The organism is Nitrobacter vulgaris (assembly GCF_002028545.1).
Lineage (GTDB): Bacteria > Pseudomonadota > Alphaproteobacteria > Rhizobiales > Xanthobacteraceae > Nitrobacter > Nitrobacter vulgaris.
Genome location: NZ_MWPQ01000049.1, coordinates 226,856 through 284,526 on the forward strand (window position 1 = coordinate 226,856; position 57,671 = coordinate 284,526).

Here is a 57,671-nt window from a genome sequence, read left to right on the forward strand (position 1 = left end):
AGACGAATGGACAACATCGGGATTCGCGTAGCTCCAGATTTCACGGCACGAACATCAGGGTTTTCAATATGCAACCCGGCCGGCACCATTGCATGATCCGCTTCTAACATTTGCGCCGCGTTTCAGCGAGTGTCTTTGCAAATGCGAATCAAGGAACGCTCGCAAGCCCGGATCGGGGCTGGATTGACATTTGTTGTCTGGTATTCACCACTGACCTCAACCAGCCGCGCGACAATGGCGCGTTTGACCTCCCGCGGCAAGGATCGGCGGCGACCCAACTGCTTGCATCGCCAAGTATGGCGTTATCAGGGCCGCGCTCATAATCGCAGGCATCCGCAGATCACATCGCCTCGTAGTTGGGTCCACCGCCCCCTTCGGGCGGCACCCAGGTGATGTTGCCATTTGGGTCTTTCACATCACAGGTCTTGCAGTGGACGCAGTTCTGCGCGTTGATCTGATAACGCACGGTCGAGCCTTCCTCCACCCATTCATAAACGCCGGCAGGACAATAACGGCTCGACGGACCGGCATACACGTCGTGTTCCGAGGTCTTCTGCAGGGTCATATCGGCGACCTTCAAATGAACCGGCTGATCCTCCTCGTGATTGGTGTTGGAGAGGAACACCGACGAAAGTTTGTCGAAGGTCAGTTTGCCGTCCGGCTTCGGATAGACGATCCGCACATGGGCTCTGGCTGGGTCGAGCGTCTGACCGTCCGGCTTTGCGTGCGGCCAAGTTCCCAACAACGAGAAACCGAACAAAGTGTTGGTCCACATGTCAAGGCCGCCCAACGCCACCCCGGCGAGGGTGCCGAACTTCGACCATAACGGCTTGACGTTACGGACCTTGAATAGATCCCTGCCGACCGCGGAACCGCGCCAGGCATTCTCATATTCGGCGATCTCGTCGTTGGCGCGCCCGCTGCCGAGCGCCGCAGCGACGTGCTCCGCAGCCAGCATTCCGCTGCCCATTGCGTTGTGAACGCCCTTGATGCGCGGAACGTTAACGAATCCCGCCGCGCAGCCGATCAGCGCGCCGCCCGGAAAGGTTAGGCGCGGCACCGACTGGTAGCCGCCCTCGGTGATGGCGCGCGCACCGTAGGCGAGCCGTTTGCCGCCTTCGAACACGCTCCGGATCGCGGGATGGGTCTTGAACTGCTGGAACTCATCGAACGGTGACAGGTACGGATCGTCATAGTTGAGGTGAACCACGAATCCGACGGCGACGCGATCGTCGTCATAGTGATAGAGAAACGAGCCGCCGCCGGTGGAATTGTTCAGCGGCCAACCGAATGAGTGCTGGATCAGCCCGTTGCGATGCCGGGCGGGGTCGACCTGCCAGACCTCCTTGAAGCCGATACCGAATTCTGGCGGTTCACTGGTCTTGTCGAGCGCAAATCTCGCATTCAACTGCTTCGACAAGCTGCCCCGGGCGCCTTCCGCGAACAGCGTATACTTGCCGAGCAGTTCCATGCCGCGTGTGTAGGAACTCTTTCGCGAGCCGTCCCGTGCGACGCCCATGTCGCCGGTCGCAATGCCGCGCACCGCGCCATCGTCGTTGTAGAGCACTTCCGTTGCCGCGAAGCCGGGATAGATTTCGATACCGAGCGCTTCCGCTTTCCGCGCAAGCCAGCGGCAGACGTTGCCGAGCGAGCCGATGTAGCAGTGATGATTGTTCATCAGCGGCGGCATGAGGAAGCCGGGAAGCCGGATCGCGCTACCCCGCGTCATCCAATAGAACCGGTCGTCTTTGACCTGCGTCTTGAGGGGGCAATCGAGATCGTTCCGCCAGTCCGGCACCAGCTTGTCGAGCCCGGCAGGATCGATCACCGCGCCGGACAGGATATGGGCGCCGACCTCCGACCCTTTTTCAACGATGACGATACTAAGATCGGAATCGAGCTGCTTGAGCCGGATCGCCGCCGACAGGCCGGATGGTCCCGCGCCAACGATAACGACATCGAAATCCATCGACTCGCGCGGTGGCAATTCGTCGCTGCTCATGTTCTGCTTCCGCAACCGGCGACCTTCGCGTTTGTAATGCTTCTGCGGCTTGTTGTTTCCGATTTTTTACTCGAGAACAACCAGGGAAAGCACCCGTCCTGCGTTCCACGCAGACCCCCTTGCAGGTTCGTGTCCGGCAAATCGTGGATCCCACATGACATCAGATCAAGCGACCACTGTGCGGGAACTCCTGACCTTCTATCTCGAAGCGGGGGTCGACTGTGCGCTGGGGGATGAACCGATCGACCGCCTCTCCACGCCTGATCTGACACCTCCCGACCGGCCAGCCGCCGCTGAGGCGGGAACCGCTCCCGTCGCGGCACGGCAGCCGCCTCGCCAGACCGCCACGGCAGCACCTCGCGCCGGAATTGCCCCGCCGCCAGACATTGCGATCGAATCCGCGCGCGAGGCCGCCCGCACCGCCCCCTCACTCGACGCTCTGCGCGCCCTGCTCGAGAGCTTCGAGGGCTGCGCGCTGAAATTCACCGCTTCGCGACTGGTCTTCGCCGACGGCAACCCGCAGGCGCGGCTGATGTTCGTCGGCGAGGCGCCGGGGCGCGACGAGGACATCGAGGGCTTGCCGTTCGTCGGCCGTTCAGGGCAACTTCTCAACCGGATGATAGGGGCGATAGGCCTCAAGCGCAGCGACGTCTACATCGCCAACGTCATTCCATGGCGCCCGCCCGGCAACCGGACGCCGACGCCGCAGGAAACTCAGATTTGCCTGCCGTTCATCCGACGCCAGATCGAACTGGTGAACCCTGACGTTCTGGTCACCCTCGGCAATCCCTCAACGCAGACGCTCCTGCAAACCCGTGAGGGAATCATGAGAACCCGCGGCAAATGGTTCGACTACGACACCGGTATGCGAACAATCCGTGCGATGGCGACGTTCCATCCGGCATACCTCCTGCGCTCACCGTCCTACAAGCGGATGGCGTGGCTGGACTTACGCGCCGTCGCCAGGGCACTGGAAGATAAGACGCCGGAGCAATCGGCATCCACCTGAAGGAAGGCGTCACAGCGCTTTCGGCCGGACGATGGCCCAACCGATCCGCAATAAAGGCAGCCGGCCGTTGACGAGACGCCCAAACGTGCGCGGAATCTCCGGCACAATGCCCGGAAACCGCTTGGCAATGGCTTCGGGCGGCGTACCCGCGGTGTCGGACGCTCGCCAGACCACGACCCCGCCGAGTTCGGTGAACTTTGCCGACGTTATCCACGGCGTGCGCTCGGGACTCGCATCGAGCAGGAGATGGGGTCGCGAGGGACCGAGCGCGACGAGGGCCGCAAGCAGCGGATCGCCCGCGACAGCCGGCAGCGGGCGATTGGTGCGACGCTCGAAATTCTCGCCAAAGAAAGTGCCGATGGCAGATGCCGGGATAGATGTCGCAACCTCGGTGTTGGCGAACCACGGCTGAACAATGACAGTCGCAATCACAGCCAGCGCCGGAGCCACGACGGCGGCGAGCCACGCCACGCGAAGTACACGCAGACGGCGTAGATGGATGAGATCGCCGGAAAGCAGGACAACCGCCAGACCAGACATCGACAGCGCAATCGGTGCGCCTCCGATGACGTGATCGACCCCGAACAGGGCCGCCACCAGACTTCCGCCGAGGGCCGGCGCGAGGGCGAAGGCATAGACGAATGTCTGCGCCAACGGATCCACTGGCGGCCGCACGATCACCGGCGCGTCCTCAGGCTTCCGATTGACGAAACTGGAATTGAGGACAACCAGCAGCAAAAGGCCAGCCGTCGCGAACACGAGCGCGAGGAGCAGTTCGCTCCAGCGCAACAGCCGCAAATGCAGTTCGAAAATATCGGGCCAAGGCGGCGCGCCGAGTGCATCCGCGCGCACCAGCCAGATCAGGTAGGGCAACGCGAGCACCGCGATCACCAGCAGCGCAAACAGCGGATCGACCGAACCCAGGGCATTTCGGCCCCGCTCCGTCGCCAAGGCGAACACGGTGAGGGCCAGCAACAATCCGGCGGCAGCCGGCGTGGTCAGCAGCAGCAGACCGGCTTCGATCGATAGCGCGAACCATGCATTGCGGCCCTGCCCGACAATCCGCCACCCATGCAGCAACAACAGCGACCACAGCGGCAGAGCGAGCACCGACGGACCGAACGTCAGGCCGGGCGCCCCGTACGCGGTGACCGTCACAGTCAGCAAAACCGCCAGAACAGCCTGCTGGCTACCGACGATAGTCCGGGCCAGTTCGAACAGAACCCGGAATGCAACGATGAAGCAAAGCTGCGACAACAAGTAGACGCCGAAAATGTGGTTGCCGGCTGCGCGATAGGCGATGTCCGCGAGCCAGAACGCGAGAGGCGGTCCGAGATCCGTTCCGACCAGATATTCCCGGCCAAACGCCAGCGCAGTCGCAAGATCACCTGGCGGAGCCGGATACAGCAGCAAGGGCACCAACAGCCACATCGCTGCCTGAAACAGCACCACGATCCAGAATACCAAAAGCGGTCTGGCGCGGATCAGTTCGACGACCAGCGATGTGAAGCGCATGAAGGACCTGATGGCGGCGGGTCTTGCGGAGTTCTTAGAGCATGATCCCGAAAAGTGGAAACCGGTTTTCGGATAAGATCATGCTCGATCAAAAAGTTAAGGCCAGAGTCCGATTCAACACAGTTGAACCGGGCTCCGAAGTGCGCGGGAGGGAGGCGGCTGCGAGTGATACGGCGCATGAACCGGCGAAGCAACCAGCCTGCCAGGTCAGATCTTACCAGGTCAGATTGCCGCCTCGACCGCTCCTCGGGTCGACGTTTCGCTCGCGGAGACGCTTTCCCCGGTGGGCGAAGCACGGTGACGTTCGCGCGCCGCAGCAACCGGCGCAAAGAAGCTGCGATGATGAGGGCTTGGCCCGAGACGGCCGAGCGCTTCGAGATGCCCGGGGACCGCGTAACCCTTATGTGTCTCGAAGCCGTAGCCGGGGCAGTCCTGCGCCAGCTTGCACATCAGCCGGTCGCGCGTGACCTTGGCAACGATCGAGGCGGCGGCAATCGACAGCACGAGCCCGTCGCCGCCGATCACCGGCTCGCACTCGCAGGCGATCTCGATTCTGTCGCGACCATCGACGAAGACGTGCTTCGGCGTGTCCGGCAACGCATGGACCGCGCGCGCGAGCGCCCACAACGATGCGCGCAAGATATTGTCGCGGTCGATCCGTGCGATCGGCGCGCAGGCCACCGCGAAAGATGCGGTCGCCACAATTTCCTCGAACAGCTCCTCGCGGCGCGCAGCGGTCAAACGTTTGGAATCATCGATGCCTTTGGGAATACGCTTCGGATCCAGCACGACCGCGGCGGCAACCACCGGTCCTGCCAATGGCCCGCGCCCGACCTCGTCGCAACCCGCGACCGGCCAAACGCCACGCTGCATCAGCCCACGCTCGCGCCGGAAGCTCGGCTGCGCGACGGCCGGCGATTTCCCTGGCTGGTCCCTGGATCGACCCCGAATCATTCGGAGATAGTGCGGGTGGGGAAACCCGGAGACAATGCCGAAACGGATTTATGCCCGCTCTCCTGAAGCGTCTTTCAAGTCAAAATGGCTACCGGTTTGCTCGTCCCGCAACGGCCTCAGCTCTGCTCAGAACAGGCTCAACTGCTGTCCGCTGTTGCATTTCGGCTTGGCGAAATGGTCCATCGTCAGCTTTGAGCGCTTCTTATTGAGCCCAAGTTTCTCGCAAGCGATCTCGAAGCGGCGGCCGATCATCCAAGCGATCGGTCCCGCGCCCTTCATCCGTGTACCCCATTGTGAATCGTAATCGCGGCCATTGCGCATATCGCGGATCAGCGTGAACACATGACGGTAGCGATCCGGATAGCTCGCCATGAGCCATTCGCGGAACAGGTCGCGCACTTCCCGCGGAAGGCGCAGCAGCACATAGTTGGCTTCCCTGACGCCGGCATATGCAGCAGCATCGAGAATCCGCTCGATCTCGCAGTCATTCAGCGCCGGAATTACGGGGGCCACCATCACCGTGGTCGGAATGCCCGCTTCCGACAGTTTGCGCAGTGCTTCCAGTCGCCTCATTGGCGTCGATGCCCGCGGCTCCATCGAGCGCGCGAGCCGGGAATCGAGCGACGTCACGGAAATCGCTACCTTGGCGAGATTGCGCTTCGCCATTCGCGCAAGGATATCGATGTCGCGTGTCACCAACGCCGATTTCGTGACGATACCGACCGGATGCGAGGCGCGCTCGAGCACTTCGAGAATGCCGCGCATGATTTTCCGGTCACGCTCGATCGGCTGATAGGGATCGGTGTTGGTTCCGATCGCGATCATCTTCGGCTCGTAGCCCTCCGCGGCCAGTTCCTTCTCCAGCAATGCCGGTGCGTCCGGCTTCGCGAACAGCTTCGATTCGAAATCCAGCCCCGGCGACAGGCCAAGATAAGCGTGGGTCGGCCTTGCGAAACAATAGACGCAGCCGTGCTCGCAGCCCCGATAAGGGTTGATCGAGCGGTCGAAACTGATGTCAGGCGAGTCGTTGCGGGTGATGACTTTCCGCGCGGCGTCAACAGCAACCGTGGTTTTGAACGGCGGCAGATCGTCGAGGCTCTGCCAGCCATCGTCGAACGCCGTTCGCGCCTCCGTCTCGTATCGACCGCTGACGTTGGATTGCGCGCCGCGCCCCCTCCGCCGCTCATGATCGATTGCGACCTCAATCTCGGCAAAGGGCGAGGCGGCCGCCGATGCGGGGGGCGGCGTGACTGGCGGATACCTGCGGGCGAGAGAGGCGCTGCTCATAATGAGAACATAGCACCAAATCGGAACAAATCAAGAACATAATGTTCTGCCCCAATCAATCAGCTATCAGGCCGACGCTCCTTTCGCCTTCGGCCGGCGAAGATGTTCATCCAGCCGCGGCATGATCTCGACGAAGTTGCAGGGACGGGTGCGGTAATCAAGCTGGTGCGCGAGGATACCGTCCCAGCCGTCCCGGCAGGCGCCCGGGGATCCCGGCAAGCAGAAGATGAAGGTGGAACCTGCGGTGCCGGCGGTTGCGCGGCTCTGGATCGTCGAGGTGCCGATTTTGGCGTGACTCAGCATGTGGAAAGCGATCGAAAAGCCGTCCATCCGCTTGTCGAATAGCGGCTCGACCGCCTCCGGGGTGACGTCGCGCCCCGTGAAGCCGGTGCCGCCGGTGGTGATGATGACGTCGATGCCGGGGTCAGCAATCCATCTTTTCATCAGGGTGCGGATCGCCTCGACATCGTCGATGACGATCTCGCGCGCGCCGAGCTTGTGACCCGCGACGGTCAGCCGCTCGGACAGCGTCGCACCCGACTTGTCCTCTTCAAGCGAGCGCGTGTCAGAGACGGTCAGCACCGCGATGTTAAGGGGGACGAAGGGCTTTGTCTCGTCGATGGACGGCATGGCGGTCCCGTGATCAAGGTTCAGCGCGCTCCCTCTCCCCGCTCGCGGGAAGAGGGTTAGGGTGAGGGGCTGCCGACGTTGCAAAGATCCCCTCACCCGAACTGCTCAGGCGCGCATTTGCGCTACCGAGAAGCTCAACCTCCCCCCGTAACCACGGGGAGAGGTAAAAGGAATTGAGCTTTGCCAACACCATTACAAATCGTCCGTCGCGAAGGTGTTGCACGCTTGCACGCTGCCCTGCTGGTAGCCGATCATGAACCAGCGCTTGCGCTGCGCCGCCGAACCATGCGTGAACGAGTCTGGCACCACGCGGCCAGTCGCCTGACGCTGCAACGTATCGTCGCCGATCGCCGTTGCCGTGGTCAACGCAGCGTCAATATCGCCCGGTTCGAGGAAGTTCGGACGCTTCTTCGCCTCACGATTGACCCAAACGCCGGAAAGGCAATCCGCCTGAAGTTCGACTCTGACCTGCAGTTCGTTCGCCTCTGCCTTGCTGCCGGCCTGCTGCTGCAATCGCGTCACCTTCGGGAGAATGCCGAGCAGGTTCTGAATGTGATGCCCGGCCTCGTGCGCAATGATGTAAGCAGCGGTGAACCTGCAAGCGCTGCCCGAGCAGCCACGGAAGCGCGTTTCCACCTGTTTGAAGAAATTGGTGTCGAGGAAGATCTGCTTGTCCGGCGGGCAATAGAACGGTCCCATCGCGGACTGCGCCATACCGCAGCGACCGCCATTTGTGGCATTGCGGAACAGCACGATACGGGGGCCGGAATAATTTTGCCCGCTGGCCTGAAAGATTTCGTGCCAGCGATCGTCGATCTCACCCAACACGCCGGAGATCATCTTGCCCATATCGTCGGTCGGCGCACCGGACTTGCCAGGTGACGGGCGGTCGTCCGTCTGATAGCTCGGCGACTGGCCGCCGCCGGTCAGGATCTCCGCACCTCCGATGAGGAGGCGCGGATCGATGCCGAATGCATAGCCGACCAGGCCGAGGATGATAATGGTGCCGATGCCGAGGCCGCCGCGTCGACCAAATCCACCGCCTCCTCCGCCGAATCCGCCATCCTCGCGACGGTCGTCGATGTTGTCGCTCTGGCGAAAATCGTCATCACGCATGAGGTCCGTCCTCGTGTCCGATCAATCGCTAACCTAGCCGCAAGTGGCGGCGCCCAATTCAAATTTTCATCTCGTTATTCAATAGCCTGCCCGGCAACAATTGCCTATAGCGTTTTCGAGCGAAGTGACATCCGGTTCGCGTGAAGAAAACGCGTCTAATCAAAAAGATAGTGCCGCTAATTCGAAGTTCGCGACGATAATCTGATGCGAACTTCGGATTCCACGCGGGCACCAATGGCTCTATAATTTAAGCGTGGTTCAGGTTCAGAAAAACTGACCTAGCGGCTTGCAAAATACCACAAACGAAATTCTTTCCATCAGCGCCGACGATGAAACCACGACCCGCCATCGCGGGCGGACCAAATAATGGTTGCGCGCACCAGCTTTTGAAACCCGCGCATCATTGCCAAACTTGCATTTCGCTGAACGAAAGCTCTCTACAATTAAGTCGATTTTTACTTTGGCAAGTCACTGTAGCGCCAGTCGGTTGTTTGGTCCCGCGTCGCCGACAGCGTCGCCTGAGTCAGAGTATTCGAGTCATGGGTGTGTCGCGTCGCGGGGCGTCTGCAAGGGCGCCCCGCACCAAATTTGACTCTCCCGCATCGCGCATCATTGTTGGCGACTGTGTCGCCGAGATGTCGAAGCTTCCATCCGGATCGGTCGATCTGGTATTTGCGGATCCCCCCTACAATCTGCAGCTCAAGGGCGAACTCAAGCGTCCCGACGAATCGCACGTCGATGCAGTGAACAACGACTGGGACAAGTTCTCGTCTTTCGCTGCTTACGACGATTTCACCCGCGCCTGGTTGCTCGCATGCCGCCGCGCCATGAAACCGTCGGCCACCATCTGGGTGATCGGATCATATCACAATATCTTCCGCGTTGGCGCGATCATGCAGGATCTCGGCTTCTGGGTGCTGAACGATATCGTCTGGCGCAAGACCAATCCGATGCCGAATTTCCGCGGCCGCCGCTTCACCAACGCCCATGAAACCATGATCTGGGCTGCGCGCGACGAGAACGCCAAAGGCTACACGTTTAACTACGAGGCGTTGAAAGCCGCCAACGAGGACGTGCAGGCGCGCTCGGATTGGCTGATTCCGCTGTGCACCGGTAACGAGCGATTGAAAGACAAGGACGGCCGCAAGGTTCATCCGACCCAGAAGCCCGAGGGTCTGCTGGCACGAGTGCTGCTCTCGTCGTCGAAGCCTGGCGATCTCGTCATCGATCCGTTCAACGGCACCGGCACCACAGGCGCGGTCGCCAGACGTCTCGGCCGCAACTATATCGGGTTCGAACGCGACCGAACCTACGCGGCCGCCGCCGAGAAACGCATCGCGGCGATCGAACCGCTTCCCGAAGCTACCCTTGCCCCTTTCATGACGGCGCGCGAGGCACCGCGCGTGGCTTTTTCCGAATTGATCGAGCGCGGCATGATCTCGCCCGGCGCAAAACTCGTCGATGCAAAGAAGCGCCACGGCGCGCTGGTACGCGCCGACGGGGCCATCATGCTCGGTAACAAGGTCGGCTCGATTCATCGGATCGGAGCGATGGCGCAAGGCGCAGGCGCGTGCAACGGCTGGACCTTCTGGCACATCGAAACCAGCAAAGGTCTCCGGCTGATCGATGAGCTGCGCGCTGAAATCCGCAATCAGATGATGGCGGCAGGCTGAGGCGTTCCGAACGCGCTCCATCCACGCATCGGATAGCCGCGCGGTAAGCGCCAAATCCCCGGTTGCATTTAATCGAAAAATCCTAGCATGGAATGGCTGCTCGCGGACAGCCAGCCGCGTCCCCAACTCATGCCAAGAACAAAGGGGCTTATGATGCTCAAGTTCTATTTCAATGGCGCGCCGAACCCCAACAAGGTTGCGCTATTTCTGGAAGAAGCCGGCCTCCCTTTCGAACTCGTGCCGATCGACACCCGCAAGGGCGACCAGTTCAAGCCGGAATTCCTGAAAGTGAATCCGAACGGCAAAGTACCGGCGATCGACGACGACGGCGTGGTCGTATTCGACAGCAATGCCATCCTTCTTTACCTCGGCGAAAAGACGGGCAAGTTCATGCCGGACAACACGCCGGCCAATCGCGCGCAACTGCTGTCGTGGATGATGTTCATCGCGAGCGGCCTCGGGCCGTATTCCGGACAGGCCGTGCATTTCAAGGACTACGCGCCGAAGGGCATGGACTATGCGGTCAACCGCTACCTGTTTGAGGCGCATCGTCACTACAAGGTTCTCGACGATCATCTCGCGGGCAGCCGCTACATGGTCGGAAACACATATACGATCGTCGATATGGCGTTCTGGGGCTGGGCGCGCATGGCGCCCCGCATTATCGGCGAGAGCAGCGTCGCCAAATATCCGAACTTCAAGCGGCTGCTCGACGAGGTCTCGGCGCGCCCGGCCGCGGCCAGAGCGAGCGTGCTGAAGGACAAGTTTACCTTCAAGACCGAAAACGACGAGGACGCTTTGGGCTTCCTGTATCGCCACATGAAGACGAAGGTGGCCTGATCCGTCGCTTCATGAGGAATAAAGACCCTTCGGCTCACGCCGGAGGGTCTTTTTGTTGCTTGCGGCGGTTTGCAGCTACACTGATTTCCTTATTCTCACCCAAGCCATGCGCAATGACCTTGCGCATCAGATTGGGCAACGCCTCGTCTTTCAGTCGCGCGATCGGCACCCAGCGCATGCCGTCAGGCATCGCGGTTCGCGCGGTAACGGTTGCGGTATAAACCGCAAGCTCCAGCGGAAAATGCGTGAAAACATGCGTGACCGTGCCAGCCTTGCGCTGCCAGCGCGGAGCGCTTTCAAAGCATGGCGCCTGCTTCAGAGCAGCCACATCATCCTGCGCGGCAAGCCACGTCGATGTCGGAACTTCAGTCATGCCGCCAAGCAGGCCTTTTGCCGGCCGCGTGCGGACCAGCACGTCGTTGCCACGCCTCACAACGAAGGCCGCGCCGCGCCGCAACTCGCCCGCCTTCTTCGGTACCTTACGAGGGAAGGTCTCCTGATCGCCGCGAGCTCGCGCGGCACAATCATCGTTCAGCGGACACAGCACGCAGGCAGGCTTCTTCGGCGTGCAAATGGCGGCGCCAAGATCCATCAGCGCCTGCGCGATATCTCCAGCGCGGCTCTTGCTGTCGCGACCAGCGCGTATTTTCATGTCGCGACCAGCGCAGTTCTTTCCGTCGCGACCGACTCGCGAGGGTCCGAGCAACGTCGCGGCAAGTGTTTGAATGCGCCGCTTCGCCTTCGGCAACGGCTCGTCCACAGCGAACAGCCGTGTCACAACCCGTTCGATATTGCCGTCGACCGGCATGGTGCGGCGATTGAAGGCGATGGCGGCGATCGCCGCCGCGGTATAGGGACCGATCCCCGGCAGCGCCCGTAAGTCCTCTTCCGTATCGGGAAATCGACCGCCGTGATCGCGCAGCACCGCAACAGCGCAGGCATGAAGATTGCGCGCGCGCGAATAGTAACCGAGCCCGGCCCACATCCGTAAGATATCGTCGAGCGACGCGCGTCCCATCGCCTCAACGTCCGGCCAGCGCGCCAGAAACTTCTCGAAATAAGGCCCGACCGCCTTCACGGTCGTCTGCTGCAGCATGATCTCGGACAGCCAGATCCGATAGGGATCGATAGCCTCGCCGGGCAGCGCGCGCCACGGCAGCCGGCGGCGGTTACGGTCGTACCAGGCCAGCAGCCGCGTGGGACGGCCCGTTGGCGCAGGAGCTTCCCTTCGCTCGTTGTTTTCCACGGATAGCGCCATTTACCGACTCGAGGCGTTCGACGACATTCTCTCACCGTCATGCCCGCGCCTGTCGCGGGCATCCACGTCTTTATTCGTTCCGTACGCGGATGGCTGGAACAAGCCTAGCCATGACGGCATATTTTTCAACCGCATCCCAAATGAGAACCAACATGCTATAAAAGCGGTGATGTCCAAGCCCGGCCCGATCTCAGCCAAGCCGTTGTCGGCATTGCTCGGTGATGTCTTCTCCGATGCCTATGCGCGGCAGGGATTCGCCTCACGCGAACTGGTGACCCGCTGGGCGGAAATCGCCGGACCCGAGATCGCCGCACATTCCGAACCGATGAAGATCCAGTGGCCTCGTCCGATCGAGGGGCAGAAGCAGGAACCGGCGACGCTGGTATTGCGGGTCGAAGGTCCTGTCGCACTGGAAATCCAGCATTCCTCCGATGTCATTCTGCAAAGGGTCAATCGGTTCTTCGGCTGGAACGCGGTCGGCCGGCTGGCCTTGCGCCAAGCTCCTTTGTCGCGCAACTCCGTGCGGAATGCCTCACGGCTGCCCGACGCGACGGACGTGGCACAGGTGGCGGAAACGCTGTCCTCTATCGAGGACAACGATCTGCGTACGGCGCTGGCGCGACTCGGCGCCTCGATCAAGCGGAATTGACGCGATGGTGGAGCACACCGACAGCGCGCCATTGCCACAATTCTGGTTTCAAGCTAGCGAACAATTGTCGTCAGGGCGCTTGCGCCGTTTTCGGGAGAAGACCGTTGATCATTACGCGCCGCGCCGTTAATGCCGCCCTCGCATTGGGCGGACTCGCCGCCTTCGTAGGTCTTTCGCCATTGCGCCTGATCGGTGAGGCCATGGCCCAGAGCGCCACCGCCACAGACGTGGCCAAACCCGTTTCGCTGCCGGACATGGCGCTCGGCCCCAAGGACGCCGTCGTCACTATCACCGAATATGCCTCGATGACGTGCCCGCATTGCTCGCGGTTCGCGGAAGATGTGTTTCCGAAGATCAAGACGGACTATATCGACACCAACAAGATTCGCTATGTGTTCCGCGAGTTTCCGCTCGACATCAAGGCCGCCGCCGGCGCGATGCTGGCCCGCTGCATCGCCAAGGACGACGCGGGAAAATATTTCGCCGTGATCGATACGCTGTTCAAGTCACAGGACACATGGACCGGATCAAATACCACGGAATCGCTGAAACTGATCGGCAAGCAGACCGGACTTACGGGAGATGAGGTTGAAAGCTGCCTGAAGGATCAGGCCTTGCTCGACAAGATCGCGGCCGACCAGAAATACGCCAATGAGGTTTTGAAGGTGAATTCGACACCGACGTTCTTCATTAACGGCGACATGGTGAAGGGCGAGATCGCATTCGAGGACTTCAAGAAGAAGATCGATCCCTTGTTGAAAAACTGAGGGTAGCAAACAAACGTTGGCGGACATCGGCTGAGGTTCCAGGGTCTTTCCACTTCTGGGGAATCAGAAGCGGAACTTTATGGTTTGATCTGACGCGTTTTCTGCACGCGAACTGATATCCGCTTCGCTCGAAAACGCTATAACCCCTGCAAAAGCCTTTGGAAAAGCTTGTCTGCGCGGTTGCTCTGGTACGTCGCTATCGCCATTGTCGAACCTCGCGAGGCGCGCGACTCAGGGCTGCTGACAGTACGTGTGGTATTGTGGCTGTGGGCTGATTCGCGTCTTGCAAGCACAGTAGAGTGTCCATGAAACTCACGCGCCTTCGCCTTCACGGCTTCAAGTCGTTCGTTGAACCCACCGATTTCGTGATCGAGCCAGGTCTCACTGGCGTGGTCGGGCCGAACGGTTGCGGCAAGTCCAATCTGGTCGAGGCGCTGCGCTGGGCCATGGGCGAGACCTCGTACAAATCGCTGCGCGCCGCCGACATGGACGCGGTGATCTTCGCAGGCAGCGGCAACCGTCCGGCGCGTAACCACGCCGAGGTGGTGATGTCGATCGACAATTCGGATCACTCTGCGCCCTCCGCCCTCAACGATTCCGAAGCGCTAGAGATTTCGCGCCGGATCGAGCGCGAGGCCGGCTCGGTCTACCGTATCAACGGTAAGGACGTGCGCGCCCGCGACGTGCAGATTCTGTTTGCCGACGCAGCCACCGGCGCGCGCTCTCCGGCGCTGGTGCACCAGGGCAAGATCGGCGAGATCATCCAGGCTAAACCCGAACAGCGCCGCCGCGTGCTGGAAGACGCCGCCGGCGTGGCCGGCTTGCATGCTCGCCGTCACGAGGCCGAGTTGCGGCTGAAGGCCGCCGAAACCAACCTCACTCGCGTCGAGGACGTGATTGGCCAACTCGCCGGCCAGATGGAGGGGCTCAAGAAGCAGGCGCGGCAGGCGATCCGTTATCGGGACGTCGCCGCGAAAGTGCGCAAGGCGGAAGCGATGCTGTTCCACCTGCGCTGGCTCGAAGCTCAGGCCGAGGTGGCGGAAGCCGCCAGAACCCACGACCTCAATGTCCGCGAGTTGGCCGAACGCACCCGCGAGCAGGCCGAAGCCGCCCGCCTCCAGGCGGAACGCGCCGCCGAACTTCCGGCGCTGCGCGAGGCGGAAGCCCGCGCCGCCGCCGGTCTGCAGCGCCTTACCAATGCGCGCGAGACGCTGGACCGCGAAGAGGAACGCGCGAAGGAGCGCGCCGCCGAACTCGATCGGCGGCTGATACAGTTTGCTTCCGATGTCGAGCGCGAGCAGCGACAGTCATCCGACGCCGACGCCGCCTTGCAGCGGCTCGATGTCGAGGACACCGAGCTGAAGGACGAAATCAAATCACGTGTCGAAACGCGCAGTGGCGTCGATGAACGGGCAGCACAGGCGGAAACCACGCTCGCTGCGGCCGAAGCCACGTTTGCTGATTTGACACGGGTACTGGCCGACCTCACCGCCAGGCGCACCCAGCTTGAATCGAACGTGCGGACCCATCGCGATCGCCTCGCTCGCGTCGATCAGCAGATCGCAGACGTGCAGCGCGAGACCGAAGCGCTGGCGCAGCAGACCAGCGGGTTCGGCGATCTCGATGCCCTCACCGCGGCGATCCAGGGCGCGCAGGAAGCGCTGACGCAATCGGAAACCCTGACTCGCGAGCGCGAGGCCGAACATACCGCCGCACGCAGCCAGCTCGAGGTCGCCCGCTCCGGCGTCGAAGCGGCGCGCGGACCGCTGCAGGACGCTGACAAGCGCGCGCAGCGGCTCGAGACCGAAGCCAAGACCATCGCCAAGATTCTCAACGGCGAAAGCAAAAACCTGTGGCCGCCGATCATCGACGGCATCAATGTCGACAAAGGCTACGAGAAGGCGATCGGCGCCGTGCTTGGCGACGACCTCGACGCACCAGTGGATCAGTCCGCGCCGATGCGCTGGACCGGGGTGGCCGTCACGGCGGACGATCCGGCGCTGCCCGAAGGCGTGGAATCGCTTGCGGCCCATGTGCAGGCGCCGCCCGAATTGGCCCGGCGTCTCAAGCAAATCGGCATCGTCGCCAAAGAGCGTGGTGCGGAACTGGTTGCCCATCTGAAGACCGGCCAGCGGCTGGTCTCGCTCGAAGGCGACGTCTGGCGCTGGGACGGCTTCGTGACCGCGGCCCATGCACCGACCGGCGCGGCGCGCCGCCTCGCCGAGCGCGCGCGGCTGGCCGATATCGAGAGCGAGATCGAGCGCGCACGCACCGAGGTCTCCGAACGGCGCCAGGCGCTGGAGACGGCGCAGCAGGCCGTCGCCGCAGCAAGCCAGGCCGTCACCGCCGCCGCATCGGCTGAGAGCGAGGCGCGCAATGCCTGGCGCGCAGCGCAGCGCGAGGTCGATGCCGCGCGCGAACGTCATGCAAGCGCCGAGCGCGAGATCAATCGCCACGCGGCGCGCCGCTCGGCGCTGACCGAAGCGCAAAATCGCCTGACTGCCGACCGCATGGAAGCCGCCGCCGCTCATGAGACGGCGACATCCGCACTCGGCGAATTGCCGCCGAGCCTGGACACCGAGACCAAACTCGGCGAGGTACGGACAGAAATCGACGGCCATCGACGAGCCGCCGCGCAAGTTCGCGCCGAGGCGCAAGCGCTCGCACGCGAAGCCGAACTCGCGGATCGCCGCCTGCAGGCGATATCGGCGGAACGTAACGAATGGCAAACCCGTAAGCAAAGTGCGGCGTCGCAGATCGCGACCATCGAAGCGCGCGTGACCGAGGTCAGAGCCGAGCGCGCGGACCTCGACAACGCGCCGGCGCTGTTTTCAGAGAAGCGTAGCGCGATCATCAGCGAGATCGAGCACGCCCAAAAGGATCGCCGCGACGCGGCCGATACCCTCGCCGCCGCCGAAGCCGTGATGGCAGAAACCGACCGCGCCGCGAAAATCTCGCTTGAGTCGCTGTCAAGCGCACGCGAGGCTACGGCGCGCGCCGAAGAGCGGATGGACGGAAGCAAGCGGCGGCTCGAGGATACCGAACGCGAAATCCGCGACATGCTCGAGGTCGAACCCGACGCGGTGGCTTCACTGGCCGAAATTCAGTCCGGCGTCGACCTGCCGCCGCTGCCGGAGATCGAGGCGGATCTCGAAAAGCTGCGCCGCGACCGCGACCGTCTCGGCGCCGTCAACTTGCGCGCCGAGGAGGAATTGCGCGAGGTCGAAACCCAGCATACCTCGCTCGCTACCGAGCGCGACGACCTCGTCGAGGCCATCAAGAAGCTGCGCACCGGCATCCAGAGCCTCAACCGCGAGGCGCGGGAGCGGCTTCTGACCTCGTTCGAGACCGTCAACACCCATTTCAAGCGGCTGTTCATCGATCTGTTCGGCGGCGGCGAGGCCGCGCTGCACCTGATCGAGAGCGACGATCCCCTTGAGGCCGGCCTCGAGATCATCGCCAAGCCGCCGGGCAAGAAGCCGCAGACGTTGTCGCTGCTCTCGGGTGGTGAACAGGCGCTGACAGCACTGGCGCTGATCTTCGCAGTGTTCCTCACCAATCCGTCACCGATCTGTGTGCTGGACGAAGTCGACGCGCCGCTCGACGACCACAACGTCGAACGGTTCTGCAATCTCCTGCACGAGATGACGTCATCCACGGAGACGCGCTTCATCATCATCACCCACAATCCGATCACCATGGCGCGGATGAACAGGCTGTTCGGCGTCACCATGGCCGAGCGTGGCGTCTCGCAACTGGTGTCGGTCGATCTTGAAAACGCGGTGAAAATTCTCGACCAGAACGTCGCGTGACCTCTTCCTTCTCCCGTCGCGGGAGAGGGAACAAAGACCACCATGATCCCGCCCGATCTTCCTGCCGAACTGAAGGCTGCCTTACAACGGAAAGCGCAGGGCCTGACCCGCAGCGATGCCGCAGCTCGCGCGGCCGCGATATCGCAAACGTATCGGAGCGGCGGCGGTTCAAGCACGATCCGGGACGAAACTGACGCACTAGCCTATGCGCTGGCGCGAATGCCCGCGACCTATGCGGCCGTGGTGGCCAGCCTCAATGCGCTTCGCGAGATACGTCCACAGTTCACACCGATCAGCCTGCTCGATGTCGGAGCCGGCCCCGGAACGGCGACATGGGCTGCTGCGCAGGCATTTGATTCCCTCGACGCATTCTCGGCGATCGACGCCAATCCGGCGCTGCGGTCGCTCGCACTGGACCTCGCTGCCGATGCGGTGCGACTGAACGGCCTCAGCTATGTGCAACACGACGCGTCAGCCGGGCTTCACAATGCAGCCGAGAGCGCCGATCTTGTGCTCGCGAGCTATGTCATCGGCGAACTCAGCGCCGATCGGCAAGCCGCGCTCGCTGATTTGATGTGGGCGGCGACGCGCGACACGCTGCTGGTCGTCGAACCCGGCACGCCCGCCGGCTACCAGCGAATCCTCGATCTGCGGCGCCAGCTGGTCGCGCGCGGCGCGCATGTCATCGCTCCCTGCCCGCATGACGGCGAGTGTCCGCTCATGTTGTTGTCAGGCGAGGCAGGCATTTCGCGTGAAGACAATGCATCAAAACAAAAAGCTGTGGCGGACTGGTGCCATTTCGTGCAGCGGCTACCGCGGTCCCGCGCGCATAAGCAGATCAAGGGCGTGGAGCTTCCTTTCGAGGACGAAAAATTCAGCTATGTCGCGTTGGCCCGAACGCCCGCCCGACAACGTCCGGCACGGGTTCTGGCGCCGCCGCTCGTCACCAAGGCCGCAATGCGGATCAAGCTGTGTCAGCCCGATGGGAGCGCCGGCGTCGCGACATTTCCTCGTCGTGACAAGGCCAGCTATTCCCGTGTGCGCCGCGTCGGCTGGGGCGACGTCGTCAACCTGACCGAGACGTGATTATTTGAAAATTAGGACGGCCGCGAGAAGACGTAGATCAGCCCGCTCAGCATCAGAAGCACCACCGCCGCCGTGAGCCAAGGGCCGGGATGGCTGCCGAACCAGAATCCCGCAAAGCCGATCGCCATGCCGCCAAGCGCCATCAGCTTGGCCTTTACAGGGATTGCGCCGCGCTCGCGCCAGCCACGTAGCAGCGAGCCAAAACGCGGGTGCTGCAACAGCCAGTTTTCAAGGCGGGGAGAAGAGCGGGCGAAACAGGCGGCGGCCAAAATCAGAAACGGCGTCGTCGGCAGCACCGGCAGGAACGCGCCGATAAAGCCGAGCGCGACGAAACAGATACCCAGCACCAGAAAAATGCCGCGCATCATTCGCGACGTGCTAGTGCGCGGATCGACGGCACTAGCCACGCCCGCGCCGAAAGATTGCTCGTCCACGATCATGCGCTCGCCATCCTGATCCACCACATCCACACCCTACATCTGCTTCACACAGAACAAAATACCGAACAACTTGAACTTTTCTAAGAGTTTTCCCGACCAAAGGGCGCCGTCTCCCGGCGGAACCTGCCGTTCGCGCGGAATATCGTCTACGGTGACCGCGTTCGCGTCCTCTCATCAGGAGCTTTTCTCATGTCGACAGGCTTGATTGTTCTCGGCGTCATCGTCGCCGTCGCTGTGTTCGCGCTTGTCGCCTATAACCGGCTGGTCGCACTCAGCCAGCGCGTCAGTCAGGCCTTCGCCGATATCGATGTGCAGCTCAAGCAGCGTCACGACCTGATCCCGAACCTTGTCGAAACCGTGAAAGGCTATGCCGCGCATGAGCGCGGGACACTGGATGACGTCATCAAGGCTCGCAACGTCGCGATGTCGGCGCAGGGGCCGGCGCAGGTCGGCGCCGCCGAAAACCAGTTGAGCGGTGCGCTTGGCCGGCTCATCGCGTTGTCGGAGGCTTATCCGGATCTCAAGGCCAATGCCAATTTCCAACAGCTTGCCGGCGAACTGTCCGACATTGAAAATAAGGTCGCCGCAAGCCGTCGTTTCTTCAACAACGCTGTTCAGGAATACAACACCGCTATCCAGCAACTGCCGGCAGCGTTGTTCGCGGGCACGTTTGGCTTCACGCACAAGGAGTTTTTTGATCTCGGTGCCAGCCGCGCGACCGTAGAACAGACGCCTCAGGTGAAATTCTGAGGCTTTTGCAATGGATCGAAGCGGGCAGAACGGACTCTCCTTTCCGTTCTTCGGAGATGGAGAGGGCTATCCAACCACCGGGATCGATTTTGTCGTTGGCTCGATCCCTTTCCGATTTTGTTGCATCCCCCTCTCCGTCCTTCACCCACTGCCATCCGAGGGAAGGAAACGGATCGTCTGCGCGACAAGCGCTGCAAACGGATTCGCCTAATGGCAGCTTACGGTCTCTACACACACATCGCGTCGAACAAGATTCGTTCGATGTTTTTGCTCGCCGGGCTGTTCGTCCTGATTTATGTAATGGTGTTCGCCGGCGCGCTGATTGCCGAAGTGTTTCGGCGCGGCGCAGACTACCCGGCGGCGTTCTACATCACCATCGCCTGGCATGACCTGATCGCCGTCCTCCCCTGGGCAACAGCAGGTTCGGCGCTGTGGATTGTGATCGCCTATTTCTTCCATCAGTCGATCATTGATGCGGTCACCGGCGGCCATGATGTCACCCGCAAGGAACAACCGCAGCTCTACAACTTGCTGGAAAACCTTTGCATCTCCCGCGGCATCCCGATGCCGAAGCTGAAGGTGATCGATACCGACGCGATCAACGCTTTCGCCACCGGACTCAACCGCCGTCAATATGCGATTACCGTCACCACCGGCCTGATGAACCAGCTTAACGATCGGGAGATGGAAGCGGTGCTCGGTCACGAACTGACCCACATTCGCAACGGCGACGTTCAGTTGATGGTGGTCGCTGTCATCATCGCGGGCGTGGTCGGCTTCGTCGCGGAATTGTGCTTCCGCATCTTCTTCAACAGCGGCGCGCGGATCGGCGGCGGTTCGTCGCGCTCATCCTCCTCCCGCAACGGCGACGGCAAAGGCGGCGGCGCCGTCATCGCCGTGATCCTGGCGATGGTGCTGATCGCGCTCTCCTGGTTTTTATCGCAAGCGATACGGATGGCGTTGTCGCGCTCGCGCGAACTGATGGCTGATGCCGGCTCCGTCGAATTGACCAAGGATCCCGACGCCATGATCTCGGCGTTGCGCAAGATCGAGAACCGTGGCGAACTGCCGGGCGCAACCTCGGCCGTGATGGAAATGTGTGTCGACAACCCGCGCCAAGGTTTCGCCGACCTTTTTGCAACCCATCCTTCCATCGAAACGCGGGTGCGCGCGCTGGTGACATATGCCGGCGGCCACGATCCCGGACCGATGCGGTTGCATACCGAGCGCGCCGCGACCGATCAGAAATTGCCCGGGCTTCCGCCGGGACCCTGGAGCGAGCCGGCACCGCCCGTTCCCGGCCCACCGAGCCATCGCTCCTGACCTTTATTTTGCCGCTTCCTAAGCCTGTTTCAGGCTCGCAGGCATACTCGAGGCTTTCCGCTTCTGATGGAAGCAGAAGTGGGGCTTTTGGATTTGACGCGTTTTCTCCACGCGAACCGGTATCCACTTCGCTCGAAAACGCAAATATAGCCGCCACGAATGCTCAACGGCTCAACGAATTTTGCCAGATTTGACATATCGAATTGAATTCTCCCTCGTTTCTGCCATGGTCCCGCTCCAAGCAACGACTGGGGGGGACAGCTCGGCCGCGCGACCATCCGCGGTCGCCGATTTCAGCTTGCTCAAAGGGGTCTCATGGCGAAGCCGGCAGTGATTGTGGTTGGCGCGGACAAAGGCGGCGTTGGCAAAACGACCGTTTCCCGCACCATTCTCGACTATTTCAGCGCCAACAACGTACCGACCAGGGCCTTCGACACAGAATCGCCTCGTGGCACGCTGAGGCGTTTTCATCCAGATGTCACTGAGATCGTCGACATGACGTCGACCGCGGATCAGATGAAGATCTTCGATACGCTCAACACGGCCAAGGCTAGCGTCACCGTGATTGACGTCCGTGCCGGACTCATGTCTTCGGCTCTGGCCTCGCTTCGCGATATCGGTTTTCTCGACGCGGCGAAAACGGGGCAGATTACCTTCGCGGTATTCCACATTCTTGGCCCCTCCATCGCCTCCCTGGATGAGATCGCGGAAACTGCCAGATTCATGTCCGGCGCCAAATATTTTCTGGTGAAGAACTTCATCAACAACACGAGCTTCTTCGAGTGGGACCAGGCGACCTACAACGCCTACTTCCGCAAGATCAAGGATGCGACCGAAATCACCATCCCGAAGCTCAACGAGATGGCGTACGAGCAGGTCGAGGTGTCATCAGTGCCCTTCCTGAGGTTCGTAGCCAATAAGGGACCGAAGAACGAAGCCGCGAACTACTCGTTCGTTCTGCGCGGCTATGTTCGCCACTGGCTCGCCAATGTGTGGAGCGAATACGACCGCATCAAGCTCACCGACATCGTCGCCTCAAAGGAGAAGAGCGGTTCCCGCGCATCGAACAAGTAACTGATCTTTCCGTCGTTCCGGAACTTATCAGTTGATAAGGACTTGCGTTTACAACGGCAGCGCAGACCTCGGCTGTGCATCTGCACAACGGGTCAACTCGACTGCCGCTTAGCTTGAAAATCCTGATCGCGACCAAGCCGCGTCCTCATTTGCGCAGTGGCGCATCAAGAATGTCGGTGGAGAGTTTGTCGGCGTCCTGCTAGATCGGGATCGTCGCTCCGATGTAGCTCCTATGCCTCGCACTCCTGTCTACATTATCTGTTCGCCACGTCCGCAGGTCGGCAAGACGCTGATAGCGCGGCAGCTCAGCGAGTTTCTTCGTTTGCAGCGAGGCGATGTCCTCGCCTTTGACGTCAACCTGAAGGAGCCGTCTCTGGTCGACTATCTGCCGCGTCTCACAGAGACCGCAGAAATTGATGACACGTTCGGCAAGATGGCGCTGATGGACCAGTTGATCATCAATGACGGTCTCGCCAAGGTGATCGACCTTGGTTACCCCTCCTTCGACGAATTTTTCGGGATGATCGAGGAGATCGGCTTCGTCAAGGAATCCGCGCGGAGCGAGGTGGCGCCGGTTGTCCTATTCATCGCCGATAGCGATCGTGTTTCCGCACGCGGCTATCAGACCCTACGGGCAACGCTGCCGCCCAACGCTATCGTTACGGTCGAAAATGAATTCGTTATGCGCGGAAGGCTGCCCGAAGCTTTCATGCACAATCGGGTGATGCGCATCGCAGAACTTCCCGCGTTTCTCAAGACCTATATCGACCGGCTGACCTTCTCGTTCACCGAATATCTGCGAACGGAGACAGATTCTTCAACCGAGCTCCACCAGTGGATCCGCAACAACTATTTCGGCTTTCGTGAGATCGAACGACAACTGATGCAACAGGGGGGATGAGATTCATTTCCTTCCCCCTCGAAGGAGGGCTCAATGTCCGCCGAACGCCATCAGCGTCCGCACGGGGACATCCATCGCGCGTAACTTGGCCGCGCCGCCGAGATCCGGCAGATCGATGATAAAGCAGGCAGCAACGACGTCAGCGCCGATCTGGCGCAACAGCTTCACCGCGCCCTCGGCTGTGCCGCCGGTGGCGATCAGATCATCCACCAAAATGACGCGCTCGCCGCTGGCAATGGCGTCGACGTGCATTTCCATTTCGTCCATGCCGTATTCGAGCGCATAGGCTATCCGTACGGTCTGGTGCGGCAGCTTGCCCTTCTTGCGGATCGGCACAAAGCCTGCGGACACCTGATGCGCCACCGCGCCACCGAGGATAAAGCCCCGCGCCTCGATGCCGGCGACCTTGTCGATCTTCGATCCGGCCCACGGATGCACGAGCTGATCGACGGCGCGGCGGAACGCGCGCGCATCGCCGAGGAGCGTGGTGATGTCCCGAAACATGACCCCCGGCTTGGGGTAATCCGGAATGGTACGAACGGAGGCCTGCAGATCATCTTCGAAGGTCATCGAATCTCTTTCGCAGAACAAATTTGGAGCGGCGCTTTGCCTTCGTCATTCCTGAGCATAGCCGTTCGAAGAACGGCGTCGCTTCGCTCGCCTATGATCCGGCAATCCATCCTTTTGAGGATGACAGTTGCAGGGGTCAAGCCCGCTCATGGGGCTCTTTCACGTCGTTGCGCTTCGCGCCCTCCCCATCCGGAACGCGTTCTCCACGATCCGCAAGCCAACCTCGCCGCCAAGCGACATCAGCGATTCGGGATGGAATTGCACGCCGCCGACCGGTAGCGATTTGTGCTCGATCGCCATCGGCACCCCGTCGTCGGTGGTCGCCGTCACCTCCAGCACGTCGGGCAAACGGTCGCGTTCGACATAGAGCGAGTGATAACGGCCGATCACGATCTCGTTTGGCAGGTTGCACATCAGCCGTCCGCCACGACTCTGCACGCGCGATGGTCTCCCATGCGCCGGCTGCGCCAGCTGGCCGAGACGGCCGCCAAAATATTCACCAATCCCCTGCAAGCCGAGACAGACGCCGAACACCGGCAGGTTCTTCTCCAGCGCCGTACCGATGGTTCGGGCCATGCCGAAATCCTCAGGCCGGCCGGGTCCGGGTGACAGCACCAGCAGGTCATAGCTTTGCTTGTCGAGCATATCCTGCGCGTGGACATAGCGCACGACGCTGACGCGCGCGCCGACCTGCCGGAAGTAATCCGCCAGCATGTGCACGAAACTGTCGTCGTGGTCGATCAGCAACACGCGTTTTCCGGAGCCGGTTGCGTCCGGCGCCACCGCCGAAAGCGGCTTTGGCGCGTCGCCGCGTAGCGCCTGGAATAGCGCCGCCGCCTTGGTCTGGCACTCGCGGTCTTCAAGCTCCGGCTTGCTGTCGAACAAGCAGGTCGCGCCGACGCGCACTTCCGCGAGGCCGTCTTTCATGCGGATGGTGCGGATGGTCAGGCCGGTGTTGATCGAGCCATCGAAGCCGACGACACCGAATGCGCCGGCGTACCAGCGCCGCGGCGAGCGTTCGTTGTCCTCAACGAACTGGATCGCCCACTTCTTCGGCGCACCCGTCACCGTCACCGCCCATGCGTGGGTGAGGAACCCATCGAGCGCATCGAAGCCGGGCCGCAAAATGCCTTCGACGTGATCGACAGTATGAAACAGCTTTGAATAGGTCTCGATCTGGCGGCGCGCGAGCACCTTGATCGTTCCCGGCATGCAGATGCGCGCCTTGTCGTTGCGATCGACGTCGGTGCACATGTTGAGCTCGAACTCGTCCTTCTCCGAGTTGAGCAACTCGCGGATCTGCTCGGCATCGCCGATGGCATCGGCGCCGCGCGCGATGGTCCCGGAAATCGGGCAGGTCTCGATGCGGCGGCCGTCGCTGCGCACGAACATTTCCGGCGAGGCAGAGACTAGAAACTCACCGTCTCCGAGATTGACCAATCCGCCATAGGGCGACGGGTTGATCCGGCACAGCCGCTGAAACACTTCGGCCGGTGAGCGCTCGCAGGGTTCGGCGAACAACTGTCCGGGCACCGCCTCGAACAGGTCGCCACGCGCAAACGCGGCGCGCGCGGTTTCCACCGTGGCCTGATATTCACCCGGGGCGTGATCGGTAAAACCCTGGCGCGGTGTTCTCGCATAAAGGCTGTCAGGCGTATCGTGCGGATGCTTTTCGGTGGAGCGGCCCTTCCATGCGAAATCGTAGGACAGTACGACGCCGCGGCCAGTGGCGCGATCATAAGCGAGCAGGCGGTCCGGAATAAATAGCACGATGTCGCGCTGATCGCTTTCACGCGCGCGTTTCTGCACCAGATCTTCCATCTGGAACACGAGGTCATAGGCGAACGCGCCGTACAGCCCGAGCATGGGATCTGCTGTCGACGCGAAAGCCGCCACCAGCGCCCGCACCAGCGACATCACGCTTGCACGCCGGGTGCGTTGATCTTCCTCCACAGGAGCATCGCCGCGCACAATATGGCCAGCGATCCGGCAGGCAGTCTTTTCGGTGACGACCGCACAGGGTACGCTCAGTGTTTCACCAAGGAAAGCGATCAGCACCTCGCCGCGAACATTGGTGGCTTCGATGACAAAATTGAATCCTGTGGTTTCGATCTTGAGCGGCGGATCGGCAAAGCCAAGGTCGAAACTCTCATAACGGCCCGGCACCGTCGTACCAGACGACAGCACCACGCCGCGACGGCTATCGAGCAGACCGATCAGGTCGTCGAGCCTGCTGCCGCCGGTAAAGTGTTCGATCGAACGGCTGATCGAGAGACCGCTGGCGGTCAGGTACTCGCTTTGCGCGGGAAGGGAAAAGACGGTCCTGTTCATGCAGTCCTCTTACGAGACTTGCGAAGAGTGCGCCACACAGGACAAACAAAAAAGGCCGTCGCTCTGCATGACGGCCTTCGACGATTAGAATTGAAGCAAAATCGCACCGGCCACCTTCAGAAGGTGGCCCACCAGAGACGGAACGGGCGGATGGCAGGATTCATGCCACGAAATCATCATTCCGGTGGTGCGATGTCAAGAGCGTTCACGGCCGGACTCGGGCCGCATTGCCGCGATCAGGTCCGCCGCCATGGCGGTTGCGCCCCCAACAACGCGCGCTAGATTGGCCTGACTCGACACCGGGTGAACATCATGACGTTCAAAGTCGTGAGCAATAGTTTCAAGGATGGCGACTACCTCGACAAGGATCATATCCTGTCGGCGGATTTCGGTTTCGGCTGCGCGGGCGGCAACCGATCACCGCACCTGCGCTGGAGCGGCGCGCCGGCAGGCACGAAGAGCTTCGCCGTAACCTGCTTTGATCCGGACGCACCAACCGGCAGCGGCTTCTGGCATTGGGTCGTCATCAATATTCCGGCCTCGGTGACGGAGCTTGTGCTCGACGCCGGCAATCCCGGGAGTGGCAAGCTTCCCAATGGCGCGCTACAGACCCGCACCGATTTCGGCACAGCCGGCTACGGCGGCCCTTGCCCGCCTGAAGGCGATCATCCACATCGCTATTTCTTCACCGTGTACGCGGTCGGCGGCAACATCAACGCCAATGCCGACACATCAGCGGCAGTGATCGGTTTCCAGCTTCATTTCAACACACTGGCGAAATCGGCGGTGATGGGTCTGTTCAAGCGGTGAGACGATACAAGCGTTTAATGTCCCGCCGTCACTGCATCGCGGCACCAATCAAAAAGGCTCCCGCGAGGGAGCCTTTTTGATGCGAAGAACCTGCGCATCATTCAATGCGCGTCGGCCCAGACCGCCTTCTTGGTGAAGTAGAGCAGCCCGGCAAGGATGATCATGAAAATCATGACCTGCAGGCCAATCCGCTTGCGCTCCTCGAGCTTCGGCTCGGCGGCCCACATCAGAAAAGCGGACACGTCCTTCGCATACTGATCGACCTTCTGCGGGGTTCCGTCGTCATAGGTCACCTGATCGTCCGCCAGCGGGTTCGGCATCTTCGTGGCATGACCTGGGAAGTACTTGTTGTAGGTCGATCCTTCCGGCAGAGCGAACCCTTCCGGCGGACTACTTTCAAAACCGGTCAGGAGGGCATGGATATAGTTCGGGCCTTTTTCCTGAAACTGCGTGAAGGCATCGAAGATGAACTGAGGAAAGCCCCGTTCATAGCCGCGTGCCTTGGCCATCAGGGAAAGATCGGGCGGAGCCGCGCCGCCATTGGCTGCGCGAGCGGCGTTCTCATTGGGAAACGGCGACGGAAATTTGTCGGCGACCCGGCCTGGTCGCTCGAACATGTCGCCGGCATCGTTGGGGCCGTCCTTCACCTGGATTTCGGAAGCCAGCGCCTCGGCCTGGGCGACGGAGAAGCCCGGACCGCCCGGGTCTGTCAGGTTACGATAGTGCACGAGATTCATGGAGTGGCAGGCCGAGCAGACTTCCTTGTAGACCTTGTAGCCGCGCTGCAACTGGCCTTGGTCGAATTTTCCAAATGGGCCAGCGAACGACCAGCTCAACGACGGCGGAATCGAGCCATGGTCGGCCGCCATCACCTTCGAGCCGCTATCCAGCGCCAGCAGCCCGACAGCGCCGAACACCGCCAAGGCCGAAGCCACGACTTTTTTCTTTCCCAGCACGTCATCGGCGATCGAATTGGGAACGGCGCGCGGCTTTTCGATACGACTCAGGATCGGCAGCACAATCAGGAAATAGGCGAAATAGCACGCCGTCAGGATACGTCCGGCAACCACGTAGACGCCTTCCGGCGGCTTCGCGCCGAGATAACCAAGGCCGAGACAAACACCGACGAAGATCCAGAAGAACTGCTTGGCGAGAGGACGATAACGCACCGAGCGGGTCTTTGCGGAATCGAGCCAGGGCAGAAAGGCCAGGATCAGAATAGCGCTGAACATCGCCACCACGCCTGCGAGCTTGTCCGGGATCGAGCGCAGGATCGCGTAGAACGGCAGATAGTACCATTCCGGCACGATATGCGCGGGCGTCACGCCCGGGTTGGCCGGGATGTAGTTGTCGGGATCGCCGAGATAATTCGGAATGTAGAAGATGAACCAGCAGTAGAACAGGATGAAGCAGGAAAGACCGAACCCGTCCTTGATGGTCGCGTAAGGCGTAAACGGCACCGTATCCTTCGCGGTCTTGGGCTCGACCCCGGCCGGATTGTTCTGACCGGCGACGTGCAGCGCCCAGACGTGCAGCACGACCACCCCGGCGATCACGAAAGGCAGGAGGTAGTGCAGCGAGAAAAAGCGGTTCAGCGTCGGATTGCCGACCGAGTAACCGCCCCATAGCAGCGTCACGATGCTTTCGCCGAAATAGGGAATGGCGGAAAACAGATTGGTGATGACGGTCGCGCCCCAGAAGCTCATCTGACCCCAGGGCAGCACGTAGCCCATGAAGCCGGTCGCCATCATCAGGAGGTAGATGATGACGCCGAGGATCCAGAGGATCTCGCGCGGTTCTTTGTAGGAGCCGTAATACAGGCCGCGAAGCATGTGGATATAAACGGCGATGAAGAACATCGAGGCGCCGTTCGAATGAAGGTAACGCAGCAGCCAGCCGTAGTCGACATCGCGCACAATGGCTTCGACCGAGTTAAAAGCGAGGTCGGCGTGCGGCGTATAGTGCATCGCCAGGATGACGCCGGTGATGATCTGCACCCCGAGCATGAACGAGAGGATGCCGCCGAACGTCCACCAGTAGTTCAGGTTGCGCGGCGTCGGATAGGCGACGAACGAGGAATGGACGAGACCGAAGATCGGCAAACGCCGCTCGATCCACTTGAGGACGGAATTTTGCGGCTGGAAGCTGGATGGTCCGCTCATGATGCGATCCTGAAGAATGAAGCGACGCGTTCGGTTCGGGGCTTTTCGGCCTTATCCGATCTTGATCTTGCTGTCGGAAATAAAGGCGTAAGGCGGAATGGCAAGATTGAGCGGCGCCGGCCCCTGGCGGATACGGCCTGAGGAATCGTACTGCGAACCATGGCACGGACAGAAAAATCCGTCGTAGTTCCCTTCATGCGCAATCGGAATGCAGCCGAGATGGGTGCAGATGCCGATTACGACGAGCCACTGGTCATGGCCTTCCTTGACGCGCGCGGAATCCGGCTGCGGATCAGGCAGGCTCGCGACATTGACGTCGCGGGCTTCCTCGATTTGTTTCTTGGTGCGGTGCATGATGTAGATCGGCTTGCCGCGCCAGAACACCTTGATGTCTTGTCCATCGGCGATCGGAGCGAGATCGACCTCGATAGGGGCGCCGGCGGCGACCGTAGACGCATCCGGGTTAAGCTGGGCCACTAACGGCCAGGCCACGGCCGCCGCGCCGACGGCGGCGACGGCGCCGGTTGCTACGAAAAGGAAATCACGGCGGCTTTGTCCTGCCGAAGACGATGTCGTCACGATTTCAACCCTTTCTTACCCGCTGCCGGTCTTGTTGCTATCGGTGTACCCCACTCCCCAGAGAGATACGTCTTTCGAGCGGCCGTTTTATTGGCACCCTCGCCGGATCAGCGCAAGTGCGCTATCCGTCACTCGTGCAGTGCACAAATCCGCCCATTAGCCACGAAGCCATCTCGGAAAGCATTGAGCTCATGCGGGTCGCGCTCTTCCAACCTGATATACCGCAGAACACCGGGACAATTCTCCGTCTGTGTGCGTGCCTCAACGTCGAAGCCCATATCATCGAACCGGCCGGGTTTCCGGTCTCGGACCGGCATTTCCGTCGTGCGGGCATGGACTACCTCGACGAGGTCACCATTGTGCGCCACGATTCATGGCCAAAATTCAATCAATGGCGCGCCGAAGACGGCGGCCGGTTGGTGTTATTTACGACCAAGGGCGCACGCCCCTATCTGGACTATCGTTTTGCCGATACAGATATTTTGCTATTTGGACGTGAGAGCGCCGGGGTTCCGGATGCTGTTGCGGCGGCCGCGGATGCAACCCTGGTAATACCGGTCAGGCCCGGTCTGCGCTCGCTGAACGTCGCCATGGCAGCGGCTATGGCAGTGGGCGAGGCCTTGCGGCAGACGAGGTCGGCCGCAACGGGAAGGTCTTCGTGAGTTACGCGGTTAAGGAGATTTTTCTGACGCTGCAGGGCGAAGGCGCTCATGCCGGCAGGGCCGCGGTATTCTGTCGCTTCTCTGGCTGCAACCTTTGGAGCGGCCGCGAAAAAGACCGCGCCTCGGCCACCTGCCGATTTTGCGACACTGATTTTGTGGGCACCGACGGAACGCTGGGCGGCCGCTACGATACTGCTGATGCGCTGGCGGAAACCATTGCCGCGCAATGGATCGGACCGGCCGCCCATCGCTACACCGTGTTGACCGGAGGCGAGCCGCTGTTGCAGGTTAACAAGCCATTGGTCGATGCACTGCACGCCCGCGGTTTCGAAATCGGGATCGAGACCAACGGCACCATTGCGCCGCCCGATGGCATCGACTGGCTGTGCGTCAGCCCCAAGGCCGGCGCCGATTTGCTGGTCACCAAAGGCCACGAACTCAAGCTCGTCTATCCACAAACCAATATCCGGCCCGAGGATTTCAAGGATCTCACCTTCGAACGGTTTTCTTTGCAGCCGATGGACGGGCCGGACGTGGCAGGCAACACGGTGCGCGCCATCAACTATTGCCTGCGGCATCCGCAGTGGCGGCTCAGCCTGCAGACACACAAGACGCTGGGGATCAGGTAGGGATGAAATTAACCACACCCTCGTCGTTGCGAGCGCAGCGAAGCAATCCAGAAGCTCCAAGGAAAGAGCTGGATTGCTTCGTCGGCTGCGCCTCCTCGCAATGACGCCTTTAATCGGAAGCAGGTTTGACGAATGTGGGAGTTGACGAAATCATTCCGCTTCGAGGCCGCGCATTCGCTGCCGGCAACGACATTGGGCACCGCGAGCATGGAAATCCACGGCCATTCTTTCCGCGCCGAGGTGAGCGTCCGCGGCAAGCCTGATCCCGCGAGCGGAATGGTGCTCGATCTCGGCCTGCTCGAGCGCGGTATGGGCGAGGTCCGGAGCAAACTCGATCATAAGCTCCTCAACAACGTCGAAGGACTTGGCCCGCCGACGCTGGAAAATCTGGCGCGTTTCATCTGGGATCATGTCCAGCACGCAGGACACGTGACACGCGTCAGCGTACATCGCGATAGTTGCGGCGAAAGCTGCACCTATTTCGGACCCGAAAGTTGAAATTCTCACTTGTCATTTCGAGCGCAGCGAAGCAATCCAGATTTAAAACCAGCGAGATTAGATTGCTTCGTTGCTTAAGCTCCTCGCAATGACAGAGTCTCTCAAGGAATATCCGATGGACGCCTCCCTGCTCGAGACCCGCAAGGCCCGCGCGCGATCCTGGTTCGAGCAGTTGCGCGACAATATCTGCTCGGCTTTTGAAAAGCTGGAAGACGACGCGCCCGCTTCGCTCTATCCCGGTAACATAGGACGCTTCGTCCGCACGCCTTGGGAGCGTACCGACCACACCGGCCAACCCGGGGGCGGCGGCGTCATGTCGATGATGCACGGGCGGCTATTCGAGAAGGTCGGCGTGCACTGCTCGACCGTACATGGCGAATTCGCGCCGGAGTTTCGTGCGCAGATTCCCGGTGCGGCGGATGATCCGAATTTCTGGGCGTCGGGCATCTCGTTGATCGCCCACATGCGCAATCCGCATATTCCCGCCGTTCACATGAACACGCGCTTCGTGGTGACCACGAAAGCATGGTTCGGCGGCGGCGGCGACCTGACGCCGGTGCTGATGCGGCGGCGCACGCAGGAGGATGCCGACAGCCTCGCGTTTCACGCGGCGATGAAGTCCGCCTGCGATGCCCATGCCGACATCGCCGCATACGACAAATACAAGACCTGGTGCGATGAGTATTTCTATCTGCCGCACCGCAAGGAAGCCCGCGGGATCGGCGGTATCTTCTATGATTGGCATGACAGCGGCGACTGGGATGCCGACCTCGCCTTCACGCAGGATGTTGGGCGAGCGCTGCTCAAGGTCTATCCCGAGCTCGTGCGTCGGAACTTCAGCACGCCGTGGACCGCGGCCGATCGCGAGGAACAGTTGATCCGACGCGGACGTTACGCCGAATTCAATCTTCTCTACGACCGCGGCACCATTTTCGGGCTGAAGACCGGAGGCAACGTCGAGTCGATCCTCTCGTCGATGCCTCCCGAGGTGAAATGGCCTTAGATCCGGTTGGACCGAACCAATTCAAAATCACGAACGAGAAGCGGGACGCGGGCGGAAAACCGCTATCCACTTTTCCCCATCCCGCTCTAGCGGAATGTTGCCGCCCTCACAGCCGGTGATCGCGCGTGAACCGCGCGACGGTCTGATCGGCAATCGCCGAAAGTCGCGCGGAATCGAGCGGGAAATCCTCTGCAAGCCAGGCATCTTCCGCGATCGCGAGAACGTGTCCGAGCGCCGGACCTTCCGCGATTCCGCGTCCGACGAAATCCTCGGCCTTCAAAGGGAAGGCCGGCGGCTGCCAGCGCTGCGGCAGGGTTGCGACGTTTAGCCACGGTGCCGGATCGGCGCCGAGGCCAGCCCGCGACCAGGCCTGCATCAGCCGATCGCGGAAGCGCGGCGCCCCAAGTCGGTAGATTCGCCGCCGCGCGGTTGCCTCGTCCATGCTGCCCAGCCGCCACCAGCGATGGCCCATCGAATCCAGTTGTTTCGCCTCGGCATTGGAGAGCCGCAATCGCTGCGCAACCCGCCGCGCGTCTTCGGTAACCGATACCGCAAGCGCCGCGAGCCGGCGGATCGGATCCGGCGCAAGTTCCAGCGCGCGCTCTGCCACGATCATCGCCGCGAGCGGACCGCGATACGCCACGCCGCCGAGAATGGTCAGCAGCAAGCCGCCGTCCTCCATCGCCACCAGCGCCTCCACGGCGCCCTCCGCGACCAGCAGCTTCAGTATCTCCGCCCGCATGCGTTCGGCCGACAGCGTGGTAAGTCCGGCGCGACCGCGGATGCAGGCGAGATGGCTATCCCGATCGGGTTCGCCTCCACCATAGGCGGCATGGATCCGGAAAAAGCGGAGTATGCGCAGGTAATCCTCCGCTATACGCCGATCCGGATCGCCGATAAAGCGCACCCGCTTAGCGGCGATGTCGTCGAGTCCGCCGACATGATCGTGCACTGTGCCGTCGCTCTCAACGGACAGACCGTTGATGGTAAAATCGCGGCGCTTGGCATCGCGCGCCCAATCCCTGCCGAATGCAACCCTGGCCTTGCGACCGAAGGTTTCAATATCCTCGCGCAGCGTCGTGACTTCGAACGGCCGGCCCTCGACCACCAGCGTGACAGTGCCATGCTCAATGCCGGTCGGAATACTCTTGATGCGAGCCGCGGCCGCGCGACGCATGACTTCTTCGGGCAGCGCCGTGGTGGCCACGTCGATCTCGCCCACAGGCAGACCCATCAAGGCGTTGCGAACCGCGCCGCCGACGATCCGCGCTTCCTCGCCGTTTTCACTGAGCAGCGCCAGAACACGCGCCGCCGGACCTGATTTCAGCCAGCCCGCATCGCATAGCGAGCGGGCCGGGTTCACCTCTCGACTCCGGGCACAAGTTTGCCGTTCTCAAGATGCGCCGGAACATAGGTCGAATCCGGCGGCGAGCCCGAGAAATTCGCCAACAGAACGAAGCTGACGACAACCAGCGCCAGCGCCGCTAGCGAAAGTCGCACGACGATGTGCGGCGGCCATGAGGCGGCGATCATGAAGTCCACACGGTGGGCGATCAGATATGCCGCGTAGATCGCGAACGGAATCAGGAAGATTCCGAGTTCCATTAAAACTGGACGGATCATTTCAAATAGACTCGCTCGTACAGTACGCGCAGGATCCCGGCAGTTGCGCCCCAGATATTTCGTTCGGCGAACGGCATCTCGTAGAACGAGCGCGTTGTGCCGCGGAATTGCTTCCGGCCGAGTTTGTGATTGACAGGGTTCATCAGAAACGACAGCGGCACCTCGAATGCGTCGGCCACTTCATCCTTATTGATATAAAGATCAAATCCGGGTCTCACGCGCGCCACCGTCGGCAGGATACGGAACCCGAAACTCGTGCCGTAAAGATCAAGATACCCAATCGGCTCCACAAAGTCGCGGGTCAGCCCGACTTCTTCCCACGCCTCGCGCAGCGCCGCATCGACCGGCGAGGCATCGGTCGCGTCGATCTTGCCGCCGGGAAACGCGATCTGGCCAGCGTGCTCACTCAGATGAGCCGCGCGCTGCGTCAGCAGCACGGTCGGTTGCTCGCGCGCGACCACCGGGATCAGCACCGCCGCCGGCCGGATCGGCTTTTCCTGAGCGATCGTCCGGAGCACGGCATCATTGTCATGGTCACCGGTCAACGGAACGATGCCGGCGTCCGTCAGCCCGGGCGGTATATCGAAACACAACCGTGCCCGTGCGCGGTCGAAAAACGCCTCAGTGCCGACATCGGGGGACGCGACCACTGTCTTCACCATCGGAACGTTCAACCTGCGTCCCTCACCTGCTCCGCATCCGCCATCGCGAAGAACTCACCGCCCGATTCGACTCCGAACATCATTTGACCATCGACCATCCGTTGCTCACCCATGTCAACAAGATCGTAATACAACGCTCTTGTCACTTTGGCCCAGAGACCGGCCCGAACGTGCAAATAAGGCTTCAACCCGCCGCCCTCCGAGCACTCGAAGCGCAGCCGGTGCGCAAAATCGCATGGCACCCAATCGCCGACATTGGTACGGAATCTCAGCAGGCGGCCATTTTCGTCCCGATTCCCGATCATTTCGACGGCCAGAAACGGTGCGTCATCGACGCTGATGCCCACTTTCTCTACCGGAGTCACCAGAAAGTATTTGCCATCCTCGTGTTTCAAGATCGTGGAGAACAGACGCACCAGCGCAGGCCGGCCGATTGGCGTTCCCGTATAATACCATGTGCCGTCGCCGCCGATTCGCATGTCCAGATCGCCGCAAAACGGCGGATTCCACAGATGGACTGGCGGCAAACCGCTGCCGGGCGAGCCCGCGGCATTGCGCGCTGAGGCCGTCAGGCCATCCAGTGTCCGAGTAGCGGGCCGCCCTTGCTTCGCCATGGTTTACCCCGACGCTGATCGCCTCTTCTGCCACAAAGGGGAACATCAACCCACTAGTGGAGTGGATTTGACATTCGCCACCCATCTGCCGCGGGCACCGAAATGCGAATGTCAAATCCAAAACTCCACTAGAAACCTATAGTTGCTAGTGGTCCTGCGATTCTAACGTTCGCAAAAACACCTGCTGAAACGGGATGCGAACGTTGGAATCGGACCACTAGCGTGGTGGTTCAGAAGTTCGCTTCATTCCCCCGGCAAGTCCGTCGAGCGAACTTCTGAACCCAAACCACACTAGAATCATAAGGTTGCTAGTGCCCCTTTGATTTCGAAGTTCGGATTAAATGTCGCTGCGGAACATACGAACTTCGGAATCGAGGCACTAGGCGTGGATCGGGCATCGAAATCGACGCGATCATTCGTCGCTTCGTGATGCCGCTCATAGCTCGAGAGACCAGATATTGTGGGAATAGTTTAGTTCAATGAATACATGCCGTTTTCGTATGTTTAACAGTTCATGGCGCGACGACGCAAATTGCGTAGCCTCGCGCAAGGAGTGATGGATGGCTATGGACTCGGACAAGAGTGTCGAGAAACTCGAAGACGTGATCGTCCGTTCGGCCGAGCAAGTCGCCGGGCAAATTCGCGCGGCGCGGGATGCGATTGCCACCGTCATCTTCGGTCAGGACCGGGTGACCGAAAATACGCTGGTGACCATCCTCTCCGGGGGGCATGCGCTTCTGATCGGCGTTCCCGGCCTTGCCAAGACCAAGCTCGTGGAGACGCTCGGCGTGACGCTCGGACTCGACGCCAAGCGCGTCCAGTTCACGCCGGACCTGATGCCGTCGGACATCCTCGGCGCCGAGGTGCTGGACGAAAGCAGCATCGGCAAGCGTTCGTTCCGCTTCATTGCCGGACCGGTATTCGCACAGCTTTTGATGGCGGACGAAATCAACCGCGCCAGCCCGCGCACGCAATCAGCGCTGTTGCAGGCGATGCAGGAGCAGCACATCACTGTCGCCGGCGCGCGCCACGACCTGCCCAAACCCTTTCATGTGCTGGCGACGCAGAATCCGCTGGAGCAGGAAGGCACCTATCCGCTGCCGGAAGCACAGCTCGACCGTTTCCTGATGGAGATCGATGTCGACTATCCGGATCGCGACGCGGAACGCCGCATCCTGTTCGAGACCACCGGCGCCGAGGAGGCCCTGGCGAAAGCCGCGATGAACGCCGATGTCCTGCTCACAGCGCAACGGCTGGTGCGGCGGCTGCCGGTCGGCGACAGCGTGGTCGAAGCCATCCTGTCGCTGGTGCGCTCGGCGCGCCCCGGACCGGAAAGCGGCGAAATCGGAAAACTGATCGCGTGGGGACCGGGACCGCGCGCCAGTCAGTCGCTGATGCTGGCCGTGCGCGCTCGCGCGCTGCTCGACGGACGTCTTGCGCCGTCGATTGACGACGTGCTCGATCTCGCCGAGCCGGTGCTCAAGCATCGCATGGCGCTGACCTTCACGGCCCGTGCCGAAGGTCGCACGATTTCCGATGTCATTAAACAACTTAAAACGCGGATCGGTTGATGGTCGCAGCAGCCGGGCACGTCAGGCAGGAAATCGAAGCAGTCAGACGCGCCGATGGTGAAAGCCGCACGCTGGCGGCGTCGCTGCCGCGTCTCGTGCTGGAAGCCCGTCGCATCGCCGCCAATGTGATTCACGGCCTGCACGGCCGCCGCCGCGCAGGTTCGGGTGAAAGCTTCTGGCAATACCGCCGTTTCGTCTCTGGCGAGCCGTCGCAGAACGTCGACTGGCGTCGCTCCGCGCGCGATGATCATCTCTACGTCCGCGAGCACGAGTGGGAGGCCGCGCACACCGTGTGGGTGTGGCCTGATCGTTCGGCGTCGATGGCCTTTGCCTCCCGAAATGCGCGCGACAGCAAGCTCGAGCGCGCTTTGATCGTCACCTTCGCACTGGCTGAATTGCTGGTGGCCGGCGGTGAACGCGTCGGCGTTCCCGGGCTGATAAATCCAACCGCGAACCGCAACGTCATCGACAGAATAGCCCAGGCGATGCTCCATGACGATCTCGCGCGCGCCAGTCTGCCGCCCTCGTTCGTGCCATCGGCCCGGTCGGAGATCGTGGTGCTGTCGGACTTCTGGTCACCGATCGCCGATATCCGGACCATGCTGGCCGGATTGTCGGCTTCGGGGGCACATGGCACGCTGCTACAGGTGGTCGACCCCGCCGAGGAGACATTTCCCTATTCGGGGCGCGTCGAATTCGTCGAACCCGAGGACGGGCGGGCCATCACTGCGGGCCGCGCCGAACGATGGGCCGGAGACTACGTCGCGCGCGTGGCACTGCATCGCGACCAGATCCGCTCTGAGACCAGAACGCTCGACTGGCTGTTCTCGACCCACACCACCGACCGGTCCGCGGCGGACCTGCTGTTGTTCCTCCACGGCGGCATGATGGCGAGCAGGGGAAGCGGCGTCATCGCGGCCAAAGCGGGGCCCACCGCATGATGTCGGCGCTTCCGCTGTCATTCCTGCAACCGCTGATGCTGCTCGGCCTGCTCAGCCTGCCGCTTCTATGGTGGCTGCTTCGTGTGATGCCGCCGCGCCCGCGTCGCATCGATTTTCCGCCGACACGACTGCTGTTCGATATCGCACCGAAGGAAGACACGCCTTCGCGCACGCCGTGGTGGCTGACGGCATTGCGGCTTGCGGCGGCGGCGCTGGTGATTCTCGCTGCTGCCGGTCCGGTGTGGAATCCTAATACCGGCGCAGCCCGTAGCGCCGCGCCCTTAACGATCCTGCTCGACGATGGCTGGAGCGCCGCATCGAGCTGGGAGATGCGGATCAAGGCGGCGGATCAACTGATCACTGAGGCCGACAGCAACCGGCGGGGCGTTGCTATCGTGCCCTTGTCGGACCCGGCGCAAGACATCACGCTGATGTCCGCCGGAACCGCGCGCGTCACGCTGCGGCAGCTTGCTCCGAAGCCATTCGCGGTCGACCGCGTCGAAACGCTGCCGGCGCTTAAACGCTTCCTGAACGCGACGGGCGACAGCGATATCGCGTGGCTGACCGATGGCATCGACAGCGGGCGTGGGACGGAATTCGTCGACGGACTTCGCGAGGTGATCGGCGACCGTTCCCTCACCATCGTCGAAGGCGGCACGCTGCCCGCCCGTGCGCTGACCGCGGCAGAAAATGCCGCGGCCCGGATGACCGTGAAGGTGCTACGCGCCAACGCGAACGGCCCGGCCGCCGGGGTTGTCCGTGCGCTCGACCAGAAAGGGGCGCCGATCGGCGAGACGCAATATGTGTTTGCGCCTCAGGATCGCGAAACAGAAGCCGCGTTCGACCTGCCGCTGGAGTTGCGCAACGATATCGCCCGGCTGGAGATCGCGGGGGAGCGATCGGCGGGCGCGGTGCAATTGCTCGACAAGCGCTGGCGCCGACGCGCCATCGGCGTGGTCAGCGGATCGAGCACCGAGAGGGCGCAGCCGTTGCTTGCATCGACTTTCTACCTGAGCCGCGCGCTGGCGCCGTTCGCCGATGTCCGGCTCGGCGACAAGGGAGCCCCGCAGCAGATCATCACCCAATTTCTGGATCAGAAGCTGTCAATGATCGTAATGGCCGACGTTGGAGCGCTGTCCCCGGAACTGCGCCATCGGATCGACGATTGGATCAAACATGGCGGCGTGCTGGTGCGGTTCGCGGGGCCGCGCCTGGCGCAGGCAGACGACGATCTGGTCCCCGTAAAATTGCGGCATGGTGGCCGCAGCCTCGGTGGCAGCATGACCTGGGAAAACCCGCAGCATCTCGCTGCCTTCGCCGCGGACGGACCGTTCGCGGCGCTTCCGGTGCCGAACGACGTGACCGTCAACCGGCAGGTGCTCGCCGAACCGGATGCGAGGCTCGCGGCCAAGAGCTGGGCCTCTCTCGTCGACGGAACGCCGCTGGTGACCGGCGAGCGCCGCGGCAAAGGCCTGCTGGCGCTATTCCACATCAGCGCCGACATGCGCTGGTCCGATCTGCCAATGTCCGGCACTTTCGTCGAGATGCTGCGGCGTATCGTGGATGCTTCCGGCTACACCGCAAACACAGGCAGAACCGCAGACGCCAATGCCAAGGCGGAAACCGTCGCGCCGCTGCGGACGCTCGACGGTTTCGGCGCTTTCGGACCCCCGCCCGCCTCCGTCAAACCCTTGCGGGCCGACTATCGCGGCCGCGGCACCATTGAGCATCCACCGGGGTTCTACGGCCCCGCCGACGGGCCGATTGCTGTCAACACGCTGGCGGCGACCGACCGGATCGTGCCGCTCGACACTTCGAACCTCACGGCGCGACGGGCGAGTTTCACCAACGCCGAACCGCATGATCTGCGAGGTATCCTGCTGTCCTCGGCGCTCGCGCTGTTTCTGGCCGACGCCGTCATCGTGGCGCTGCTTGGCGGCGGCATGGCCATGCTGCTGCGTCGCCGCGCGGCTCAAGCGGCGCTGGTCGTCGCGCTTGCTCTGCCGACGATGGCGATGGCGCCTTCACTTTCGCGCGCCGACAGCGCCAGCGACGAGTTTGCCACGAAGGCCACCTCCCAGACCCGGCTCGCCTATGTCGTGACCGGCAACCCGGAGGTCGACGCCATCGTCAAGGCCGGGATGAGCGGACTTACATTGTTTCTGGCGCAACGCACGGCGCTTGAAGCCGGCGATCCGGTCGGCGTCGATCCGGCACGCGACGAACTGGCATTCTTCCCGCTGATATACTGGCCGGTCGTGCCGGGCGCGCCGAAGCCGCCGCAAAACGCTCTCGATAAGATCGACGCCTACATGAAGCAGGGCGGCACCATTCTGTTCGACACCCGAGATGCGATCGATGCGTTGCCGGGGCCGGATGGCGAATCCCGGACGCCTGGAATGCAACAACTGCGCGTCATCCTGACGTCGCTCGACATCCCCGAGCTCGAACCCGTGCCGCATGAGCATGTGCTGGCCAAGACGTTCTATCTTCTGCACGATTTTCCGGGCCGCTTCACCACCGGCCAGACCTGGGTCGAGGCCCTGCCGCGCAATGAGGATGACGAAGCGGGCTCACGGCCGGCGCGCGGCGGCGACGGCGTTTCGCCGATCATCATCACCTCGAACGATCTCGCGGGCGCCTGGGCCATGCGTCCCGACGGCCAACCGATGCTGCCGCTCTCGCCGGGCGAGCCGCGTCAGCGCGAATTCGCGTTCCGTGCCGGGGTCAACATCGTGATGTATACGCTGACGGGCAACTACAAGGCCGACCAGGTTCATGCTCCCGCGCTGATCGAACGGCTGGGGCAATAGGACCGCAGCATGCAGTACGGCATCGCCTTCACCCCCCTTGTTCCCATGATCGTGCTGTGGAGCGCCTCCGCCGCGATTGTCGTGATCACGGTGCTGCTCCTGGTCGGCCGCGCGCGCGGCGCGGCGGTACGGGTGGCGGCGCTGGCGCTGATCCTGCTCGCGCTCGCCAATCCGTCGTTCACCCGGGAGGAGCGCGAACCGCTGTCCTCGGTGGCCGCCGTCATCGTTGACAAAAGCCCGAGCCAGAATTTCGGCGACCGCACCGATCAGGCCGCGAAGACGCGCGAAGCGCTGGTCGACCGCCTCAAGCAGATCAAGGGACTTGAAGTCCGCGTCGTCGATGCAGGCCAGGCGGATGGCGAGACCGACGGCACCAAGCTGTTTTCGGCGCTTTCCTCGACCCTGTCCGATGTGCCGACCGACCGCGTCGCAGGCGCCTTCCTGATCACCGACGGGCGCGTTCACGACATTCCGGGCAACGTCTCTGCCCTGGGATTTAAGGCGCCGGTCCATGCCCTGATCACCGGCCACACGGACGAACGCGACCGCCGCGTCGCGATCGTTGCCGCGCCGCGTTTCGGTATTGTCGGACAGACCCAGACCGTCACCTATCGACTCGACGACCAGGGCGTCAGCGGCGAGCGCGCGAAAGCAGTGGTGCGCCGCGACGGCGAAGTGATCAGCGAGCGTACCGTTCTGAGCGGGGAAACCGTCAACGTCGATGTCGACATCAAACATGCCGGACAGAACATCGTCGAGATCGAAGTCTCGCCGTTGGAGAACGAACTGACGCCCGTCAACAATCGCGCCGTGGTGCCGATCGACGGCGTCCGCGACAAGCTTAGAGTGCTACTGGTATCGGGCGAGCCGCATTCGGGCGAACGCACATGGCGCAACCTTTTGAAGTCGGACCCCAGCGTCGATCTGGTTCACTTCACGATTCTGCGTCCGCCCGAGAAGCAGGACGGCACGCCCATCCACGAACTGTCGCTGATCGCTTTTCCAACGCGCGAGCTGTTTCAGGAGAAGATCAACGAATTTCAGCTCATCATCTTCGACCGCTACGCGCGCCAGGGCGTGCTGCCGACCGCCTATTTCGACAACATCGCGCGTTACGTGCGCGCGGGGGGCGCGGTGCTGGTTTCGGCCGGCCCCGACTACGCCTCGACCACCAGCATCTGGCGGACGCCGCTGGACACCGTGCTGCCCGCCGAACCGGTCGGCGTCACCGAAAAGCCGTTCCATGCCCGGCTGAGCGACGCCGGCAAGCGTCATCCTGTCACCCGGGGGCTCGAAGGCTCCGCGAGTGATCCGCCGCACTGGAGCCGATTTTTCCGCGAAGTCGACACCCGCAACGTTTCGGTGCCACCAGTTATGACCGGTGCCGACGGCCAGCCCTTGCTATTGCTGTCGCGGTATGACGAAGGCCGGGTGGCGCTGCTCTTGTCGGATCATATCTGGCTGTGGGCACGGGGCTATGAGGGCGGCGGCCCGCATCTCGATCTGCTCCGGCGGATGTCGCACTGGCTGATGAAGCAGCCCGAACTCGAGGAAGAGACGCTGCGACTTAAAGTTCACGGCAAGGATCTCATCGTGCAGCGCCAGACCATGGCCGACACCGTCAATCCGGTCACTGTGACCTCGCCCTCCGGCAAGACTCGCGAACTGTTACTGAAGGCCGCCGAACCCGGCTTGTGGGAGACGGGATTGATGGCGGACGAACTCGGATTATGGCAGGCGACCGACGGCACGCTGAAAGCTCTGGTCAATGTCGGCCCGGCCAATCCGAAGGAATTCTCGGCGGTTACGTCAACCGTGGACGAGATTAAACCGCTCGCGCAGGCCAGCGGTGGTGACGCCCGGCGGATCGCGGACGGCTCGAGCATCGACGTTCCGCGCATCGTTCCGGTGCGCGCCTCAAGCGTGTTTCGCGGCGAGGGCTGGTTGGGCGTGCGGATTCGTGACGCCAGCGTGGTCCGCGGCGTCGGCGTGCTGCCTGTGTTCTCCGGAGTGATCGGCCTGCTGTTGCTGCTGGGCGCCTTTGCCGCAACCTGGCTTCGGGAAGGACGCTGAGCTCCAATCCACTCCTGTGATCCGTTGCACAAACCACACAGTCTCGCACTGGCGACCACGTCTTTGGGCCGTCCCATTAGGTCGCCGTTGACATCCGGCCGGAACCCGGATGTTATATTGTAACGTCTGAGATACCGCGAAGGCGTGGACACGTTGCAATGAAGTGGTTCCGGTCGAACATCAAACACGGATCGCGGCTTGCGCTGTTCGCGCTTGCGATCCAGTTTGTCCTGTCGTTCGGGCATCATCACGGTGCTGCCGCCCTTGAGGCACCGACCTCGGTGCAAACCAACGCATCCGTGCCAGCCAGCGACCCGGCCGCTGCCCGAACCGGTGCGACCGTAGACCCGCAACACGCAGTTCTAACCAATTCCGCCAAAACGTTCGTCACGAGTCCGGCCGGACCGACAGGTGACGATCAGGAACGCGACCGATGCGCCGTTTGCGCCGTCATGGCGCTGGCGGGCACGATGCTGTTCACCGGGCCTCCTGTTTTGCTGTTGCCCGACGCCTGTAATTTCCTTCATCTAGTGATCGAAGCCGAGTTCAATCACCTTGAATCGCGGCCTATCGCCTTCCAACCACGCGCCCCTCCTTCGTCCTGATGTCGATCCGGCAATAGCGCGCTGCGCAACCCATTGCCGAGGAACTTCGCAAGTTTATCGACTTTGACGGCCATACGAACGCCAATGAGCGGAAGCCGGCCGTACCAGGATCCGCAGGATGTCCCTTTCTCCCAGTCGTTTTCTCACACTGGCGCGCCTCAGCGCAGTGTCGCTTCCGGCCCTTGCCGTGGTGTTCTCCGATGACGTTTCCGCCCAAACGGCCCTGCCCGGAATCGTGGTCAACGCGCCCAGTCCGATCGTGCGCCACGCACGGCCGACTCGGACGACACCCGCGCGCACGGCTCGCCGTGGCACGACCAGGGCTCCTACGCCCCGGCAACCCGAGGTAGCCCGCACCGCGCCGCCGGCAACTCCCGCCAATCTGCAGGGCACGTTGCCCATCGTGACCGATCAGTTCGCGACCGTGACCGTCGTCACCAACGAAGAGATTCGGCGCAACGGGGCCGCGACGCTGGGCGACCTGCTCAACAACAAGCCGGGCATCACCGGCTCATCCTTCGCCCCCGGCGCATCGAGCCGGCCCATCATCCGCGGCCTCGACGTCAATCGCGTCGGCATCGTGGAGAACGGTATCGGAAGCAACGGTGCGTCCGATCTCGGCGAGGACCATTTCGTGCCGATTGACCCGCTTTCGACCAATCAGGTCGAGGTCATTCGCGGCCCGGCGGCGCTGCGTTACGGTTCGACGGCCATCGGCGGAATGGTCAGCGCCAGCAACAATCGCATTCCCGAAACCACGCCATGCGCGGCACCGTTGACAACGCAAACCTACGGTTATGCCGTCAAGGCGCCGCAACTGCCGACTCCCCCTGGCTGCGTGAACGTAGAGACACGAGGAGCGGTCTCGAGCGTGAACAACGGTCGTGAAGGCGCGGTTCTGCTCGATGCCGGCGGCAACAACGTGGCGATTCACGCCGACGCCTTCGCACGGCGGACCGAGGACTATGCGATCCCCGGCGGCGTGCAGAAAAACACCGCGACCGACTCCAATGGAGCTTCAGTCGGCGGCTCGTATTTGTTCGACGGCGGATTCGTCGGAGCCGCGATCACGCAGAACAACAGCCTGTACCACATTCCAGGCCAAGAGGGCGAAGAGCTCGGCACCCGGATCAACGCGCATCAGACCAAATTCGCCGCAAAAGGCGAATATCGGCCCGATGCGGCGGCGGTCGATGCCATTCGGTTCTGGGTCGGCGCGACCGACTACAAGCACAATGAACTCGCCCTTGCCGACGCAGCTGATCCGGCCAGCGACGGCGTTCGCCAGACATTCACCAACAAGGAGCAGGAAGGCCGGATGGAAGTGCAGTTCGCTCAGACCAACCTGCGCTTCGCTGCTCTGACAACCGCGATCGGCGTCCAGGGGTCGCACCAGGAACTGACCGCGCCGAGTCCCGACGATCCGTTTAGCCCGCTCAACGGCCTGTGGGATCCGAACAGCAATGGAAGGTTCGCTGGCTATATCTTCAACGAGTTCACGTTCAGCGACACGACCAAGGCACAGGTCGCCGGTCGGATCGAACACGTGAACCTCAATGGCTCAACTCCGAGCACCATGCCCGAACTGTTCGACCTCACCGTCGATCCGGGCGTGATCGGTGCCGCAACGCCGCGGGCCCTGAACTTCACGCCAAAAAGCACCAGTGTCGGTCTGATTCAGAACCTGCCCTGGAATCTGGTGGCGAGCCTGACCGGACAATACGTCGAACGCGCGCCGAAGCCAGCGGAGCTATTCTCCCGCGGCGTGCATGATGCGACGATAACCTATGACATCGGCAATCCGAATCTCGGCATCGAGACCGCGAAGTCGATCGAGGCCGGATTACGCCGAGCGACGGGGCCGCTGCGGTTCGAACTGACCGGCTATTATACGCGGTTCAACGGCTTCATCTACCGGCGCCTGACCGGCAACACCTGCGACGAAACGGCGTGCGTGGCCGGACCGGGTCTGGAATTGAAGCAGGCCATCTACTCCCAGACCGATGCCGTTTTCCGCGGCGGCGAATTCCAGTTTCAATACGACGTTCTGCCGGTGTGGAACGGCCTCTTCGGCATCGAGGGACAGTATGACATTGTCCGCGCGACCTTCACGGACGGCTCCAACGTACCGCGAATTCCGCCGCAGCGTCTGGGAGGAGGTATCTACTACCACGGCGCCAACTGGCTGGCTCGCATCAACCTGCTCCATGCCTTCGCACAGAACGACGTGAGCGGCGTCGAGACGCCTACCCCCGGCTACAACCGGCTGCGAGCCGAGGTCAGCTATACGACCACGCTGCCCAGAAACAACTGGTGGGGCGGGCAGCCGGTGACCATCGGTCTCGCCGGCGACAATCTGCTGAACGAGCAAATTCGCAATGCCGTCGCCTTCAACAAGGACCAGGTGTTGCTGCCGGGACTGAACGTACGGATATTCGCAAACGTGAAGTATTAAGCAGGCTTTCATCATGGCCGGATTGTTCCGGCCATGATGCTTGAATTTGACTTCTGTTCATTGGCTCTGGTCCGCCCCCTCCCACGCGAACCTCCAGTCAGGCCGGATCATGCCCGAGACTCCGTCGAACGCACCAGGAGCCAGCTCGCATACCAACAGGCGGGCCCGGTCCACCGGACCTGGCATGTCGACCTGGCCTTTCGGGATCATCTTGAAACCGACGCGACCGTAATAGGATTCGTCGCCAACAAGCACGATGAGACGGTGCCCTTTCGCTTTCGCGTCGCCGAGCGCGCGCTCGAGCATCGCGCGGCCAATGCCGCGGCCACGGAACGGCGGCTCGACCGTCAGCGGACCGAGGAGCAGCGCCGGCGTGTCGCCGATGCAGACCGGCAACAATCGAACCGAGCCGACCAGCAGAGTGCCGATGTGGGCGGTCAGGGAGAGGTCCAGCAAATGATCAACATGCTCGCGCAGGCGGTAAGCGCTGAGCACGAAACGACCGGGACCGAAGGTGCGTTCGTGCAGACGCTCGATAGCCTGCGCGTCATTGGCGGTTTCGGTCAGGAGAGTGAGGGAGAGATCGGACATGAGGAAGGCGGATAGCATCTGTCACGGGCGCGGTCCATCGCCTGCCGCCGATTGCGGCCGGGCCGATCACCTGCGCCAGGTGAGTACCGGCGGCTCATGATGAAGGACTTCCGCGATTCGGAGCCGCGTGCCGACTGTGGTCTCGGCCGGCAAGGCATCGACGGCGAAAAAACCGCAATCGATGATCTCCCGATTTGGTTCGGGCTTGCGATCCTGCCGGAAGTCCCTGACGACGTAGACAGCGACATGATCGCGCCGCGAAACGTGGCTGTTGAAAAAAATACCGTGCAACGCCGGTTCGCCGTGTATTTCGATTCGCCCTTCTTCAATGAGTTCGCGTTGCAGCGCCATACGTGACGTCTCGCCGACCTCGACGCCGCCGCCGGGCAGATGCCAGCCCGCCACATAGCCATGCTTGACCAGAAAGACCCTGTTGTCGGCGTCGAGCACCACGCCGCGCACGCCGAGCGTCATGCCGCGGGCGAACCGGAAGTACAGGTGAAATAGCCGGCGTAACGCGGGCTCGCAAAAGCACCGCAGACGGTGGAAATTCATGACGCTTAGCCCCCGAATCCGCGACGCGACGACTCGCTCTTGCATGATCGCTTGCATCCTAGCGGTGCTCTTGCCAAAACTTCAGAATATTCCCGGGTACGAGATACCGGGTACGAGGTAAAGGTGAAGCAGCTTCATGACAGGGACAGAGGCTCGCCATCGCGGCGGGCAACATTCAAGATCGCAGGCGGCGGCGCGATGGCACTCCCCGCCGGCGCTTTGATCGGCAGCCCCTGATGACAACCATCACGCTCGCGCACCTGTCCGATCCGCACCTTGGACCGCTGCCTCCGCCGCGACTGCATCAGCTCATAGGCAAGCGCGCGATCGGCTATCTAAACTGGAAACGCGGCCGTCACGCCATCCATCGGCGCGATGTGCTGGACGCTGTGGTCGCCGATATCAAGGCGCAATCGCCCGATCACATCGCGGTCACCGGCGATCTCATCAATCTCGCACTTCCGGACGAGTTCACGCAGGCGCGCGCATGGCTGGGCGACGTCGGCACCCCACACGACGTCACCCTCGTGCCCGGCAATCACGATGCCTACGTTCGCCCGACGAAAAAACAGATTTCCGAATGGAAGGAATATATGCGCGGCGATAGCGTCCGCGAAGGGACGCCGCTTTCCTTTCCGTTCCTGCGACGCAGAGGGCCGCTGACGCTGATCGGCGTGTCTTCGTCGGTACCGACCGGTCCCTTCATGGCCACTGGGCGGCTGGGGTCCGACCAGCTCGATGCGCTGGACCGCGGTCTCTCACAGCTTGAGAGCGATCCGAACTTTCGCGTGCTGCTGATCCACCATCCGCTGTCTTCGAAAGATTCGTACAAACGACTGACGGATGCCGACGCACTTCTGGCTCTTCTGAAGCGGCGCGGCGTGGACCTGATCCTGCACGGCCATGATCATATCCATTCGACCATGTGGTTCGAGGGACCGCACGGCCGGATCCCCGCCATCGGTGTGCCGTCGGCATCCGCGATGCCGCACCGGCATTATCCACCTGCCGCTTACAACCTGTTTTCGATCACGCGCGATGGAAACGCCTGGCGTTGCGAGCAGCGAGTGCGCGGCTTTGCCGATCAAGCAGCGATTGAACGTCAGGAAATCAATGAATTGCAGCGGACAGAGCTAATCTAGAGTCTTTCACCGTTTCATAGAAACGGTGAAAGACTCTATCTTTATGTTTTGACGCGTTTTCTTCACGCGAACTGGCACCCACTTCGCTCGAAAACGCTATATCCGCGCTACAGTACGCAATCACCACTTGTGAAAAATGAAAAATGCGCCGAGGGCAACGAACGCAAAGCCCAGACCGTGATTCCAGCTCAACGGCTGTTTCAGATACAGCACGGAGAAGCCGGCGAACACGACAAGTGTAATTACTTCCTGAATGGTTTTGAGCTCGGCCGCCGAATAGACCGAGCTACCCCAGCGATTGGCTGGCACCGCGAGCCAGTACTCGAAAAACGCGATAGCCCAGCTGGCCAGAATGACCAGAGAAAGCGGACTTTCCTTGAATTTCAGATGCCCATACCAGGCGAAAGTCATGAAAACGTTCGAGCAGAACAGCATCAGGATCGGCAGGAGCCACGACGGAATCGCGATGGGCATGGCTGAACTTTCGGAAACGATCGTAGGAAAGCTAGCGTTTTCGAGCGAAGTGGAATCCGGTTCGCGTGAAGAAAACGCGTCAAATCAAAAAGCTGGAGTCTTTTACCGTTTCCATGAAACGGTGAAAGACTCTAGGCCTGCTTACAGCGTGAACCCACAGCAAGCGAGGAGGAACTGTGCTGCACGTATGCCCAAAGCCGTGCCGATAGAAACAAATCCTACCCCCCAGTCCGGAAGTAGGGTTCAACCGTGCCGCTGAGCTTGATGGTCAACGGATTACCGTGGCGATCCTTGGCACTGCCGGCGGCAACACGTATCCAGCCTTCGCTGACACAATACTCCTCGACGTTGGTTTTTTCGACACCCTTGAAACGGATACCGATATCGCGCGACAGAATCTCAGCATCGTAATAGGCGCTGCGCGGATCGGTCGACAAACGGTCGGGCAGCCGGTCATTCGCGGTCTGGTCGGTCAAAGCAGGGCCTCGATTTCTTCGGTTAGTTTTTTGGGTTTGGTGGTCGGAGCGTGGCGAGCGACCACCCTCCCCTGCCGGTCCACGAGAAACTTTGTGAAATTCCACTTGATTGACTCGCCCAGCAGACCCGGCTTCTCGTTCTTCAGATGCTTGAACAACGGATGCGCGTCCGCCCCGTTGACATCTATCTTTTCAAACATCGGAAAGGTCACGTCATACGTGGTAGCGCAGAACTGCTGGATGTCAGTGGACGACCCCGGTTCCTGCTTGCCGAACTGATTGCAGGGGAAGCCAAGAACGGAAAATCCGCGCGGGTTCATCGCGCGATATAGTTCCTCTAGGTCCTTGTATTGCGGCGTGAAGCCGCAGGCGCTCGCAGTGTTCACGATCAAAAGGACGCGGCCTTCGAACTGTCTCAACGCGCAGGGCTCGCCGGCCAGCGTGTTCGCGCAGAAATCAAAGACGCTGGCCATTCAACAACCTTTCGATCAAGCTACGACTGGCCGACCGTTCCGTGCCGGTCAATGCCGCGTGGAAGACCGGCTGACCTAGTCCAGGATGGCTTCGGTGAACGGAAATTCGAGGACGATTTCACCGGTGGCGTCGGTCACTTCCAGCACTGCATTGAGGATCGCCTTCTGTTCGCCGTCCGACTTGAGAATTTCGCGGATCGTCGTTCGGGCGGCACGCCAGGCTTGGTCGGGATCGCGCAAATCCTCGCCTTCCGGATCCAGAATCAGGTCGCTTCCGATGCGGGTGTTAAAAAAATATCGGGGCATGAACAATCCATAACGGGGTGGGCCTTGAGTCCGCCGTTCTCACAAGTTTTTTATCGAACGACAAGCCTGCACTGCAATAGGCTTTATTTGTCGCAAAATTGCGTCCGTCCCGTTTCAAGCTCCTAGTAATCCATACGCGGATCAATATTCCGCCTCAAACGTTAGCACCGAGTCCCGCTCTTGATCAGGCTATCTTTTCTTCGTCATGTCGACATAACCTGGCTTGCAGCGGGTTATGGGAATTTTCCTAAACGGCGCGCGTCCTCGAACAAAGAAGAACGTCATGAACCCTGTCAGTGAACTCCAGAACCACGGCCAGGCCATCTGGCTCGATTTCCTTGCGCGCGGTTTCATAAACAAGGGTGATTTGAAGCATCTTGTCGAGAACGACGGAATACGCGGGGTTACCTCCAATCCCTCAATTTTCGAGAAGGCAATCGGGAGTTCGGACGAATATGACAGCGCTATAGTCAGCCTGCTCAAAAACGGCGACCGATCGGTCGCCGATCTCTACGAGCGGCTCGCCGTAGAGGACATCCAGCACGCCGCCGATGTGTTGCGGCCGGTCTACGATCGGCTCCATGGCGCCGATGGTTTCGTCAGTCTTGAGGTTTCGCCGTATCTTGCGAACGATACCAAGGCGACGATTGCCGAAGCTAAGAGGCTGTGGAAGGCCGTCGACCGCAAAAACCTGATGATCAAGGTGCCGGCGACGCCGAATGGCTTGCCCGCGATCCGTCACCTGATTTCCGAGGGCATCAGCATCAACATCACGTTGTTGTTCTCCCAAAAGGTCTACGTCGAGGTAGCTGAGGCGTATCAGGCCGGGCTTCGAGAATATGTCCGAAATGGCGGGGATCCCGCACATGTTGCAAGCGTCGCCAGCTTCTTCGTCAGCCGAATCGATAGCGCTGCCGACAAGCAGCTCGACGAAAAGATCGCGCAAGCCAACGATCCTGCGGAGAAAGCGCGTCTTGCCGCGCTCAAGGGCCAGGTCGCGATTGCCAATGCCAAGCTCGCCTATCAGGATTACAAGCGGCTGTTTGCCGGCGAAGACTGGCAAAAGCTGGAAGCCGAAGGCGCCAGACCGCAGCGGCTGCTATGGGCTTCGACCGGGACCAAGAACAAGGACTACCGTGACGTCCTCTACGTTGAGGAGTTGATCGGTTCAGACACTGTCAATACTGTGCCGCCGGCGACCCTTGAGGCCTTCCGCGATCACGGCAAGCTGCGCGATAGCCTCGAGGAAAGTTTGGATGACGCACGGCAAGTGCTCACCGCGCTCGCGGAAGCCGGAATCTCGCTCGATGCGATCACCCGGGACCTCGTGAAAGAGGGCGTGCGGCTGTTCGCGGACGCGGCCGACAAATTGCTCGGCGCCGTCGCCCGGAAGCGGGAAAAGATTCTCGGTTCTGCCATCGACCGACAGACCTTGTCGCTGGACCCCGCCACGGCGAAATCCGTCGAAGCAGAGGCGGATGACTGGCGAGCCGCCGGCACCGTCCGCAAGCTATGGCAGCAGGATAAGTCGGTGTGGACCGGCGCGGACGAAGACAAATGGCTGGCCTGGCTGACGAGTCCTGCCGCCGAGTTTAATCGGGCAGCTGACTACGAGGACTACGCGCAGCGAGTGAAGAAGCAAAAATTCACCGACGCGGTTGTCCTCGGCATGGGCGGATCAAGCCTGGGTCCGGAGGTGCTGGCGAAGACCTTTCCGAAGGCAGCAGGTTTCCCGAAACTACATGTGCTGGACTCAACCGATCCCACCCAGATTCGTTCGCTTGAAGCCGCAATCGACGTCGACAGGACTGTCTTCATCGTGTCCAGCAAGTCCGGCGGAACGACAGAACCAAATGCACTGAAAGACTATTTTCATGCGCGGGTGGCCAAGGCCATCGGCGCCGACAAAGCCGGCCACCGCTTCATCGCGATCACCGATCCGGGGTCCTCGCTTGACGAGGAAGCGGCGAAGCTCGGCTACGCGCGCACCTTCCACGGCGATCCCGCAATCGGCGGCCGCTATTCGATCCTGTCTCCTTTCGGCCTGGTCCCGGCGGCAACAGCGGGAATCGATGTGACAGGATTGCTCGAGAATGCACTCGTCATGGTGCGATCCTGTGGCGCCCAGGTCCCACCGCATGACAATCCTGGCGTTCAGCTCGGATTAGCCATGGGTCTCGCGGGGCGCGAAGGCCGTGACAAGGTCACTATTCTGGCGTCTCCGAAAATCGCTGATTTTGGTGCATGGGCCGAGCAACTGATCGCCGAATCGACCGGCAAGGAGAGCAAGGGCCTTATTCCGATCGACGGCGAACCGCTCGCCGATGCGAACCTTTACGGTAATGACCGCTTCTTCATCGATATCCGCACGGCGGATGAAGAGGATGCCGCTCATGATGAGAAATTGCGCGCGCTCGAAAGCGCTGGACATCCGGTGGTCCGGATCGTGATGAACTCGGTCGATCAGATCGGTCAGGAATTTTTCCGGTTCGAGATGGCCGTCGCAGTCGCCGGCTCGGTTCTCGGCATCAATCCGTTCGATCAGCCTGACGTCGAAGCTGCCAAGGTCAGGACTCGCGAATTGACGTCAGCCTTCGAGAAAACGGGCAGGCTTCCCAAGGAAAAGCCGGCGATTTCCGCCGCCGGCTTCGATCTTTACACCGACGCTGAGAATGCGCGCGCGTTACGCGAGAAGGGCGGCGACGGTGAGCTATCCTCGTGGCTCAAGGCGCATCTCGCGCGCGCAGAGCCCGGCGATTATGTCGCCTTTCTGGCTTACGTCGCGCGCGATGACGAACACATCGGTGATCTACAGCGGATGCGCCTCGCCGTTCGCGACCGGAAGAAAGTCGCCACCTGTGCCGAGTTCGGCCCACGTTTCCTGCATTCGACTGGCCAGGCCTACAAAGGCGGTCCCGACAGCGGCGTTTTTCTCCAGATCACCGCCGACGACCCACGGGATTTGAAGATTCCCGGCCGGAAAACGAGCTTCAGTATTATCAAGGCTGCGCAGGCGCGCGGCGATTTCGATGTGCTCACCCGGCGGGGACGGCGAGCGCTTCGCGTGCATCTCAAGGGAGATCTTCAATCCGGCTTGTCGCGGCTCGACGAGGCGATCAGCCGAGCTCTCATGTGACCATGGCCATGACGCGTCAGGTTGTGACGTTGCGTCAGGAAACAAACGTTCGCCAGCCGCGTCAAGCTGGGATCTTGCTCCTTGCCGTCGTTCATCGCGATCCACATTCGCCAATCTTCCTGAAACACCCGAGGTGTTGGGCCATACCGTGAACCGCACGCATCATTGAACCATCGGACCGCCCGTGGAATGTCCAGACCACGAGGGGCTCCCGGAGGAGGGATCGGACCAATGCAGATAGGTATGATCGGACTGGGGCGAATGGGGGCCAACATCGTTCGCCGCCTGATGAAAAAGGGAGGTCATCAGGCCGTCGTCTATGACATCAGCGACCAGGCCGTCGCCGCGATTGCCGCGGAGGGAGCCTCAGGCGCGATTGATCTCCAAGACTTCGTCCGCAAGCTCGAAAAGCCGCGCGCCATTTGGATCATGCTGCCCGCCGGAGCGATTACGGAGTCCACCATCGCGACGATCGCCGGGCTGCTCGATAAAGATGATGTCATCATCGATGGCGGCAATACCTTCTGGCAGGACGATATCCGGCGCGCGAGAACGCTGCGCGACAAGGGCATCTACTATGTCGATGTAGGCACCAGCGGCGGAGTTTGGGGCTTGGAACGCGGGTATTGCATGATGATCGGCGGCGACAAGGCCGTGGTTGATCGTCTCGACCCGATTTTCGCGTCGCTGGCGCCCGGACGCGGCGGCATTCCGGGAACGCCGAGCCGCGACGGCCGTGATCCGCGCGTCGAGCAAGGCTACCTCCACACGGGGCCCGTTGGCTCCGGCCATTTCGTCAAGATGGTTCATAACGGAATCGAATACGGCCTGATGCAGGCCTTTGCCGAAGGCTTCGACATTCTCAAAAACGCGAACACCAATGCGCTGCCAGAGCATCATCGGTTCAAGCTTGACCTCGCAGATATTGCCGAGGTGTGGCGCCGCGGCAGTGTGATTTCATCCTGGCTGCTCGATCTCACCGCTTCTGCGTTGGCCCGCAGCGAGACTCTCGAGGCTTACTCGGGATTTGTCGCAGATTCCGGCGAGGGTCGCTGGACGGTCAACGCCGCCATTGATGAAGCCGTTCCGGCCGAAGTTCTAACGGCCGCACTGTTCGCGCGCTTTCGCTCGCGTCAGCAACATACGTTCGCAGAGAAAATCCTCTCGGCGATGCGAGAGGGATTCGGGGGGCACAAGGAGCCAGGAGAAACCGATCCATCTACAAAGGGGAGGACCGCGAGTTGATGACGGTCGCAAGCAACAAGCCGCGCAACCCGGAGCCATGCTGCTTCGTCATTTTTGGTGTCACCGGAGATCTCACCCATCGCCTGATCATTCCGGCACTCTACAATCTTGCCGAATCCGGCTTGCTGCCGGAGCAGTTTTGCCTCGTCGGTATCGTCCGCAAGCAGATGTCGGAAGACGATCTTCGGCAAAGCCTGATGGAGGGTTTGAAAAAGCATGCCACGCGGCCGGTCAAAACCGAAATTGCCGACAAGGTGCTTAATTGCCTGACGTGCGTCGAAGCCGACCCCTCCGATCCATCCTCATTCGATACGCTGAGCAAGGCCTGTGAAAGGCTTGAGACAAGAACGGGGACGTGCGGCAATCGCCTGTTCTATCTTGCCGTGCCGCCGACAGCCTTTGCACCGATCGCAGAACAACTTGGCCGCGTCGGTCTACTGCGAGAGACAAACGGCACGTGGCGTCGCCTAGTGGTCGAAAAGCCTTTCGGCACCGATCTTGCGTCTGCCAGAGCGCTCAACGCCAGGCTGCTAAAGATCGCCAACGAACATCAGATCTATCGGATTGACCACTATCTCGGCAAGGAGACCGTCCAGAACATCCTTGTTCTTCGTTTCGCCAACGGCATGTTCGAGCCGATCTGGAATCGCAACCACATCGATCATATCCAGATCACCGTCGACGAAAAGCTGTCGGTCGGACATCGCGGCAGCTTCTACGACGCTACCGGAGCACTGAGAGACATGGTGCCGAACCATCTGTTCCAGTTGCTCTCGCTGGTGACCATGGAGCCACCGAGGCGATTCGAAGCTCACGCGGTGCGTTCAGAGAAGGCGGAAGTGCTGGCCGCAATCCAGACGCAAACGCCGGAGGAGGCGCTGAGAAATTCTGTGCGCGGACAATATTACGCCGGGCAGGTCGGCGACGAGGCGGTCGTCGATTACCGCGACACCCCCGACGTCAAGCCCAACAGCACCACCGAGACCTATGCGGCGCTCAAGCTGACCATCGACAACTGGCGATGGGCCGGCGTTCCATTCTACTTGCGGACCGGCAAGGCTCTCGGCCTCAAGCGCACCGAGGTGGCCATCAAGTTCAAACAGGCGCCGTTCGCGATGTTTCGCTGCACGCCGGTGGACCAGCTGTCGCAAAACTATTTGGTCATCGGCATCGAGCCGGCCGAAGGCATCACGATGCAATTCAATACCAAAGTACCTGGCCCCACGATCTCGATCGACGGCGTCGAGATGAAATTCCGCTACAAGGATTACTTCCACGCTGCACCGAGTACCGGTTACGAAACCCTGATCTACGATTGCATGACCGGCGACAACATCCTGTTTCAGCGCGCTGACGGCGTGGAGGCCGGCTGGCAGGCGGTGCAGCCGTTCCTCGACGCCTGGAAGAAGGCCGGCGCCAACGGGCTGGTGGGCTATAAGGCGGGCAGCGAAGGCCCCCGTGAGGCCGACGAACTGCTGGCGCGGGACGGCAACCAGTGGCGCGAGCTGACATGACATCCGCTAACGCGGCGGACCGCAGGTTTCAGGTGCTCCCAGATGCGGAAGCAGTCGCTACCGAAGCAGCGGAACGAATGATCTCCCGGATTGCGGAAAATGCAACGCGGCCGGCGATTTGCCTGACCGGCGGCTCCGGCCCAAAAGCGCTCTACGCGCTGCTGGGAAGCCCGGACTATCGTTCGCGGATCGCCTGGGACCGCGTTCACTGGTTCATTGGGGACGAGCGTTTCGTGAGCGCGGACGACAAGCGCAACAATATGGCGATGGCCAGGGACCTTTTTCTGAACCGTTGCGCTCCGCCGGGAAATATCCATCCTATGCCGACGGATGCTCACGATCCGGATACGACGGCGCGGCTTTACGAGCGCGAACTCCAACTCTTTTACAACGCGCGTCGTCTCGATGCAGCCAAACCGCTTTTTGATGTCGTTTTGATGGGGCTTGGACCGGACGGTCACACCGCCTCTTTGTTTCCGGAAGATCGAGCGCTCGACGAGACCGAACGATGGGTCGTCGGCGTGGACCACGCGCACGTCGAGCCTTTTGTTCCCCGCGTCACCCTGACGCTCCCGGCGCTGGCCTCCTCACGCGAGATGCTGTTTCTCGTCAGCGGTAAAGCCAAGCAAGGCATCCTCTCGAAAGTCATGGCGGGCGCCGATCTGCCCGGTACACGCGCACATTCCAGCGGCATCACAACGTGGCTGACCGATGCCGCGGCCGCAGGATCGCCGGCATGAATGCGGGCGGAGATGCCGCCTTTTGCGCGCTGATTGTCATGGGCGTGTCGGGATCTGGTAAAAGCACCATTGCGGTTGCGCTAGGACAACGACTGGGATGGATAGTTGAGGATGCCGACCGTTTTCATGCGGAAAGCAATATTGATAAAATGCGCGCCGGCATCGCATTGAACGATGACGACAGGCGGCCGTGGTTACGCGCCATCGCCGCGGAGATCGGCCGCAGACGTGCAAACGGCACGAGCGTGATCATGGCCTGCTCCGCGCTCAAGCGCGCCTATCGCGACATTCTCGTGCAAGGTCATAGCGACACCCGCATCGTCTACCTGCGCGGCGACAGAAGCCTGATCATGAGCCGTCTCAAGGCGAGAGGCGATCATTTCATGCCGCAGGCGTTGCTCGAGAGCCAGCTCGCAACACTGGAGGAGCCTACCGAGGATGAGCGACCGATCGTTGTCGACATCGATGCGAGCGTGGACGAAATTACCGATCGAATCGTCACCATGCTCGACGCGGGCTGGATACTCTCATGAACAGCATTTCCCTCGTGATTTCGGACGTTGACGGAAGTCTGCTAACGCCCGACAAACGTCTGACGGAAGCTGCAATCCAGGCGGTGAAACGACTTGCCGAAAGAGATATCAGCTTCACGATCACCAGCAGCCGCCCTCCCTTGGGTATGCGAATGCTGATCGAGCCGCTCAATATCCAACTGCCGCTCGGCGCATTCAACGGCAGTCTGATGATCGATCCCGCCCTCAAGATGCTTCGAAGGACTGCCATTTCAGCGTCGGCCGCCCGACGAGCGATCGACGCGCTGAAAACTTCCGAAACCGACATTTGGCTGTTCACCGCGGACCGTTGGCTTATCACGCGCGACGATGGCCGCTACGTTCCGCATGAGCAGCACACAATCCGAATGGCTCCGGTTATGGTTTCCGATTTTGAGGAATTCACAGACGACGCCTCCAAGATCGTTGGCGTCAGCGCCGATCCCGAGAAGCTCGCCCGTTGCGAGATGGCGATGCAGGTGGCCCTCGCCGGCCAGGCGAAGGTTGTCCGATCGCAGAGCTATTATCTCGACATCACACCTGCCGGAGAGGACAAGGGCACATTCGTGGAGACGTTAGCGAAGCGCCTCAACATTTCAACGCGCAACATCGCGACCATCGGAGACATGCAGAACGATCTGGCCATGTTTGCCAAAAGCGGCCTGTCATTTGCCATGGGAAATGCCGAAGACAACGTGAAGGCGCAAGCCACTCGTGTCACCGATAGCAATGAAAACGACGGTTTCGCCAAGGCGATCGATCAGATCATGGCCCTCGACTA

The 57,671-nt window shown here is 61.5% G+C and carries 52 protein-coding genes (2 of these 52 running past the window's edge); 29 read left to right on the forward strand and 23 right to left on the reverse strand.

Annotation, left to right across the window (positions count from 1 at the left end):
- Positions 1-17, reverse strand: partial view of a tetratricopeptide repeat protein gene (locus B2M20_RS13890; RefSeq protein ID WP_079447706.1) — the start only. 1,765 nt of this gene lie to the left of the window's left edge; 17 of the gene's 1,782 nt are visible here — the first part of the coding sequence; its start codon is at positions 15-17; its stop codon lies off the left edge, out of view.
- Positions 18-340: 323 nt separating this feature from the next.
- Positions 341-2,002, reverse strand: a complete 1,662-nt coding sequence (locus B2M20_RS13895) for an electron transfer flavoprotein-ubiquinone oxidoreductase (protein WP_079447605.1) — start codon at positions 2,000-2,002, stop codon at positions 341-343.
- A gap of 154 nt (positions 2,003-2,156) precedes the next feature.
- Here B2M20_RS13895 and B2M20_RS13900 point away from each other — a divergent pair, with 154 nt between their 5' ends.
- Complete coding sequence (locus B2M20_RS13900) at positions 2,157-3,011, forward strand: uracil-DNA glycosylase (protein ID WP_079447606.1); 855 nt, start codon at positions 2,157-2,159, stop codon at positions 3,009-3,011.
- Positions 3,012-3,020: 9 nt separating this feature from the next.
- Here the strand turns inward: B2M20_RS13900 and B2M20_RS13905 are convergent, their stop codons facing one another.
- From B2M20_RS13905 to ypfJ, 5 genes are all read right to left on the reverse strand, one after another.
- On the reverse strand, positions 3,021-4,526 hold the full coding sequence (locus B2M20_RS13905; protein WP_079447607.1) for a glycosyltransferase family 39 protein: 1,506 nt from the start codon (positions 4,524-4,526) through the stop codon (positions 3,021-3,023).
- 222 nt (positions 4,527-4,748) lie between these two features.
- Positions 4,749-5,480 (reverse strand): ribonuclease HII, encoded by a 732-nt coding sequence (locus B2M20_RS13910; RefSeq protein ID WP_079447608.1) that lies wholly within the window; start codon positions 5,478-5,480, stop codon positions 4,749-4,751.
- Positions 5,481-5,606: 126 nt separating this feature from the next.
- Complete coding sequence (locus tag B2M20_RS13915) at positions 5,607-6,767, reverse strand: PA0069 family radical SAM protein (RefSeq protein WP_079447609.1); 1,161 nt, start codon at positions 6,765-6,767, stop codon at positions 5,607-5,609.
- Positions 6,768-6,833: 66 nt separating this feature from the next.
- Complete coding sequence (gene moaB / locus B2M20_RS13920; RefSeq protein ID WP_079447610.1) at positions 6,834-7,397, reverse strand: molybdenum cofactor biosynthesis protein B; 564 nt, start codon at positions 7,395-7,397, stop codon at positions 6,834-6,836.
- 192 nt (positions 7,398-7,589) lie between these two features.
- Positions 7,590-8,513 (reverse strand): KPN_02809 family neutral zinc metallopeptidase, encoded by a 924-nt coding sequence (ypfJ, locus tag B2M20_RS13925; RefSeq protein ID WP_079447611.1) that lies wholly within the window; start codon positions 8,511-8,513, stop codon positions 7,590-7,592.
- Positions 8,514-9,052: 539 nt separating this feature from the next.
- On the opposite strand from ypfJ, the gene B2M20_RS13930 reads away from it, so the two are divergent.
- Both B2M20_RS13930 and B2M20_RS13935 read left to right on the forward strand, forming a co-directional pair.
- The gene (locus B2M20_RS13930; protein WP_079447612.1) at positions 9,053-10,186 is read left to right on the forward strand and encodes a site-specific DNA-methyltransferase; all 1,134 of its coding nucleotides are present in this window, start codon (positions 9,053-9,055) and stop codon (positions 10,184-10,186) included.
- A gap of 153 nt (positions 10,187-10,339) precedes the next feature.
- On the forward strand, positions 10,340-11,026 hold the full coding sequence (locus B2M20_RS13935; protein WP_079447707.1) for a glutathione S-transferase family protein: 687 nt from the start codon (positions 10,340-10,342) through the stop codon (positions 11,024-11,026).
- Positions 11,027-11,060: 34 nt separating this feature from the next.
- Here B2M20_RS13935 and B2M20_RS13940 read toward each other — a convergent pair whose 3' ends face one another.
- Positions 11,061-12,284 (reverse strand): A/G-specific adenine glycosylase, encoded by a 1,224-nt coding sequence (locus B2M20_RS13940; protein ID WP_079447613.1) that lies wholly within the window; start codon positions 12,282-12,284, stop codon positions 11,061-11,063.
- A gap of 169 nt (positions 12,285-12,453) precedes the next feature.
- Here B2M20_RS13940 and B2M20_RS13945 point away from each other — a divergent pair, with 169 nt between their 5' ends.
- From B2M20_RS13945 to B2M20_RS13960, 4 genes are all read left to right on the forward strand, one after another.
- Entirely contained in the window at positions 12,454-12,933 is a 480-nt protein-coding gene (locus B2M20_RS13945) for a DUF721 domain-containing protein (protein WP_079447614.1), read from the forward strand.
- A gap of 104 nt (positions 12,934-13,037) precedes the next feature.
- Positions 13,038-13,700, forward strand: a complete 663-nt coding sequence (locus tag B2M20_RS13950) for a DsbA family protein (protein ID WP_079447615.1) — start codon at positions 13,038-13,040, stop codon at positions 13,698-13,700.
- A 305-nt stretch (positions 13,701-14,005) separates the two neighbouring features.
- The gene (smc, locus tag B2M20_RS13955; RefSeq protein WP_079447616.1) at positions 14,006-17,512 is read left to right on the forward strand and encodes a chromosome segregation protein SMC; all 3,507 of its coding nucleotides are present in this window, start codon (positions 14,006-14,008) and stop codon (positions 17,510-17,512) included.
- Positions 17,513-17,554: 42 nt separating this feature from the next.
- The gene (locus B2M20_RS13960) at positions 17,555-18,598 is read left to right on the forward strand and encodes a small ribosomal subunit Rsm22 family protein (RefSeq protein WP_079447617.1); all 1,044 of its coding nucleotides are present in this window, start codon (positions 17,555-17,557) and stop codon (positions 18,596-18,598) included.
- Positions 18,599-18,609: 11 nt separating this feature from the next.
- On the opposite strand, the gene B2M20_RS13965 is transcribed toward B2M20_RS13960, so the two are convergent.
- On the reverse strand, positions 18,610-18,963 hold the full coding sequence (locus B2M20_RS13965; RefSeq protein ID WP_173816017.1) for a YbaN family protein: 354 nt from the start codon (positions 18,961-18,963) through the stop codon (positions 18,610-18,612).
- Between the two features lie 264 nt (positions 18,964-19,227).
- Between B2M20_RS13965 and B2M20_RS13970 the strand changes: the two genes are divergently transcribed.
- From B2M20_RS13970 to B2M20_RS13985, 4 genes are all read left to right on the forward strand, one after another.
- A complete protein-coding gene (locus B2M20_RS13970; protein WP_079447618.1) occupies positions 19,228-19,788 on the forward strand; it encodes a LemA family protein in 561 nt (186 codons plus the stop codon).
- 210 nt (positions 19,789-19,998) lie between these two features.
- A complete protein-coding gene (locus B2M20_RS13975) occupies positions 19,999-21,111 on the forward strand; it encodes a M48 family metallopeptidase (protein WP_079447619.1) in 1,113 nt (370 codons plus the stop codon).
- A 315-nt stretch (positions 21,112-21,426) separates the two neighbouring features.
- Positions 21,427-22,185, forward strand: coding sequence for a P-loop NTPase family protein (locus B2M20_RS13980; RefSeq protein WP_079447620.1), 759 nt, complete (start codon positions 21,427-21,429; stop codon positions 22,183-22,185).
- Between the two features lie 232 nt (positions 22,186-22,417).
- A complete protein-coding gene (locus B2M20_RS13985; protein ID WP_079447621.1) occupies positions 22,418-23,086 on the forward strand; it encodes a hypothetical protein in 669 nt (222 codons plus the stop codon).
- Positions 23,087-23,116: 30 nt separating this feature from the next.
- Here the strand turns inward: B2M20_RS13985 and B2M20_RS13990 are convergent, their stop codons facing one another.
- Together B2M20_RS13990 and B2M20_RS13995 are read right to left on the reverse strand one after the other, a co-directional pair.
- On the reverse strand, positions 23,117-23,656 hold the full coding sequence (locus tag B2M20_RS13990; RefSeq protein ID WP_079447622.1) for an adenine phosphoribosyltransferase: 540 nt from the start codon (positions 23,654-23,656) through the stop codon (positions 23,117-23,119).
- Positions 23,657-23,815: 159 nt separating this feature from the next.
- Positions 23,816-25,987 carry an anthranilate synthase component I gene (locus B2M20_RS13995; protein WP_079447623.1) on the reverse strand — a complete coding sequence of 724 codons (2,172 nt, stop codon included), beginning with the start codon at positions 25,985-25,987 and terminating at the stop codon, positions 23,816-23,818.
- A gap of 312 nt (positions 25,988-26,299) precedes the next feature.
- Between B2M20_RS13995 and B2M20_RS14000 the strand changes: the two genes are divergently transcribed.
- Positions 26,300-26,797, forward strand: coding sequence for a YbhB/YbcL family Raf kinase inhibitor-like protein (locus B2M20_RS14000; protein WP_079447709.1), 498 nt, complete (start codon positions 26,300-26,302; stop codon positions 26,795-26,797).
- A 101-nt stretch (positions 26,798-26,898) separates the two neighbouring features.
- Here the strand turns inward: B2M20_RS14000 and B2M20_RS14005 are convergent, their stop codons facing one another.
- Together B2M20_RS14005 and petA are read right to left on the reverse strand one after the other, a co-directional pair.
- Positions 26,899-28,959 (reverse strand): cytochrome c1, encoded by a 2,061-nt coding sequence (locus B2M20_RS14005; RefSeq protein ID WP_079447624.1) that lies wholly within the window; start codon positions 28,957-28,959, stop codon positions 26,899-26,901.
- Between the two features lie 51 nt (positions 28,960-29,010).
- Positions 29,011-29,538: a ubiquinol-cytochrome c reductase iron-sulfur subunit gene (petA, locus tag B2M20_RS14010; protein WP_079447625.1), complete on the reverse strand. Its 528-nt coding sequence runs from the start codon at positions 29,536-29,538 to the stop codon at positions 29,011-29,013.
- 191 nt (positions 29,539-29,729) lie between these two features.
- Between petA and B2M20_RS14015 the strand changes: the two genes are divergently transcribed.
- From B2M20_RS14015 to hemF, 4 genes are all read left to right on the forward strand, one after another.
- Positions 29,730-30,200: a tRNA (cytidine(34)-2'-O)-methyltransferase gene (locus tag B2M20_RS14015; protein WP_079447710.1), complete on the forward strand. Its 471-nt coding sequence runs from the start codon at positions 29,730-29,732 to the stop codon at positions 30,198-30,200.
- Positions 30,197-30,829, forward strand: a complete 633-nt coding sequence (gene queE / locus B2M20_RS14020) for a 7-carboxy-7-deazaguanine synthase (protein ID WP_079447626.1) — start codon at positions 30,197-30,199, stop codon at positions 30,827-30,829. Before B2M20_RS14015 ends, queE begins: the two co-directional genes overlap by 4 nt.
- Before the next feature lie 132 nt (positions 30,830-30,961).
- A complete protein-coding gene (locus B2M20_RS14025; RefSeq protein ID WP_079447627.1) occupies positions 30,962-31,327 on the forward strand; it encodes a 6-carboxytetrahydropterin synthase in 366 nt (121 codons plus the stop codon).
- Positions 31,328-31,415: 88 nt separating this feature from the next.
- Complete coding sequence (gene hemF, locus B2M20_RS14030) at positions 31,416-32,330, forward strand: oxygen-dependent coproporphyrinogen oxidase (protein WP_087881190.1); 915 nt, start codon at positions 31,416-31,418, stop codon at positions 32,328-32,330.
- Between the two features lie 106 nt (positions 32,331-32,436).
- On the opposite strand, the gene B2M20_RS14035 is transcribed toward hemF, so the two are convergent.
- From B2M20_RS14035 to B2M20_RS14050, 4 genes are read right to left on the reverse strand one after another with little or no spacing between them, the layout of a single operon-like run.
- Positions 32,437-33,693, reverse strand: coding sequence for a CCA tRNA nucleotidyltransferase (locus B2M20_RS14035; protein ID WP_079447628.1), 1,257 nt, complete (start codon positions 33,691-33,693; stop codon positions 32,437-32,439).
- Positions 33,690-33,953 carry a DUF6111 family protein gene (locus B2M20_RS14040; protein ID WP_079447629.1) on the reverse strand — a complete coding sequence of 88 codons (264 nt, stop codon included), beginning with the start codon at positions 33,951-33,953 and terminating at the stop codon, positions 33,690-33,692. The genes B2M20_RS14035 and B2M20_RS14040 overlap by 4 nt, the downstream gene beginning before the upstream one ends.
- Positions 33,950-34,627, reverse strand: coding sequence for a CoA pyrophosphatase (locus tag B2M20_RS14045; protein ID WP_079447630.1), 678 nt, complete (start codon positions 34,625-34,627; stop codon positions 33,950-33,952). Before B2M20_RS14045 ends, B2M20_RS14040 begins: the two co-directional genes overlap by 4 nt.
- Positions 34,624-35,229, reverse strand: coding sequence for a DUF1285 domain-containing protein (locus tag B2M20_RS14050; RefSeq protein WP_079447631.1), 606 nt, complete (start codon positions 35,227-35,229; stop codon positions 34,624-34,626). Before B2M20_RS14050 ends, B2M20_RS14045 begins: the two co-directional genes overlap by 4 nt.
- 566 nt (positions 35,230-35,795) lie before the next feature.
- On the opposite strand from B2M20_RS14050, the gene B2M20_RS14055 reads away from it, so the two are divergent.
- The 6 genes from B2M20_RS14055 to B2M20_RS14080 all read left to right on the forward strand — a co-directional run bounded on the left by B2M20_RS14055 (position 35,796) and on the right by B2M20_RS14080 (position 45,687).
- Entirely contained in the window at positions 35,796-36,800 is a 1,005-nt protein-coding gene (locus tag B2M20_RS14055) for an AAA family ATPase (protein ID WP_079447632.1), read from the forward strand.
- Entirely contained in the window at positions 36,800-37,741 is a 942-nt protein-coding gene (locus B2M20_RS14060; protein ID WP_173816007.1) for a DUF58 domain-containing protein, read from the forward strand. The genes B2M20_RS14055 and B2M20_RS14060 overlap by 1 nt, the downstream gene beginning before the upstream one ends.
- Entirely contained in the window at positions 37,741-40,554 is a 2,814-nt protein-coding gene (locus B2M20_RS14065; RefSeq protein ID WP_079447712.1) for a DUF4159 domain-containing protein, read from the forward strand. The genes B2M20_RS14060 and B2M20_RS14065 overlap by 1 nt, the downstream gene beginning before the upstream one ends.
- Before the next feature lie 9 nt (positions 40,555-40,563).
- Complete coding sequence (locus B2M20_RS14070; RefSeq protein WP_079447634.1) at positions 40,564-42,627, forward strand: hypothetical protein; 2,064 nt, start codon at positions 40,564-40,566, stop codon at positions 42,625-42,627.
- A 158-nt stretch (positions 42,628-42,785) separates the two neighbouring features.
- Positions 42,786-43,232, forward strand: coding sequence for a DUF2946 domain-containing protein (locus tag B2M20_RS14075; protein ID WP_079447635.1), 447 nt, complete (start codon positions 42,786-42,788; stop codon positions 43,230-43,232).
- 118 nt (positions 43,233-43,350) lie between these two features.
- Entirely contained in the window at positions 43,351-45,687 is a 2,337-nt protein-coding gene (locus tag B2M20_RS14080; protein ID WP_079447636.1) for a TonB-dependent receptor, read from the forward strand.
- Between the two features lie 57 nt (positions 45,688-45,744).
- Here the strand turns inward: B2M20_RS14080 and B2M20_RS14085 are convergent, their stop codons facing one another.
- Both B2M20_RS14085 and B2M20_RS14090 read right to left on the reverse strand, forming a co-directional pair.
- Complete coding sequence (locus B2M20_RS14085) at positions 45,745-46,278, reverse strand: GNAT family N-acetyltransferase (RefSeq protein ID WP_079447713.1); 534 nt, start codon at positions 46,276-46,278, stop codon at positions 45,745-45,747.
- Between the two features lie 66 nt (positions 46,279-46,344).
- Entirely contained in the window at positions 46,345-46,833 is a 489-nt protein-coding gene (locus B2M20_RS14090; protein WP_079447714.1) for an NUDIX domain-containing protein, read from the reverse strand.
- Between the two features lie 236 nt (positions 46,834-47,069).
- Between B2M20_RS14090 and B2M20_RS14095 the strand changes: the two genes are divergently transcribed.
- Complete coding sequence (locus tag B2M20_RS14095; protein WP_079447637.1) at positions 47,070-47,975, forward strand: metallophosphoesterase family protein; 906 nt, start codon at positions 47,070-47,072, stop codon at positions 47,973-47,975.
- Positions 47,976-48,095: 120 nt separating this feature from the next.
- Here B2M20_RS14095 and B2M20_RS14100 read toward each other — a convergent pair whose 3' ends face one another.
- From B2M20_RS14100 to B2M20_RS14115, 4 genes are all read right to left on the reverse strand, one after another.
- Positions 48,096-48,449, reverse strand: a complete 354-nt coding sequence (locus B2M20_RS14100; protein ID WP_079447638.1) for a DMT family protein — start codon at positions 48,447-48,449, stop codon at positions 48,096-48,098.
- 218 nt (positions 48,450-48,667) lie between these two features.
- Positions 48,668-48,925, reverse strand: coding sequence for a DUF3297 family protein (locus B2M20_RS14105; protein WP_079447639.1), 258 nt, complete (start codon positions 48,923-48,925; stop codon positions 48,668-48,670).
- Positions 48,922-49,398, reverse strand: a complete 477-nt coding sequence (locus B2M20_RS14110; protein WP_079447640.1) for a glutathione peroxidase — start codon at positions 49,396-49,398, stop codon at positions 48,922-48,924. The genes B2M20_RS14105 and B2M20_RS14110 overlap by 4 nt, the downstream gene beginning before the upstream one ends.
- Positions 49,399-49,473: 75 nt before the next feature.
- Positions 49,474-49,704: a DUF6894 family protein gene (locus B2M20_RS14115; RefSeq protein WP_079447641.1), complete on the reverse strand. Its 231-nt coding sequence runs from the start codon at positions 49,702-49,704 to the stop codon at positions 49,474-49,476.
- Positions 49,705-49,987: 283 nt separating this feature from the next.
- Here B2M20_RS14115 and B2M20_RS14120 point away from each other — a divergent pair, with 283 nt between their 5' ends.
- The 6 genes from B2M20_RS14120 to B2M20_RS14145 all read left to right on the forward strand — a co-directional run.
- Positions 49,988-52,840, forward strand: coding sequence for a bifunctional transaldolase/phosoglucose isomerase (locus B2M20_RS14120; protein ID WP_079447715.1), 2,853 nt, complete (start codon positions 49,988-49,990; stop codon positions 52,838-52,840).
- A 231-nt stretch (positions 52,841-53,071) separates the two neighbouring features.
- Positions 53,072-54,085 carry a phosphogluconate dehydrogenase (NAD(+)-dependent, decarboxylating) gene (gene gnd, locus B2M20_RS14125; RefSeq protein ID WP_079447642.1) on the forward strand — a complete coding sequence of 338 codons (1,014 nt, stop codon included), beginning with the start codon at positions 53,072-53,074 and terminating at the stop codon, positions 54,083-54,085.
- Positions 54,085-55,599, forward strand: a complete 1,515-nt coding sequence (gene zwf, locus B2M20_RS14130) for a glucose-6-phosphate dehydrogenase (RefSeq protein ID WP_079447643.1) — start codon at positions 54,085-54,087, stop codon at positions 55,597-55,599. The genes gnd and zwf overlap by 1 nt, the downstream gene beginning before the upstream one ends.
- Positions 55,596-56,339, forward strand: a complete 744-nt coding sequence (pgl, locus tag B2M20_RS14135) for a 6-phosphogluconolactonase (RefSeq protein WP_079447716.1) — start codon at positions 55,596-55,598, stop codon at positions 56,337-56,339. The genes zwf and pgl overlap by 4 nt, the downstream gene beginning before the upstream one ends.
- Positions 56,336-56,872, forward strand: a complete 537-nt coding sequence (locus B2M20_RS14140; RefSeq protein WP_079447644.1) for a gluconokinase — start codon at positions 56,336-56,338, stop codon at positions 56,870-56,872. The genes pgl and B2M20_RS14140 overlap by 4 nt, the downstream gene beginning before the upstream one ends.
- On the forward strand, positions 56,869-57,671 hold the 5' portion of the coding sequence (locus tag B2M20_RS14145; RefSeq protein WP_079447645.1) for a Cof-type HAD-IIB family hydrolase. The gene runs 1 nt beyond the window's last position; only the first 803 of its 804 coding nucleotides appear in the window; the start codon lies at positions 56,869-56,871; the stop codon is cut by the window's right edge — 2 of its three bases fall inside, at positions 57,670-57,671. The genes B2M20_RS14140 and B2M20_RS14145 overlap by 4 nt, the downstream gene beginning before the upstream one ends.

Coding starts and splice junctions, on each gene's coding strand:
- B2M20_RS13895 (WP_079447605.1), bottom strand. CDS start 2,002: ATGAGCAGCGACGAATTGCCACCGCGCGAGTCGATGGATTTCGATGTC.
- B2M20_RS13900 (WP_079447606.1), top strand. CDS start 2,157: ATGACATCAGATCAAGCGACCACTGTGCGGGAACTCCTGACCTTCTAT.
- B2M20_RS13905 (WP_079447607.1), bottom strand. CDS start 4,526: ATGCGCTTCACATCGCTGGTCGTCGAACTGATCCGCGCCAGACCGCTT.
- B2M20_RS13910 (WP_079447608.1), bottom strand. CDS start 5,480: ATGATTCGGGGTCGATCCAGGGACCAGCCAGGGAAATCGCCGGCCGTC.
- B2M20_RS13915 (WP_079447609.1), bottom strand. CDS start 6,767: ATGAGCAGCGCCTCTCTCGCCCGCAGGTATCCGCCAGTCACGCCGCCC.
- moaB (WP_079447610.1), bottom strand. CDS start 7,397: ATGCCGTCCATCGACGAGACAAAGCCCTTCGTCCCCCTTAACATCGCG.
- ypfJ (WP_079447611.1), bottom strand. CDS start 8,513: ATGCGTGATGACGATTTTCGCCAGAGCGACAACATCGACGACCGTCGC.
- B2M20_RS13930 (WP_079447612.1), top strand. CDS start 9,053: ATGGGTGTGTCGCGTCGCGGGGCGTCTGCAAGGGCGCCCCGCACCAAA.
- B2M20_RS13935 (WP_079447707.1), top strand. CDS start 10,340: ATGCTCAAGTTCTATTTCAATGGCGCGCCGAACCCCAACAAGGTTGCG.
- B2M20_RS13940 (WP_079447613.1), bottom strand. CDS start 12,284: ATGGCGCTATCCGTGGAAAACAACGAGCGAAGGGAAGCTCCTGCGCCA.
- B2M20_RS13945 (WP_079447614.1), top strand. CDS start 12,454: ATGTCCAAGCCCGGCCCGATCTCAGCCAAGCCGTTGTCGGCATTGCTC.
- smc (WP_079447616.1), top strand. CDS start 14,006: ATGAAACTCACGCGCCTTCGCCTTCACGGCTTCAAGTCGTTCGTTGAA.
- B2M20_RS13960 (WP_079447617.1), top strand. CDS start 17,555: ATGATCCCGCCCGATCTTCCTGCCGAACTGAAGGCTGCCTTACAACGG.
- B2M20_RS13965 (WP_173816017.1), bottom strand. CDS start 18,963: ATGCGCGGCATTTTTCTGGTGCTGGGTATCTGTTTCGTCGCGCTCGGC.
- B2M20_RS13970 (WP_079447618.1), top strand. CDS start 19,228: ATGTCGACAGGCTTGATTGTTCTCGGCGTCATCGTCGCCGTCGCTGTG.
- B2M20_RS13975 (WP_079447619.1), top strand. CDS start 19,999: ATGGCAGCTTACGGTCTCTACACACACATCGCGTCGAACAAGATTCGT.
- B2M20_RS13980 (WP_079447620.1), top strand. CDS start 21,427: ATGGCGAAGCCGGCAGTGATTGTGGTTGGCGCGGACAAAGGCGGCGTT.
- B2M20_RS13985 (WP_079447621.1), top strand. CDS start 22,418: ATGCCTCGCACTCCTGTCTACATTATCTGTTCGCCACGTCCGCAGGTC.
- B2M20_RS13990 (WP_079447622.1), bottom strand. CDS start 23,656: ATGACCTTCGAAGATGATCTGCAGGCCTCCGTTCGTACCATTCCGGAT.
- B2M20_RS13995 (WP_079447623.1), bottom strand. CDS start 25,987: ATGAACAGGACCGTCTTTTCCCTTCCCGCGCAAAGCGAGTACCTGACC.
- B2M20_RS14000 (WP_079447709.1), top strand. CDS start 26,300: ATGACGTTCAAAGTCGTGAGCAATAGTTTCAAGGATGGCGACTACCTC.
- B2M20_RS14005 (WP_079447624.1), bottom strand. CDS start 28,959: ATGAGCGGACCATCCAGCTTCCAGCCGCAAAATTCCGTCCTCAAGTGG.
- B2M20_RS14015 (WP_079447710.1), top strand. CDS start 29,730: ATGCGGGTCGCGCTCTTCCAACCTGATATACCGCAGAACACCGGGACA.
- B2M20_RS14025 (WP_079447627.1), top strand. CDS start 30,962: ATGTGGGAGTTGACGAAATCATTCCGCTTCGAGGCCGCGCATTCGCTG.
- hemF (WP_087881190.1), top strand. CDS start 31,416: ATGACAGAGTCTCTCAAGGAATATCCGATGGACGCCTCCCTGCTCGAG.
- B2M20_RS14040 (WP_079447629.1), bottom strand. CDS start 33,953: ATGATCCGTCCAGTTTTAATGGAACTCGGAATCTTCCTGATTCCGTTC.
- B2M20_RS14050 (WP_079447631.1), bottom strand. CDS start 35,229: ATGGCGAAGCAAGGGCGGCCCGCTACTCGGACACTGGATGGCCTGACG.
- B2M20_RS14055 (WP_079447632.1), top strand. CDS start 35,796: ATGGACTCGGACAAGAGTGTCGAGAAACTCGAAGACGTGATCGTCCGT.
- B2M20_RS14060 (WP_173816007.1), top strand. CDS start 36,800: ATGGTCGCAGCAGCCGGGCACGTCAGGCAGGAAATCGAAGCAGTCAGA.
- B2M20_RS14065 (WP_079447712.1), top strand. CDS start 37,741: ATGTCGGCGCTTCCGCTGTCATTCCTGCAACCGCTGATGCTGCTCGGC.
- B2M20_RS14070 (WP_079447634.1), top strand. CDS start 40,564: ATGCAGTACGGCATCGCCTTCACCCCCCTTGTTCCCATGATCGTGCTG.
- B2M20_RS14075 (WP_079447635.1), top strand. CDS start 42,786: ATGAAGTGGTTCCGGTCGAACATCAAACACGGATCGCGGCTTGCGCTG.
- B2M20_RS14080 (WP_079447636.1), top strand. CDS start 43,351: ATGTCCCTTTCTCCCAGTCGTTTTCTCACACTGGCGCGCCTCAGCGCA.
- B2M20_RS14085 (WP_079447713.1), bottom strand. CDS start 46,278: ATGTCCGATCTCTCCCTCACTCTCCTGACCGAAACCGCCAATGACGCG.
- B2M20_RS14090 (WP_079447714.1), bottom strand. CDS start 46,833: ATGAATTTCCACCGTCTGCGGTGCTTTTGCGAGCCCGCGTTACGCCGG.
- B2M20_RS14095 (WP_079447637.1), top strand. CDS start 47,070: ATGACAACCATCACGCTCGCGCACCTGTCCGATCCGCACCTTGGACCG.
- B2M20_RS14100 (WP_079447638.1), bottom strand. CDS start 48,449: ATGCCCATCGCGATTCCGTCGTGGCTCCTGCCGATCCTGATGCTGTTC.
- B2M20_RS14110 (WP_079447640.1), bottom strand. CDS start 49,398: ATGGCCAGCGTCTTTGATTTCTGCGCGAACACGCTGGCCGGCGAGCCC.
- B2M20_RS14115 (WP_079447641.1), bottom strand. CDS start 49,704: ATGCCCCGATATTTTTTTAACACCCGCATCGGAAGCGACCTGATTCTG.
- B2M20_RS14120 (WP_079447715.1), top strand. CDS start 49,988: ATGAACCCTGTCAGTGAACTCCAGAACCACGGCCAGGCCATCTGGCTC.
- gnd (WP_079447642.1), top strand. CDS start 53,072: ATGCAGATAGGTATGATCGGACTGGGGCGAATGGGGGCCAACATCGTT.
- zwf (WP_079447643.1), top strand. CDS start 54,085: ATGACGGTCGCAAGCAACAAGCCGCGCAACCCGGAGCCATGCTGCTTC.
- pgl (WP_079447716.1), top strand. CDS start 55,596: ATGACATCCGCTAACGCGGCGGACCGCAGGTTTCAGGTGCTCCCAGAT.
- B2M20_RS14140 (WP_079447644.1), top strand. CDS start 56,336: ATGAATGCGGGCGGAGATGCCGCCTTTTGCGCGCTGATTGTCATGGGC.